The organism is Myroides sp. C1519 (genome assembly GCF_038039755.1).
Lineage (GTDB): Bacteria > Bacteroidota > Bacteroidia > Flavobacteriales > Flavobacteriaceae > Flavobacterium > Flavobacterium phaeum_A.
The window spans coordinates 1-57671 of the sequence record NZ_JBBPHM010000004.1 but is presented as its reverse complement, the minus strand read 5'-3'; the positions used below and the strand labels follow the sequence as shown (position 1 = coordinate 57671).

The 57671-nt window shown below is 33.1% G+C and carries 57 protein-coding genes and 1 tRNA gene (1 of these 58 running past the window's edge); 26 read left to right on the top strand and 32 right to left on the bottom strand.

Features of this window, described 5'->3' with window-relative positions:
• Window positions 1–344, bottom strand: partial view of an NUDIX hydrolase gene (locus AABL81_RS03875; protein ID WP_341340386.1) — the 5' portion only. Its footprint begins 91 nt before the window's first position; the window shows 344 of its 435 coding nt (coding positions 1–344); its start codon is at window positions 342–344; its stop codon lies beyond the left edge, outside the window.
• Between the two features lie 166 nt (window positions 345–510).
• Between AABL81_RS03875 and AABL81_RS03870 the strand changes: the two genes are divergently transcribed.
• The 3 genes from AABL81_RS03870 (at window position 511) to AABL81_RS03860 (ending at window position 4300) form a co-directional block, all read left to right on the top strand.
• Window positions 511–1749, top strand: a complete 1239-nt coding sequence (locus AABL81_RS03870; protein ID WP_341340385.1) for an OmpA family protein — start codon at window positions 511–513, stop codon at window positions 1747–1749.
• A gap of 91 nt (window positions 1750–1840) precedes the next feature.
• Window positions 1841–3826 carry an excinuclease ABC subunit UvrB gene (gene uvrB / locus AABL81_RS03865; RefSeq protein WP_341340384.1) on the top strand — a complete coding sequence of 662 codons (1986 nt, stop codon included), beginning with the start codon at window positions 1841–1843 and terminating at the stop codon, window positions 3824–3826.
• A gap of 36 nt (window positions 3827–3862) precedes the next feature.
• Entirely contained in the window at window positions 3863–4300 is a 438-nt protein-coding gene (locus AABL81_RS03860; RefSeq protein WP_158210884.1) for a DUF1456 family protein, read from the top strand.
• Window positions 4301–4563: 263 nt separating this feature from the next.
• Here the strand turns inward: AABL81_RS03860 and sucC are convergent, their stop codons facing one another.
• From sucC to AABL81_RS03845, 3 genes are all read right to left on the bottom strand, one after another.
• Window positions 4564–5757 (bottom strand): ADP-forming succinate--CoA ligase subunit beta, encoded by a 1194-nt coding sequence (gene sucC / locus AABL81_RS03855; protein WP_158210883.1) that lies wholly within the window; start codon window positions 5755–5757, stop codon window positions 4564–4566.
• 146 nt (window positions 5758–5903) lie between these two features.
• On the bottom strand, window positions 5904–6524 hold the full coding sequence (locus AABL81_RS03850; RefSeq protein ID WP_158210882.1) for an L-threonylcarbamoyladenylate synthase: 621 nt from the start codon (window positions 6522–6524) through the stop codon (window positions 5904–5906).
• Window positions 6525–6553: 29 nt separating this feature from the next.
• The gene (locus AABL81_RS03845; RefSeq protein ID WP_158210881.1) at window positions 6554–8890 is read right to left on the bottom strand and encodes an ATP-dependent helicase; all 2337 of its coding nucleotides are present in this window, start codon (window positions 8888–8890) and stop codon (window positions 6554–6556) included.
• Window positions 8891–9011: 121 nt separating this feature from the next.
• On the opposite strand from AABL81_RS03845, the gene AABL81_RS03840 reads away from it, so the two are divergent.
• Window positions 9012–9554, top strand: coding sequence for a DUF7935 family protein (locus tag AABL81_RS03840; RefSeq protein ID WP_158210880.1), 543 nt, complete (start codon window positions 9012–9014; stop codon window positions 9552–9554).
• A 20-nt stretch (window positions 9555–9574) separates the two neighbouring features.
• Window positions 9575–10399: a DUF4197 domain-containing protein gene (locus AABL81_RS03835; protein WP_445929823.1), complete on the top strand. Its 825-nt coding sequence runs from the start codon at window positions 9575–9577 to the stop codon at window positions 10397–10399.
• 148 nt (window positions 10400–10547) lie between these two features.
• Here the strand turns inward: AABL81_RS03835 and AABL81_RS03830 are convergent, their stop codons facing one another.
• From AABL81_RS03830 to AABL81_RS03810, 5 genes are all read right to left on the bottom strand, one after another.
• On the bottom strand, window positions 10548–11348 hold the full coding sequence (locus AABL81_RS03830; RefSeq protein ID WP_158210878.1) for an ABC transporter substrate-binding protein: 801 nt from the start codon (window positions 11346–11348) through the stop codon (window positions 10548–10550).
• A 3-nt stretch (window positions 11349–11351) separates the two neighbouring features.
• Window positions 11352–12173, bottom strand: coding sequence for an orotidine-5'-phosphate decarboxylase (gene pyrF / locus AABL81_RS03825; RefSeq protein ID WP_158210877.1), 822 nt, complete (start codon window positions 12171–12173; stop codon window positions 11352–11354).
• Window positions 12174–12246: 73 nt separating this feature from the next.
• A complete protein-coding gene (prfA, locus tag AABL81_RS03820) occupies window positions 12247–13320 on the bottom strand; it encodes a peptide chain release factor 1 (protein WP_158210876.1) in 1074 nt (357 codons plus the stop codon).
• Between the two features lie 92 nt (window positions 13321–13412).
• Complete coding sequence (locus AABL81_RS03815) at window positions 13413–14009, bottom strand: YceI family protein (RefSeq protein WP_341340383.1); 597 nt, start codon at window positions 14007–14009, stop codon at window positions 13413–13415.
• A gap of 214 nt (window positions 14010–14223) precedes the next feature.
• On the bottom strand, window positions 14224–15699 hold the full coding sequence (locus tag AABL81_RS03810; protein ID WP_341340382.1) for an aminoacyl-histidine dipeptidase: 1476 nt from the start codon (window positions 15697–15699) through the stop codon (window positions 14224–14226).
• Between the two features lie 407 nt (window positions 15700–16106).
• Here AABL81_RS03810 and AABL81_RS03805 point away from each other — a divergent pair, with 407 nt between their 5' ends.
• From AABL81_RS03805 to AABL81_RS03795, 3 genes are all read left to right on the top strand, one after another.
• Window positions 16107–16700 (top strand): porin family protein, encoded by a 594-nt coding sequence (locus AABL81_RS03805; protein WP_341340381.1) that lies wholly within the window; start codon window positions 16107–16109, stop codon window positions 16698–16700.
• Between the two features lie 65 nt (window positions 16701–16765).
• Window positions 16766–17815 (top strand): sensor histidine kinase, encoded by a 1050-nt coding sequence (locus AABL81_RS03800; RefSeq protein WP_341340380.1) that lies wholly within the window; start codon window positions 16766–16768, stop codon window positions 17813–17815.
• 2 nt (window positions 17816–17817) lie between these two features.
• On the top strand, window positions 17818–18552 hold the full coding sequence (locus AABL81_RS03795) for a LytR/AlgR family response regulator transcription factor (RefSeq protein ID WP_341340379.1): 735 nt from the start codon (window positions 17818–17820) through the stop codon (window positions 18550–18552).
• Here the strand turns inward: AABL81_RS03795 and AABL81_RS03790 are convergent, their stop codons facing one another.
• Complete coding sequence (locus tag AABL81_RS03790; RefSeq protein WP_158210870.1) at window positions 18553–19455, bottom strand: DUF6268 family outer membrane beta-barrel protein; 903 nt, start codon at window positions 19453–19455, stop codon at window positions 18553–18555.
• A 461-nt stretch (window positions 19456–19916) separates the two neighbouring features.
• Here AABL81_RS03790 and AABL81_RS03785 point away from each other — a divergent pair, with 461 nt between their 5' ends.
• Complete coding sequence (locus AABL81_RS03785) at window positions 19917–21008, top strand: porin (protein WP_158210869.1); 1092 nt, start codon at window positions 19917–19919, stop codon at window positions 21006–21008.
• A 111-nt stretch (window positions 21009–21119) separates the two neighbouring features.
• Here AABL81_RS03785 and AABL81_RS03780 read toward each other — a convergent pair whose 3' ends face one another.
• The 3 genes from AABL81_RS03780 to AABL81_RS03770 all read right to left on the bottom strand — a co-directional run bounded on the left by AABL81_RS03780 (window position 21120) and on the right by AABL81_RS03770 (window position 23991).
• Entirely contained in the window at window positions 21120–22220 is a 1101-nt protein-coding gene (locus AABL81_RS03780) for an enoyl-CoA hydratase/isomerase family protein (protein ID WP_341340378.1), read from the bottom strand.
• Window positions 22221–22440: 220 nt separating this feature from the next.
• Entirely contained in the window at window positions 22441–23097 is a 657-nt protein-coding gene (gene fsa / locus AABL81_RS03775; RefSeq protein ID WP_090408407.1) for a fructose-6-phosphate aldolase, read from the bottom strand.
• 84 nt (window positions 23098–23181) lie between these two features.
• Window positions 23182–23991: an SDR family oxidoreductase gene (locus AABL81_RS03770; RefSeq protein ID WP_158210867.1), complete on the bottom strand. Its 810-nt coding sequence runs from the start codon at window positions 23989–23991 to the stop codon at window positions 23182–23184.
• Window positions 23992–24097: 106 nt separating this feature from the next.
• Between AABL81_RS03770 and AABL81_RS03765 the strand changes: the two genes are divergently transcribed.
• Both AABL81_RS03765 and AABL81_RS03760 read left to right on the top strand, forming a co-directional pair.
• Window positions 24098–25120: a M28 family metallopeptidase gene (locus AABL81_RS03765; protein ID WP_341340377.1), complete on the top strand. Its 1023-nt coding sequence runs from the start codon at window positions 24098–24100 to the stop codon at window positions 25118–25120.
• Window positions 25117–25410 (top strand): hypothetical protein, encoded by a 294-nt coding sequence (locus AABL81_RS03760; protein WP_341340376.1) that lies wholly within the window; start codon window positions 25117–25119, stop codon window positions 25408–25410. The genes AABL81_RS03765 and AABL81_RS03760 overlap by 4 nt, the downstream gene beginning before the upstream one ends.
• Before the next feature lie 893 nt (window positions 25411–26303).
• Here the strand turns inward: AABL81_RS03760 and AABL81_RS03755 are convergent.
• The 4 genes from AABL81_RS03755 to AABL81_RS03740 form a co-directional block, all read right to left on the bottom strand.
• Window positions 26304–26377: transfer RNA gene (locus AABL81_RS03755), tRNA-His, on the bottom strand.
• A 68-nt stretch (window positions 26378–26445) separates the two neighbouring features.
• Window positions 26446–27162, bottom strand: coding sequence for a bacillithiol biosynthesis deacetylase BshB1 (gene bshB1 / locus AABL81_RS03750; RefSeq protein ID WP_158210864.1), 717 nt, complete (start codon window positions 27160–27162; stop codon window positions 26446–26448).
• Between the two features lie 134 nt (window positions 27163–27296).
• Entirely contained in the window at window positions 27297–28355 is a 1059-nt protein-coding gene (locus AABL81_RS03745; protein ID WP_341340375.1) for a chorismate-binding protein, read from the bottom strand.
• A complete protein-coding gene (locus AABL81_RS03740; RefSeq protein ID WP_158210862.1) occupies window positions 28355–28798 on the bottom strand; it encodes a PaaI family thioesterase in 444 nt (147 codons plus the stop codon). Before AABL81_RS03740 ends, AABL81_RS03745 begins: the two co-directional genes overlap by 1 nt.
• 201 nt (window positions 28799–28999) lie before the next feature.
• Between AABL81_RS03740 and AABL81_RS03735 the strand changes: the two genes are divergently transcribed.
• Genes AABL81_RS03735 through AABL81_RS03725 form a run of 3 tightly spaced genes read left to right on the top strand, consistent with a single transcriptional unit; the run spans window position 29000 to window position 32073 of the window.
• Window positions 29000–29572, top strand: coding sequence for an L-threonylcarbamoyladenylate synthase (locus AABL81_RS03735; protein ID WP_341340374.1), 573 nt, complete (start codon window positions 29000–29002; stop codon window positions 29570–29572).
• Between the two features lie 19 nt (window positions 29573–29591).
• The gene (locus tag AABL81_RS03730; protein ID WP_158210860.1) at window positions 29592–31025 is read left to right on the top strand and encodes a CCA tRNA nucleotidyltransferase; all 1434 of its coding nucleotides are present in this window, start codon (window positions 29592–29594) and stop codon (window positions 31023–31025) included.
• A gap of 13 nt (window positions 31026–31038) precedes the next feature.
• Complete coding sequence (locus AABL81_RS03725) at window positions 31039–32073, top strand: COX15/CtaA family protein (RefSeq protein WP_158210859.1); 1035 nt, start codon at window positions 31039–31041, stop codon at window positions 32071–32073.
• A gap of 73 nt (window positions 32074–32146) precedes the next feature.
• On the opposite strand, the gene AABL81_RS03720 is transcribed toward AABL81_RS03725, so the two are convergent.
• Window positions 32147–32995: an alpha/beta hydrolase family protein gene (locus tag AABL81_RS03720; protein ID WP_341340373.1), complete on the bottom strand. Its 849-nt coding sequence runs from the start codon at window positions 32993–32995 to the stop codon at window positions 32147–32149.
• A 114-nt stretch (window positions 32996–33109) separates the two neighbouring features.
• On the opposite strand from AABL81_RS03720, the gene AABL81_RS03715 reads away from it, so the two are divergent.
• Window positions 33110–33757 (top strand): hypothetical protein, encoded by a 648-nt coding sequence (locus AABL81_RS03715; protein WP_341340372.1) that lies wholly within the window; start codon window positions 33110–33112, stop codon window positions 33755–33757.
• 54 nt (window positions 33758–33811) lie between these two features.
• Here the strand turns inward: AABL81_RS03715 and AABL81_RS03710 are convergent, their stop codons facing one another.
• Entirely contained in the window at window positions 33812–34759 is a 948-nt protein-coding gene (locus tag AABL81_RS03710) for a ketopantoate reductase family protein (protein WP_341340371.1), read from the bottom strand.
• A 120-nt stretch (window positions 34760–34879) separates the two neighbouring features.
• Here AABL81_RS03710 and AABL81_RS03705 point away from each other — a divergent pair, with 120 nt between their 5' ends.
• Entirely contained in the window at window positions 34880–35212 is a 333-nt protein-coding gene (locus AABL81_RS03705; RefSeq protein ID WP_341340370.1) for a DUF4377 domain-containing protein, read from the top strand.
• Window positions 35213–35267: 55 nt separating this feature from the next.
• Here AABL81_RS03705 and AABL81_RS03700 read toward each other — a convergent pair whose 3' ends face one another.
• Complete coding sequence (locus tag AABL81_RS03700; RefSeq protein ID WP_090410398.1) at window positions 35268–36608, bottom strand: NCS2 family permease; 1341 nt, start codon at window positions 36606–36608, stop codon at window positions 35268–35270.
• A gap of 109 nt (window positions 36609–36717) precedes the next feature.
• Window positions 36718–37689 (bottom strand): quinone oxidoreductase family protein, encoded by a 972-nt coding sequence (locus AABL81_RS03695; RefSeq protein ID WP_341340369.1) that lies wholly within the window; start codon window positions 37687–37689, stop codon window positions 36718–36720.
• Window positions 37690–37936: 247 nt separating this feature from the next.
• On the opposite strand from AABL81_RS03695, the gene AABL81_RS03690 reads away from it, so the two are divergent.
• The 3 genes from AABL81_RS03690 to AABL81_RS03680 all read left to right on the top strand — a co-directional run bounded on the left by AABL81_RS03690 (window position 37937) and on the right by AABL81_RS03680 (window position 42448).
• Window positions 37937–38437, top strand: a complete 501-nt coding sequence (locus AABL81_RS03690; RefSeq protein ID WP_341340368.1) for an META domain-containing protein — start codon at window positions 37937–37939, stop codon at window positions 38435–38437.
• A gap of 447 nt (window positions 38438–38884) precedes the next feature.
• Window positions 38885–41719 (top strand): excinuclease ABC subunit UvrA, encoded by a 2835-nt coding sequence (gene uvrA / locus AABL81_RS03685; protein WP_158210852.1) that lies wholly within the window; start codon window positions 38885–38887, stop codon window positions 41717–41719.
• Window positions 41720–41725: 6 nt separating this feature from the next.
• The gene (locus AABL81_RS03680; protein ID WP_158210851.1) at window positions 41726–42448 is read left to right on the top strand and encodes an LOG family protein; all 723 of its coding nucleotides are present in this window, start codon (window positions 41726–41728) and stop codon (window positions 42446–42448) included.
• A 70-nt stretch (window positions 42449–42518) separates the two neighbouring features.
• Here AABL81_RS03680 and AABL81_RS03675 read toward each other — a convergent pair whose 3' ends face one another.
• The 5 genes from AABL81_RS03675 to AABL81_RS03655 are packed head-to-tail and all read right to left on the bottom strand — an operon-like array spanning window position 42519 to window position 46339.
• Window positions 42519–43661: a TlpA disulfide reductase family protein gene (locus tag AABL81_RS03675; RefSeq protein WP_341340367.1), complete on the bottom strand. Its 1143-nt coding sequence runs from the start codon at window positions 43659–43661 to the stop codon at window positions 42519–42521.
• A gap of 57 nt (window positions 43662–43718) precedes the next feature.
• The gene (locus AABL81_RS03670; protein ID WP_158210849.1) at window positions 43719–44483 is read right to left on the bottom strand and encodes a LytR/AlgR family response regulator transcription factor; all 765 of its coding nucleotides are present in this window, start codon (window positions 44481–44483) and stop codon (window positions 43719–43721) included.
• Window positions 44470–44841: a hypothetical protein gene (locus AABL81_RS03665; RefSeq protein ID WP_341340366.1), complete on the bottom strand. Its 372-nt coding sequence runs from the start codon at window positions 44839–44841 to the stop codon at window positions 44470–44472. Before AABL81_RS03665 ends, AABL81_RS03670 begins: the two co-directional genes overlap by 14 nt.
• Window positions 44842–46194, bottom strand: a complete 1353-nt coding sequence (locus AABL81_RS03660; protein WP_158210847.1) for a 2TM domain-containing protein — start codon at window positions 46192–46194, stop codon at window positions 44842–44844.
• The gene (locus AABL81_RS03655) at window positions 46178–46339 is read right to left on the bottom strand and encodes a hypothetical protein (RefSeq protein WP_341340365.1); all 162 of its coding nucleotides are present in this window, start codon (window positions 46337–46339) and stop codon (window positions 46178–46180) included. Before AABL81_RS03655 ends, AABL81_RS03660 begins: the two co-directional genes overlap by 17 nt.
• 234 nt (window positions 46340–46573) lie before the next feature.
• On the opposite strand from AABL81_RS03655, the gene AABL81_RS03650 reads away from it, so the two are divergent.
• The 3 genes from AABL81_RS03650 (at window position 46574) to AABL81_RS03640 (ending at window position 48841) form a co-directional block, all read left to right on the top strand.
• Window positions 46574–47122 (top strand): IS1096 element passenger TnpR family protein, encoded by a 549-nt coding sequence (locus tag AABL81_RS03650; protein ID WP_090410390.1) that lies wholly within the window; start codon window positions 46574–46576, stop codon window positions 47120–47122.
• A gap of 61 nt (window positions 47123–47183) precedes the next feature.
• Complete coding sequence (locus tag AABL81_RS03645) at window positions 47184–48248, top strand: nucleoid-associated protein (protein ID WP_158210844.1); 1065 nt, start codon at window positions 47184–47186, stop codon at window positions 48246–48248.
• A 65-nt stretch (window positions 48249–48313) separates the two neighbouring features.
• Window positions 48314–48841: a DMP19 family protein gene (locus AABL81_RS03640; RefSeq protein ID WP_341340364.1), complete on the top strand. Its 528-nt coding sequence runs from the start codon at window positions 48314–48316 to the stop codon at window positions 48839–48841.
• Between the two features lie 513 nt (window positions 48842–49354).
• On the opposite strand, the gene AABL81_RS03635 is transcribed toward AABL81_RS03640, so the two are convergent.
• The 3 genes from AABL81_RS03635 to msrA all read right to left on the bottom strand — a co-directional run bounded on the left by AABL81_RS03635 (window position 49355) and on the right by msrA (window position 50724).
• Complete coding sequence (locus tag AABL81_RS03635) at window positions 49355–49774, bottom strand: hypothetical protein (protein ID WP_158210842.1); 420 nt, start codon at window positions 49772–49774, stop codon at window positions 49355–49357.
• A gap of 111 nt (window positions 49775–49885) precedes the next feature.
• Entirely contained in the window at window positions 49886–50161 is a 276-nt protein-coding gene (locus AABL81_RS03630) for a hypothetical protein (protein ID WP_158210841.1), read from the bottom strand.
• 14 nt (window positions 50162–50175) lie between these two features.
• Window positions 50176–50724 (bottom strand): peptide-methionine (S)-S-oxide reductase MsrA, encoded by a 549-nt coding sequence (gene msrA, locus AABL81_RS03625; RefSeq protein ID WP_158210840.1) that lies wholly within the window; start codon window positions 50722–50724, stop codon window positions 50176–50178.
• 137 nt (window positions 50725–50861) lie between these two features.
• Between msrA and AABL81_RS03620 the strand changes: the two genes are divergently transcribed.
• Together AABL81_RS03620 and AABL81_RS03615 are read left to right on the top strand one after the other, a co-directional pair.
• Window positions 50862–51542, top strand: a complete 681-nt coding sequence (locus tag AABL81_RS03620; RefSeq protein WP_158210839.1) for an ABC transporter ATP-binding protein — start codon at window positions 50862–50864, stop codon at window positions 51540–51542.
• Complete coding sequence (locus AABL81_RS03615; RefSeq protein WP_341340363.1) at window positions 51535–52293, top strand: TIGR02757 family protein; 759 nt, start codon at window positions 51535–51537, stop codon at window positions 52291–52293. The genes AABL81_RS03620 and AABL81_RS03615 overlap by 8 nt, the downstream gene beginning before the upstream one ends.
• 62 nt (window positions 52294–52355) lie before the next feature.
• Here the strand turns inward: AABL81_RS03615 and AABL81_RS03610 are convergent, their stop codons facing one another.
• Genes AABL81_RS03610 through AABL81_RS03600 form a run of 3 tightly spaced genes read right to left on the bottom strand, consistent with a single transcriptional unit; the run spans window position 52356 to window position 55881 of the window.
• Window positions 52356–53267, bottom strand: a complete 912-nt coding sequence (locus AABL81_RS03610) for a Ppx/GppA phosphatase family protein (RefSeq protein WP_158210837.1) — start codon at window positions 53265–53267, stop codon at window positions 52356–52358.
• Window positions 53268–53276: 9 nt separating this feature from the next.
• A complete protein-coding gene (gene ppk1, locus AABL81_RS03605) occupies window positions 53277–55394 on the bottom strand; it encodes a polyphosphate kinase 1 (RefSeq protein ID WP_341340362.1) in 2118 nt (705 codons plus the stop codon).
• Window position 55395: 1 nt separating this feature from the next.
• Window positions 55396–55881, bottom strand: a complete 486-nt coding sequence (locus AABL81_RS03600; protein ID WP_158210835.1) for a SixA phosphatase family protein — start codon at window positions 55879–55881, stop codon at window positions 55396–55398.
• A gap of 168 nt (window positions 55882–56049) precedes the next feature.
• Here AABL81_RS03600 and AABL81_RS03595 point away from each other — a divergent pair, with 168 nt between their 5' ends.
• Together AABL81_RS03595 and kdsA are read left to right on the top strand one after the other, a co-directional pair.
• Complete coding sequence (locus AABL81_RS03595; RefSeq protein ID WP_158210834.1) at window positions 56050–56610, top strand: DUF4199 domain-containing protein; 561 nt, start codon at window positions 56050–56052, stop codon at window positions 56608–56610.
• A 26-nt stretch (window positions 56611–56636) separates the two neighbouring features.
• Window positions 56637–57455, top strand: a complete 819-nt coding sequence (kdsA, locus tag AABL81_RS03590) for a 3-deoxy-8-phosphooctulonate synthase (RefSeq protein WP_158210833.1) — start codon at window positions 56637–56639, stop codon at window positions 57453–57455.
• The last annotated feature ends 216 nt before the right edge of the window (window positions 57456–57671 follow it).

The following is a 57671-nucleotide window of genomic DNA, read 5'->3' as shown; positions in this document are numbered from 1 at the left end:
AACCATTTAAGCTCTTTAGCATCATCTGCTGCCTTTCCAATCACCTCTTCCCCTACTTCACCATAATAAGCTACACTAATAGTATGAGATCTTGGATCTCTAAAAGGTGTACCATAAGCTTTTGTTTGAGTAAGTTCTTGACAAGGTATTGATGTTTCTTCAAGTAATTCCCTACTGGCAGCTATCATTAGATCCTCATTTTCATCAACAAATCCACCAGGTAAAGCCCAATAATCACGAAATGGCTCGTTTTTGCGTTTTATTAAAAGTATTTCTAAATCCTTTATCTTTTCTTTAAATAAGATCACATCTACAGTGACAAAAATCTTAGAGGTATATTTCATCTTAGTCCTTTTTAATTTTACGTATTTATAGTAAAAACGTTGTATTTTGAAATAAAAGTATGAATTTTTCTGATATTTCAAAAGTTTAGATTATATTTGCTCCTTAAGCGATTAGTAAAGACTTGGTTACTTAAAATCAAGTTTAGTGGAAATTAAAAATACAACTATGAAAAAATTAACATTACCGTTATTGGCTTCTGTATTAGCTTTTGGTGTAGCTAATGCTCAAGACAAACCTTACAACAAATGGTCTATTGACTTAAATGGTGGTTTTGCTAAACCTGCAAGAACTTTAACTTCAGGTTATACAGGTGAAACTTTCGAAAACATGCACTTAGATGGTGGTGTACGTTACAGTTTAAATAACAAATTCGGAGTTAAAGCTTCTTTTGGATATGACAAATTAGATAGCTGGACAAACGATGCAGATTTAAACACTAACTACTACAGAACAAGTGTTGAAGGAGTTGTAAACTTAGGTAGAGTTCTTAACTTCGAAAACTGGACTAAAGTATTAAACGTTCAAGCTCACGCAGGGGGAGGTTTCTCTTGGATGAATGGAGACAGATTTACAGGTACAGATAACATGGGACACATTATGGCTGGTTTAACTGGACAAGTTAAATTACACAGACGTGTTGCTTTAAACGCTGATTTTACATTCGTACAAAACGTTCAACAAAACCAAAACTTTGACGGATTAAGTAAAACAAACCGTTCAAACTTCCAAGGTACAATGATGAACGCAACAGTTGGTATCTCTGTTTATTTAGGTAAACATGCTCAACACGCTGACTGGTATGCTGAAGCAGCTCAAGAGAACAACTTATTATCTGAGTTAGACGGAAGATTATCTAAAGTAGAAGGAATGCTTGTTGACTCTGACGGAGACGGTGTTGCTGATTACTTAGATTTAGAACCAAACACTCCAGCAGGAGCATTAGTTGATTCAAGAGGTAGAAATATCGACAAAAACAACAATGGTATTGCTGATAACATTGAAGCATTTATCGCTGAGAAATATGGTAACGCTGAGAAACCAGTTAGCTCTGATGACGCTGCAATGATTAAAGAACTTATCAATAAAGGATACGTTGCTGTATACTTTGACTTTGATAAATCTCAACCAACTTCAGTTGATGGAATTAACTTCATCGTTAACTACATGAAAAATAACCCATCTGCTTCTGTAGAAGTTTTAGGATATGCTGATGCTGTAGGAAACAAATCTTACAACAATACATTATCTGCAAAACGTGCTAACGCAGTTAAAGATATCTTAGTTAAAGCTGGTGTTGCTGCTTCTAAAGTATCTGCTACAGGTAACGGAATTGACGACGCAGTTTCTAAAGATTCAGCTGCAGCTCGTAAGATTGCAAGAAAAGTTATTTTCAAAATTAACTAATTAGATTATAACTAATATTATACTAAAGCGCAAGATTATTCTTGCGCTTTTTTCATTTAAATAAGTAACTTTGTATAAGTTATTATTTAGTATGGTATTCAAAATAAATTCAGAATATTCTCCTACTGGAGATCAACCTGAAGCAATTAAAAAATTAAGTCAAGGGGTTAAAGCTAATGAACAGTTTCAAACTCTTGTAGGTGTAACAGGTTCAGGTAAAACTTTTACTGTTGCTAATGTGATTCAAGAGGTGCAACGTCCTACTCTTGTCTTAGCACATAACAAAACTTTAGCTGCTCAGCTATATACAGAATTTAAAAACTTCTTCCCAAATAATGCTGTTGAGTATTTTGTGTCTTACTATGACTATTATCAACCAGAAGCATTTATTCCTGTAACCGGACAATATATTGAAAAAGATTTATCAATAAATGAAGAATTAGAAAAGATGCGTCTTAGTACCACTTCTGCCCTATTGTCTGGCAGAAGAGATATTCTTGTTGTTGCATCTGTATCTTGTCTTTATGGTATTGGTAATCCGATTGAATTTCAAAAAAATGTTATTACTATTGAATTAGATCAAGAGATTTCTCGTACTCAGTTACTTCATAAACTTGTACAAAGTTTATACTCACGTACAGAAGCAGACTTTAGCCCGGGGAATTTTAGAATCAAAGGAGATATTATTGAGATATTTCCAAGCTACGCTGATAATCCATTCCGTATCCATTTCTTCGGAGATGAAATTGAAGACATTGAAGTTTTTAATGCAACTGACTCACAAGTCATAGAGAAGTTTACTAAACTTACAATCTACCCTGCTAATATGTTTGTTACATCTCCTGATGTTTTGCAAAATGCAATATGGGAAATACAACAAGACATGGTTAAACAAGTAGAATATTTCAAAGAAATAGGAAAACATTTAGAGGCTAAAAGATTAGAGGAAAGAACTAACTTTGATTTAGAAATGATTAGGGAACTTGGTTATTGTTCTGGAATTGAAAATTATTCTCGCTACTTAGATGGTAGAGATCCTGGAACAAGACCTTTCTGTTTGTTAGATTATTTCCCTGATGATTATTTAATGGTTGTTGATGAAAGTCACGTTACCATTTCACAAGTACATGCAATGTATGGTGGTGATAGATCAAGAAAAGAGAACCTTGTTGAGTATGGATTTAGATTACCTGCTGCTTTAGATAATAGACCTTTGAAATTTGAAGAGTTTGAGTCTATGCAAAATCAGGTTATTTATGTTTCTGCGACTCCAGCTGATTATGAATTACAAAAGTCCGAAGGTGTAGTAGTTGAACAATTAATTAGACCTACTGGTTTATTAGACCCTATAATAGAGTTAAGACCTTCTGAAAATCAAATAGATGATCTTATTGAAGAGATTCAGCAAAGAGTAGAAGTTGATGAGAGAACTTTGGTCACAACTCTAACTAAAAGAATGGCTGAAGAACTTGCTAAATATTTTACAAGAGTTGGTATTAGATGTAGGTATATACACTCTGATATTGATACACTTGAAAGAGTTGAAATCATGCAAGATTTAAGAAAGGGATTATTTGATGTATTAATTGGAGTCAATCTTTTGAGAGAGGGACTTGATTTACCTGAAGTATCTTTAGTTGCTATATTAGATGCTGATAAAGAAGGCTTCTTAAGAAGTCATAGGTCTTTGACTCAGACTGTTGGACGTGCTGCTCGTAATGTTAATGGTAAAGCTATTATGTATGCTGATAAAATAACGGCAAGTATGCAAAAGACTATTGATGAGACTGCTTATCGCAGGGAAAAGCAAATGATTTATAACAAAAATCATAACAAAGTACCTACTGCTCTTAATAAAAAAATAACAAGTGAGTTGGTTAAAAACTCTTATGATGAGATTCAACAAGAATCTATTTTAAAAGCTGCTGAAGAATCTATAAAATATAAATCAAAAGCTGATATTGAAAAAATGATACGTGATAAGAGGAAAGCAATGGAAAAAGCCGCTAAAGATTTAGATTTTATTAATGCAGCTAAACTTAGAGATGAAATAAAAGCTTTAAAAGATAAACTTTAGACTTTTTAATTTACCTTTGCCAAAATAAGAATTAAGATGACGAATAACGATATTTTTAAAAAATTACGTGTTGCATTGCAACTTAGAGATGATCAAATTGTTGAAATACTTGAATTAGTTGACTTTCGTATGTCAAAGGGTGAAATAGGTAATTTCTTTAGAAATGAGGATCATCCTAAATACGTTGAATGTGGAGATCAGGTTTTAAGAAATTTTTTAAATGCTTTAGTTATTTATTTACGAGGAACTAAAGAAGAACCAAAAAATCCTATGGAGGTTTTAGGAACGCATAAAAAAGATTTTAAGAAAGAAAGTTCTGATAAAGTAAAAACTTCTGCTCCTAAACAAAAAACAGAAAATAAAACTTATTCTAAGAAAATGAATGATTCTTCAAAAGCCAAGAGCTTTAATAAAAAGAAGAATGATTCTCCTTTTGCAGGAATAAAGTTTAATAATGGTAAAAAGAACAAATAGTTTTATAATAATAGAAGGGTATTCAGTATTTGAGTACCCTTTTATATTTTAAACAAGTTTAGTTTATTTATAATATGTACAACCTTCTGAGAATTGAATATTTAATTATTATATGTACTGATGGTCAAATATTGAAATTATAAGCAAGTACTATAATTGATAAATCAAATAATAGAATAAGTGTTAACTCAGGATTTAATAACTAAAAAAGCCAGATATATAAAATATCTGGCTTTTTTTGTATATATATGTTAATCTTTAGATTAAGATAATGCAGCTTTAACTTGATCAGCAGCTTCTTGGAAAGCAACTGCAGATAAGATTGGCATACCTGATTCATCGATTAATTCTTTTGCTAATTCAGCATTTGTTCCTTGTAAACGAACGATAATTGGAACATTGATATCATCTCCCATGTTTTTGTATGCATCAACAACACCTTGAGCAACACGGTCACAACGAACGATTCCTCCGAAGATATTAATTAAAATAGCTTTTACGTTTGGATCTTTTAAGATAATACGGAAAGCTGTTTCAACACGTTTAGCATCAGCAGTACCTCCTACGTCTAAGAAGTTAGCAGGTTCAAAACCAGCATACTTAATTAAGTCCATAGTCGCCATAGCTAATCCAGCACCGTTAACCATACATCCAACTGTACCATCTAAATCAACATAGTTTAATCCAGCAGCATTTGCTTCAACTTCGATTGGTCTCTCTTCAGAAAAATCTCTGTATTCAGCATATGTTTTTTGTCTGTATAATGCGTTGTCATCTAAAGTAACTTTAGCATCTACAGCTAAAATTTTATCATCAGATGTTTTTAATACTGGGTTAATTTCGAACATTGAAGAATCACTTCCAATGTATGCTCTGTATAAAGCATCTACGAATTTAACCATTTCTTTGAATGCATTTCCTGATAATCCTAAGTTGAAAGCGATTCTTCTTGCTTGGAATCCTTGTAATCCTACAGCAGGGTCAATTTCTTCTTTGAAAATTAAGTGTGGAGTTTTTTCAGCAACGTCTTCAATATCCATTCCACCTTCAGTAGAATACATAATCATATTACGTCCTTTAGCTCTATCTAATAATACAGACATGTAAAATTCAGATGTTTCGCTTTCTCCTGGATAGTATACATCTTCTGCAACTAACACACGGTTAACTCTTTTACCAGCAGGTGGTGTTTGTGGAGTAATTAAATCCATCCCGATAATTTTACCAGCGATTTCTTTAACTTCTTCTAAGTTTTTAGCCAACTTAACTCCTCCTCCTTTACCTCTTCCTCCAGCATGGATTTGAGCTTTGATTACATACCAACTTGTACCAGTTTCGTCTGTAAGTTGTTTTGCTTTTTCAACTGCCTCTTCTGCGTTGTTAGCTACTAATCCACGTTGTACTCTTACACCGTAGCTAGCTAATATTTCTTTACCTTGAAATTCATGTAAATTCATAGTGTGATACGTTTAGCTTTTAATATAAACAGTTACAAAAATAATAATTCAGTTTGAATTCCCCTAATTTTATTCAGGTTATATGATATATAACTGCGATTTAACTTTATTAATTGAACAAATTTATTACTTATCAGTATATTATCTTAAAATATATCTATTGATCCTTTTCCTTCTCTAATAATTTCTGGCTCAGAACCAGATAAATCAATTACTGTTGAAGCTTCATTATTACCATAACCTCCATCAATAACTAAATCAACTGTATTTTGCCATTTTTCATAGATAAGTTCAGGATCTGTTGTGTATTCTAATATCGCATCCTCATCGTAAATAGATGTTGAAACGATAGGATTCCCTAATTTCTTTACAATTTCACGTGCTATATTATTATCAGGTACACGAATACCAACTGTTTTTTTCTTTTTAAAATCTTTTGGCAAGTCATTATTACCAGGTAAAATAAAGGTATATGGACCTGGTAAAGCTTTTTTAAGAATCTTAAATGTTGCTGTATCAATTTGTTTAACATAATCAGATATATTACTCAAATCATAACATATAAAAGAGAAATTAGCTTTCTCAAGTTTTATACCCTTGATTTTAGCAATTTTCTCTAATGCTTTAGAATTTGTAATATCACAGCCTAACCCATAAACTGTATCAGTAGGGTAAATAACTAAACCTCCTTCTCTCAAGATCTTGACAACTCTGTCAATCTCTTTTTCATTCGGATTTTCTGGATATATTTTAATTAACTGTGACATTTCTTTATCTTCTTAAATACTTTTACAAATTACGACAAAACCTGTAGTTTGGCAAACCTTAGCAACAATTTTTTAATACCTCCTACATCAAATTTTATTTCAGCTTTCTTATCAGCCCCTACTCCTTCTAAATTCAAGATTATTCCTTTCCCAAATCTTTCATGCATTACGGTTTGACCAACAATTAATCCCTGATTATCTGCTGAAACACCAGTACTTTTTGAACTTGAATTTACTGGCTTTAGCTTGCGAATATTTCTATCTTGCTTAGGCTCTTCATTATTAGTAATATAAGCTGGAGGAGTTCCATTCTCTGGCTTCTTTAACCTCAATTTACTTTTATCTACGTCGCCAAATATATCAGCATTGATAGTTGGCTTATAGCGATAGTTTGTTTCAACAGGAGTCAAATACTCTAAGTATTGATCATCTATCTCTTCAATAAATCTTGAAGGGTCACAATCTACTAATTTTCCCCAACGATATCTCGATTGGGCATAAGTCAAATAAGCCTGATGTTCTGCACGTGTCAACGCTACATAGAACAAACGTCTTTCTTCTTCCAACTCACTACGCGTATTCATACTCATAGCACTTGGAAACAAATCTTCTTCCATTCCAACACAAAATACGGTTGGAAACTCAAGTCCTTTTGCCAAGTGAATAGTCATCAACGCCACACGGTCATCTTCTCCCGTATCCTTGTCTAAATCAGTAGCTAAAGCTACATCTTCAAGAAATTCACTTAATGATCCTCTGGCACCGTCTACTTCTTTCTGCCCTTCAATAAAATCCTTAATACCATTCAGTAATTCCTCAATGTTTTCCATGCGAGTAATACCTTCAGGTGTTGTATCTTTTCTAAGTTCTTGTACTAATCCTGTTTTTTTAGCTATATGCTCTGTTAACTGATACGCATCCATAGTTTCATCCAAAGCTTGGAATGCCTTAATCATTAAACCAAAGTCGCTTAACTTGTTACGAGTACCAGCAGTAATCTTCAAGTCTATTTTATCAATATGCTCAATAATCTCATAAATAGATCGTTTGTAATGATTAGCAGCAATAGTTAATTTATCCATTGTCGTATTTCCAATACCACGGGCTGGATAGTTTATTACACGTACCAAAGCTTCTTCATCCTTCGGATTAATAACTAATCTCAGGTAACTTAAAACATCTTTAATCTCCTTTCTTTGGTAGAACGACAATCCTCCGTAAATTCGATAGGGTATATCTTTTTTACGCAATGCATCCTCCATCGCACGAGATTGTGCATTGGTTCTATATAGAATAGCAAAATCACCGTTGTTTTTTTGATTAACCATTTTCTCTTCAAAAATAGTTGAAGCAACAAAACGACCTTCTTCCCCATCTGTTAATGAACGGTGTACTTTAATCTTAGGGCCAAAATCATTAGCAGTCCAAACTACTTTTTCAAGCTTCACTTTATTCTTGTCGATAACAGTATTTGCTGCCTCAACAATATTACGTGTAGAACGATAGTTTTGCTCCAAACGATAGGTTTGTACTCCCTCATAATCTTTTTGGAAGTTAAGAATGTTGTTGATGTTTGCTCCACGGAAAGCATAAATACTTTGCGCATCATCACCAACCACACATATATTCTGAAAACGATCAGACAATGCACGTACAATCAAATACTGTGAGTGATTCGTATCTTGGTACTCATCAACTAAAATATATCTAAAGCGATCTTGATACTTTGCCAACACATCAGGAAAACGTGTCAATAACTCATTTGTCTTTAACAACAAATCATCAAAGTCCATTGCTCCTGATTTGAAACATCTTTCTACATAATTATTGTAAATCTCTCCAATACGCGGACGTTTACTCATAGCATCAGCTTCTTGTAACTCCGGGTTCTCAAAATAGGACTTAACAGTAATCAAACTGTTTTTGTAAGATGAAATACGGCTAAGCACCTCTTTAGGTTTATAGATATCTCTATCTAATTGCATCTCTTTAATAATCTGACCGATTAAACGCTGACTATCCTGAGAATCATAAATAGAGAAGTTCCCTGGATACCCAAGTCGATCAGATTCAGCTCTTAAAATCTTCGCAAAAACAGAGTGGAATGTTCCCATCCATAAGTTCTTAGCCTCTGAATTACCCACTATCTGAGCAATTCTGTGTTTCATTTCACGAGCTGCTTTATTTGTAAATGTCAATGCTAAAATATTAAACGCATCAACACCTTGGTGCATCAAATAAGCAATACGTAAAGTTAAAACCCTTGTCTTACCCGAACCTGCTCCCGCTATCACTATCATTGGTCCATCTTTCTGAAGGACAGGTGCTCTTTGAGCCTCATTTAATTGATCAATATAATTTTGCATATCTATTTCCTCGAAAAAGTTCAAAATTACAATTCCTATCCCTTTATAACAAGTTATTGATGTTATAAAAAATTATGCCAGATAATATTATTCGCTATTTTTGTACCAAATCAAAAAAGCTATGAAAACAGATTTTATAATGGAGATTATAGGATATACGCTACCTGCTTTAACTACAGCAGCATTGTCTTACGTATATTTTAGTAAAATCTTAGAGCGACAGTCTAAAAAAGACTTTTATTTATTAGAACAATTAAAGAAAAAAGACGAAAATAAAGCCACAATTGACACTACAGCACTGAAGTTACAAGCTTGCGAAAGATTAGTCATCTTAATTGAACGCATTGATTTAAAGAAGTTAGTATTGCGCATTGAACCTGTTTCTGAGGACAAGAACACTTACCAATTTGCTTTAATTCAACATATTGAACAAGAGTTTGATTACAATATTTCTCAACAAATTTACGTTACTAATGAACTGTGGCAAATAGTACTTCAAACAAAAAACACAATTATTTCATCAGTACATCAAACTGCGCAACATCCTTCAGTGGCTAATGCTACTGCATTAAGAGAAGTTTTGCTTACTGAAAACATTCAATTACAGCGCAAAATAGAAATAGCACTTTCTGCCATTCGATTAGAAGCAGATAGTTTATTATAAATTAAAACATAAAAAACATAATGAAAAACAAATTTTTGGTTCTGGCATTAGCTATTACATTAACTGGTGGAGTAGCTTTACCAATGCAAGCTCAAAAGAAACAAACAACAACTACGTTACTTAACAGCTTGAGCCAAGACAAAGCAGCAAACGGACTTAAAGAAGCACTTACTAAAGGTATTACTGACCAAGTAAGTACATTAACTCAAAAAGATGGTTTCTTTAAAAATGAATTGGTTAAAATTTTATTACCTGAAGAGATTCAGAAAGTAGATAAAACGCTAAGAAAAATTGGAATGGGTGGTTTAGCTGACCAAGGTTTACTTTTATTAAACAGAGCTGCTGAATCTGCTGTGAAGGAATCTACACCTATCTTTTTAGATGCTGTTCAGAAGATCTCTTTTAACGATGCTAAAAATATTTTAATTGGAGGTGAATCAGCGGCAACTAATTATTTACAAGAAGGTACTAAAGCTGCTTTATATAAAAAGTTTTCCCCTGTTATTAATGAATCTTTAGCAACAGTTGGTGCAGATAAGGTATGGGAAACTATCTTTTCTACCTATAACAATTTACCATTAGTTGCTCCTGTAAATACTGATTTAACAGACTACGTGACTAATGAAACAATGAGTGGGGTTTTTAAAATGATTGCTGTTGAAGAGAATAAAATCCGTGCTAATTCTGGTCTTGCAAGAAATACTAAACTACTTCAAGATGTATTCTCAATTCAAGATAATTTAAAGAACGGTGCCCAAAAAAATACATCAAGCAATTCTAAAGACAAAAAATCAGAGAAAAAACAAGAAAAGAAGTCTTTGTTTAAAGGATTGAATATTTTTTAGACAAATAAATAAAAATAACATTTATATAACATTCGATTAACCGCTATTATCAAATTATTTTCTGAAATTTGTTATATCAAAAAATGATTGATTTCATAATAGTTAGGGTTAGTTAAAAAGCGAGTAATTTACATTACTCGCTTTTTCTTTATTCTATTCTTTCGTGTATCTGTTTAAAGTAATCAAAGGCTCTAAATAGATGAGTACCGTGCCAAGAAAACATCTCTCCATCTACAAAAACGGTTTTTCCGTGATGTGTAAAACGACCTATTTCAAAAGCGTGTTCTTCTTTAAAAGGGAACGGCTCTGATGATAAAAACACCAACTCTGGATCTCCTTGAATGCGTATCTTTCTCAATTCAATTTCAGGATATCTTTCATCTCTGTTAGCATAAACGTTTTCAAACTTACAAAGTGTCATCAATTCATTGATAAATGTATCTTTACCAGCTACCATAAATGGTTCTCTCCAAATAAAATAAGCAGCTGTGTAACTTGGTTTATCACTTACAAAAGACATAAAATCTTTCTGTGCAAAACGCAATTTATCAATCCATTTTCTTGACTCTGTACGCTTGTTAAACAACACACCAAAATCCTCTATCATCTTCAAATTATCCTCTAATGTGATAACATCAGTTACCCAAACAGGACAAATCTCTTTTAAGCTTTCTACTATTTCTAAAGTGTTTTCTTCTTTATTGCAAATAATAATATCCGGCTCTAATAATCTTATTTTCTCTTTGTGTACCTTTTTAGTTCCTCCAACGTTAGTCTTCGTTACTTTTAAGTGATATGGATGTACACAAAATTTAGTAATACCAACAATCTCATCTTCCAGTCCTAAATCAAACAATGTTTCTGTTTGTGAAGGAACTAAAGACACAATTCGTTTTGGTCTACTTGTAAAAGTATGTTCTTGACCTATTTGGTCTTTTAATACAATCATTGCTTATAGCTTATTTTTTATTATATCTTCCATTTCTTTTTGTAGAACAAGAGCTTCTTCTCGTGCTCTTTCAGCAAAATCAGCACCATTAGAAGCATAGATAATTCCTCGTGATGAATTGATTAATAAACCTACTTGGCTATTAAATCCAAACTCACATACATCTTTTAAACTACCTCCTTGTGCTCCAACTCCAGGAACAAGTAAGAAACTATTAGGAACTATCTTTCTAATTTCTTTAAAATACTCTGCTTTTGTAGCTCCTACAACATACATTAGGTTATCAGAGTTTTTATACGACTTAGAAGTTTCTAAAACTACTTGGTATAATTCCTTATCTCCTACCTTCTGAGTTTGATAATCAAACGCTCCTTTATTTGAAGTCAATGCTAACAAAATAGTATGCTTATTTTCAAATTCTAAGAAAGGTTCTACTGAATCTTTTCCCATATATGGAGCAACAGTTACACTATCAAAAGCCATATCTTCAAAGAATGCCTTTGCATACATAGTAGCTGTGTTTCCAATGTCTCCACGTTTAGCATCAGCAATTGTGTACACCTCAGGGTAATTTGCATTCAAATAATCAATCGTTTTCTTCAAAGAAGTCCATCCTTTTAGTCCGTATGCCTCATAGAAAGCAATATTTGGTTTGTAAGCCACAGTGATGTCGTGCGTAGCATCAATGATAGCTTTATTAAAACTAAAAATAGGGTCTTCCTCTTGTAGAAAAGCAGCTGGAATCTTTGCTAAATCAACGTCTAATCCGATACAAAGAAATGATTTTTTCTTAACTATTTGTTCTACTAATTGTTGTGTTGTCATGGTAGTATAAGTTTAAAAAAAACCACACAATACAGATAGCGTATGTGTGGTTATATAAGTTCATTAAAATAAATTAAAATACTTCGCTTTCTTTAAGCTTCTCAGTATTACTAACTAATTGTAATTCATCAATAATTTTCTGGATATTTCCGTTCATAACACCATCCAAATCATATAACGTTAAACCAATACGGTGATCCGTTACACGACCTTGTGGGTAGTTATAAGTTCTAATCTTAGCAGATCTATCTCCACTACTAACTTGAGAACTACGTTTTTGAGCATCTACAGCTTGTTTCTTAGCTAACTCCATTTCGTATAAACGAGAACGCAATACAGATAAAGCTTTATCTTTATTCTTATGTTGAGACTTCTCATCTTGACATTGAGCAACTAATCCTGTTGGAATGTGCGTCATACGTACAGCTGATTTAGTTGTATTTACTGACTGACCTCCAGGACCAGATGAACAGAATAAGTCAATACGAACATCATTCATATCAATTTGTACATCAAACTCTTCAGCTTCAGGTAATACCATTACAGTAGCAGCAGAAGTGTGAACACGTCCTTGTGTTTCAGTTTGTGGAACACGTTGTACACGGTGTACACCTGCTTCAAACTTCAACGTTCCGTATACGTCTTCTCCTGTTACTTCAAAGATAACCTCTTTATATCCACCAGCACTTCCTTCGTTTACATCTACAACAGAAGTTCTCCACCCTCTACCTTCACAGTATTTAGTGTACATTCTGTATAAATCTCCTGCAAAGATACTTGCTTCATCACCACCAGTACCAGCACGTACCTCTACCATTACGTTTTTAGCATCCTCAGGATCCTTTGGTATAAGTAAGAATTTGATCTCTTCTTCTAATTCTGGTAAACGATCTTTAGCTTCATCTAATTGCATTTTAGCCATTTCAACCATCTCAGCATCACTACCGTCAGCGATGATTTCATTAGCTTCTTCAAGATTAGCTGTAAGATTCATATACTCAACTCGTTTATCAACAAGTTGTTTTAAATCTTTATATTCTTTATTTAATTGTACGTAACGTTTTTGGTCAGCGATTACATCCGGCTGAATAATTAAGTCAGAAACTTCGTCAAAACGTTGCTTTATAATTTGTAGTCTATCTAACATATCCTAAAATAGATAATTTATTTGGAATGCAAAGTTAAAAAAAAAGAGGAATATTTAGTAATATTCCTCTTCAATTCGATATTTATTGCAAATTATTTTTTAATCTCTACTGCAATCTCTACATCACTCCACGTTTTACCAGCGTGTAAATCTTTACAAGCTTCGTGTAAACTATCAAATGCAGTTTGCGCTACGAAGTCTCCTAAAATATCAATTGATCCATTGATTTTCATTGCATTGTCTTCTACAACATAACTGAATTCTTTCTCTTTTGTTACTCCATTCATCGTTAAGTTTACAACAACTTTTCCATCTTTGAACTCTCCAAAGAAACCATTGATATTCCCAACCATTTTAGAAAAGAATTCAACTTTTAATTTCTCATCTCTACCTACATCATTTGTACTAACAGTTGATGTTGTAACAATAAATGCAGCTCCTTTTAAAGATTCTTCTAACGTTGTAGCTTCTTTAACATCAAGTAACTTCACATCTGAGAACGTACCTTTAACTCCTACTTTTTCAGGTGTTTTAAATGCAGTCCACTCAATTGAATGAGTTAATTCTGTTTTTACAGTTTCTACTTGTTCTGTTGTTTCTGTAGCTACATCCTTATTCTCTTCTTTTTTTTGCCCACAAGACATTACTAAAAGCCCCATCATTGTGATAGCTAAAAACGATTTTTTCATATTATAAGAGTTTTTAAATTTTGTTTTCGCCAAATTACAAATTCTAATCCGTTGGCAAATATAATATTGTCTTAAAATTCACAATCTATATAAATACCTATCCTATTTCTATCATATTTACAATTAACTATTCAAACAACACTATATATTCAAACAAAAAGAGCTGTATCCTTGTTAAGAATACAGCTCTTTGTTTTATATAATCTTAAAAAGATTATTGTTTTACTGGAATTTCTTTTAAAATTTGTAATACAAACTTCCAGAACTTCTGAACAGATGCAATGTTTGCTCTTTCTACTGGAGAGTGAGCTCCTCTAATTGTTGGTCCAAAAGAAATCATATCCATATCAGGATAATTCGTTCCTAAAATACCACACTCTAAACCAGCGTGACAAGCAACAACACTTGGTGTTTCTCCTACTTGTCTTTCATAGATATCTACTAAAATATCTTTAATTTCTGATTCAGCGTTTGGACTCCATCCTGGGTAAGAACCTGAAAATTCAACTTCACATCCCATTAATTCGAAGGCAGAACGCAATCCGTTAGCAACATCCATTTTAGATGATTCTACAGATGATCTTGTTAAACATTTTACAGTTAATTTACCATCAGCTACATCTACTTTAGCAATGTTGTTTGATGCTTCAACTAAGTCTTCAAAATCAGGACTTAATCTATAAACTCCGTTGTGAGCTGTTTGCATTGAACGTACAAAGAAGTATTGTGCCATTGGTGGCATAACTTTTTTAGGCATATCAGCTTCTTCTAATCTATCAAAAATAACTTCTAAATTAGGATCTACTGTATGTAATTCTGCTTTAATTTCATCAACGATTGTATTCATATCGTAAACGAAAGCTTCGTCATATACCTTAGCAATAATCACTTCAGCTACACTCTCACGAGGAATAGCATTACGTAAACTACCACCTTTGATTTTTGCAATTTGTAATCCGAAATTATCGAAAGCATCAAATAACAAACGGTTCATAATTTTGTTAGCATTACCTAATCCTTTATGAATATCCATTCCTGAGTGACCTCCGTGTAATCCTTTTACTGTAATTCTATAACCAACTGAAGCCTCTGGAGTATCTTCTTCATCGTATTCTGCAGATGCAGTTACATCAATACCACCAGCACATCCGATATCAATCTCGTCATCTTCTTCCGTATCTAAGTTTAAAAGAATCTCTCCTTCTAACATACCTCCTTGAAGACCTTTAGCACCAGTCATTCCTGTTTCTTCATCAATTGTAAATAAAGCTTCAATTGCTGGGTGAGGAATATCAGTACTCTCTAAAATAGCCATAATAGTAGCAACACCAATACCGTTATCAGCACCTAATGTTGTACCTTTTGCTCTTACCCATCCTTCTTCATCTACATACATTTCAATACCTTGTGTGTCGAAATCGAACTCAGTATCGTTATTTTTTTGGTGAACCATATCCAAGTGTGATTGCATCACAATTGTTTTTCTGTTCTCCATTCCTTCTGTTGCAGGTTTCTTAATGATGACATTTCCAACTTCATCTTTGATTGTTGCCAATCCCAAATCTTTTCCAAAATTCATCATGAACTCAATTACGCGTTCTTCTTTTTTTGAAGGACGTGGAACTGCGTTTAAATCAGCGAACTTATTCCATAATTGCTTAGGTTCTAAGCTTCTAACTTCTTGACTCATATATAAAATCTTTATTAAAATTCATATTACTTTTCAAATTTAGGATATTCTAAATAAATAATACTCTATTCTCTAATAAAATATCCTTAATCTTTATCTCATTTCTTAATTAGATTTTACTATTAAGCTAAAATGTAATTAAGATGATTGTCCTAATCATTTCAATTTTAATAATTAAAGTAATGTATTATGGTTAATAATAGTAAAATTGCTATCAAAAGATTTATCTTAAATTTATTACTAACTAAACATACCGAGTAAGCACTTCTTCCCTAACCTATTTTTCTCTTTTAGTCTTTGCATTTTATCAATACAACCGTTCATCAATGAATAGTTACCTCTTATCAAATAAAATATTCTGCTTGAAGTCGATTCGTGTTCTTTGTCAAAATTTTAAATAATATATCATGAAAAAACAAAGAATTCTATGTTCTGCGGCATTGTTTATGCTGCTACTTACTTCAGTAAGCTCATTTGCTCAATCTCCTTTTCACATTGGAGTTAAGGCGGGTGCTGATTACTCATCTTTAACAACAAACTTAAAGGGAATGAACACTAAAAATGCCTTGGGGTATTCTGTAGGTATTACTACACAGTATGACTTTCAAAAATTCTATTTACAAGCTGATGCTTTGTTTACACAGCATAAAACAACAATTGAACAGGATAATTTTAAAGATCAAAATATAAAACTAAATACCATTGATATACCAGTTGTATTAGGGTATAAATTGATAAACTTGTCCTTAGCTGAAATTCATATCTTTGGAGGTGCTAAATATTCTTATGCTTTGGATAAGAACTTAAATTTTCAAGGTAATCTTACTAACTTTAAAAGTAATATCAACCAATCTAATCTAAGTTTAAAAGGTGGTGTTGGTGTTTCAGTATGGAAGTTTAATGTGGATTTAGCCTATGAATATGGTCTAAAAAATATAGCTAAAGATTTCAAATCTAAACCTCATAATTTTAATTTGAGTGTAGGGTATTTCTTTTTATAAAATTATTAAACAACAAAGCATAGTTAATTTAGTTTTCTATGCTTTGTTACATTAAAAAACAAATTATGAAACTCAGTATAAAAAAGAAAAATCACGTCTTTATCTTCTTGTTTTGGATTATCTTATCTATCTCAGTATGGGCACAAGATATACGTCCTGGAGCTCCTTGGCCTTCTATACTACCAAATGTTATTCTCATCAGCGTTTTCATTATTGTATCACACTTTTTAAGCGATAATCTACTTCCAAAAGCACTGAAATCCAGAAATATGAAGCTTTTCGGTATTCAAAGTGTTTTATGTGTCTTGTTCTTATCTCTTATCTTGGCATTGGTATTTACATTCTTACCAAATGATTCTAATGAATTACTTTCTTTCAGAAAAGAATACATTAATAATCCTTTTCGCTTTTTTTTAGTACAATATTATAGTGCAATTCCTTCTTCAATTGCTATTTTAACTACCACTTGTGGTATTCGTTTTTACCAGGAGCACAATCAAATAGAGAAAGACCACAATAAACTTAAAAAAGAACATTTAGAGGCTCAATTAAAGCTTTTACAGGACCAGATTAACCCTCATTTGATGTTTAATATTTTAAACCATATTCACATACTAATGCAAAGTAATGTTGAATTAGCATCTACTCTATTGATGAAGTTTTCTGATATACTTCGCTATCAACTCTATGAGTGCAATCACAAAGTTGTCTTTCTTCATAGAGAAATCAAATATTTGCAAGACCTTGTGGCAGTTGAGAAAATACGTTGGGGGGATGAATTAAAAGTTGACTGTGAGTGGATAATAAAAAACGGACAACTTCAGATTGCTCCTCTTTTATTAGTTCCTTTGGTTGAGAATTCTTTTAAGCACGTTTCGAGGTTGCCAGAATCTATCGGATATATTAAAATATTCTGTAAAGAGAATCAAGGTACACTTACGTTAAGTATCGAAAATTCGTACAGTACTAAGTATAAACTGCCAGCTAAAGAAAGTTCTGGAATAGGTTTGAAAAATGTAAAAGAGCGACTTAAAATGCTTTATCCTAACCAACACGCTATCAGTATTGAACAAACTGAAAATTATTACAACTTATTATTAACGATCAAATTATAAATATGACTACAACAAATCAACCTTTGCTAAAATGCTTAGTCATTGATGATGAACCTTTAGCAAGAAGAGCTATTGTAGATTTTATTTTAAAAGTAGATTTCTTAGAAGCTACTAATTCTTGTGCTTCAGCAATTGAAGCACTTGAGTTAATAGAAAGGGAAACTTTTGATTTAATTTTTCTTGATATTAATATGCCTTATTTGTCGGGCATAGAGTTTTTAGAGACTCTATCTAATCCTCCTTTAGTAATTTTTACTACTGCTTATTCTGAACATGCTTTAGAGGGGTATCGCTTTGATATTGTGGACTATTTACTAAAACCGATTGATTTTAAGCGCTTTTATCAAGCGAGTTTAAAGGCAAAGCAATTGTATATCCTTAAATCAGAAAAGACAAATCAAACAGCGACTGATTCGTTTGTATATGTAAGACAAGACGATAGTTTTATTAAAATAGACTGGAATGATTTACTTTTTGTAGAAGGAATGCAAAATTATTTAAAACTTCAGATGATTGATAAATCATTGGTTATACATCAAACAATGACAACAATTGAAGAGTTGTTGCCTAAGCAAAGTTTTTTTAGAATTCACAAGTCGTATTTAATCAATATAAACCATATTAGTTCTATTTCTGGAACACGTCTATTTATAAATGAAAAACAACTACCTATTTCAAGAATGCGCAAAGAGGAATTATTGAAACAGGTAGTGTATAAAAAGTTACTTAGCAGATAATTAGAATTTCCACTTTAAAACAAAGGCGCTATATAAAGTACTTGTGAACTTAGGATCAGCTGCATCTTTTGTTTTAAAAATGCTCTTTATCTTTCTTTCATTAAATTGAAAAGAGCGACCTAATGTAGAGCCCATTGTTAGTGATAGTGTAATATTGTTCGATAACTTTACTTCTGGTCGTAAACCAGCAGTAATTTGCTGATAACCCAACAACATCATCTTGTCATTGGCTTTACTAATGGCAGTCATCCCTGTTAAATCAACTGCTAACTTGAGATCAAAACTCTCTGTAAAACTGTACGCTAACTCCATTCCTTCTGGAAAAGCAATTTTAAGTCTAAAGAACCCTAACGTTTCCCAATTAAAGTAAATACCTGGCAATACCATAGGTGCTCCAAAACTATTGGTTAATACCGGTCCTACCCCCAATGCTAAACGGGGATTAAAATGTTTAATAAAAAACACACCTCCTTGGGCTAATATAGCTTCTTTGTCAACTTGAACCATATCTGTATAAAGTCCAATTGATGCAATAGCCATAATGGACCAACTATCGCTTATCGAGCGAAAGTGTTTTATTCCAATTTGAGCATTCACCAGCTCTGTTGGAAACAACTCCTCTTCATAATTTGTGTTATTCATCTTAGCATACGCTCCTTGCATCATCAAACTCCATAATTGCGGTTTCCCTCTAAAATCAACCTTAGAGAATAAAGGAACTTCTATTCCTAAGTCAACTCGTTTAAAATCACTCTTAGAATCTGTTTTTACACTATCTATTGGACGGATGTAGTTTGATGCAGGAACATAATCTACTTTTAATTGTCCTTGTATTTTATTTTGAGCATTTATACTCCCAGCACACAAGCAAAGGAATACAGGAAATAATCTTAAAATTCGCATATTAATTAATTTTTGAACAAACTAAATGCAATTCTAATGCTTAAGAAAAAGTTATTGACTAACGGCCAATTGCTTATGACCAACTGTAAAAATCACTTAATATGTAAATTGTTTTAAGAGGTTACATACAAATTTATAAAAGCAAAAAATAAAATTATTCAACTGATTTAAAAGCTATTACTCTTTCAAAAAGAAAATCAATCTTCTTTTTATTACCCTATCTTATTTTTTGGTATTAAATTTGTTACAGGCTTAAAGCGTTTTTATCAAGATAAATGTGAAAAGACAAAATAAAGAGTAAATTTTATTTTTTATTCAAAACTTAAAAAGCGCACACTTTAAAGTGTTTTAAACACAAAAAACCATTTTAAACTTATAATAACAAAAATAATTAAGATAAAATACTCATTTTTTTATGAAAACATTATAAAAAAAATTATCTTAGCCAATAAATAATTGACATGATAAAGAGAAAAATATCACTTTTCCTATTGTTAGCGATGAGCACATCGCTTTATAGTCAGACAGATAGCATTAAAAAAACAGAACCTACTGCTCTATTTACAATCAACGGAAATAAAGACGTTGTAAATTACTTTAACTTGTATTTAGATAGTAGATATGATTTTAATACTACTTTTAATGGACAGCAAACTGATAATAGCAATTTTCAGGTAAACCAAACAAGAATGTACCTAACTACAAAGTTCTTAGATAAGGTAGAATTTTCTATGCGCTATAGTTTGCTAAATAACAATGACAATCCATTAGAGTTTGCAGTATTAGAATATTTTGCTAATGAAAAGTGGTCTTTTGCTGCTGGTCGTTTAATGACAGGTTGGGGATCTTTTGAAATTGATTATAATGGGGGTGAATTATATATGTACTCAAATATATACCCAGATATTGAGGTATATAGCAATGGTGCAAGTGTAAGTTACCACACTCCTAAAAGTACATATACCTTACAATTTATCAGTCCTGGTGATGGTTTTGTAGCTGAAAAATATAAAAACAAAGCTTTTGGTTATTTAGGATTATGGCAAGGTGAGTTGTTTGATGGTAAACTTAAAACAAGATATGGTTATGGTTTACTACAACACGATGCTTCAAGATATTATAACTGGGTAACTATTGGTAATAGATTAGACATTGACAACCTTCAAATTGAGGCTGATTGGATGTTTGGTTATAGAAACCTTAATTATAGTTCTATACTTGATTTAGAGAATGATTTAGGAAATACTTATATCAAAGACAACGCAACTACGTTAAGTTTAAAATATAAAATTGATAAAGTTGTTCCTTATGTAAAAGGAATGTATAGTAAGAGAAATGATTTAGACAACGGAAATGCTTACTCTGTAGTTGGAGTTCAAGGTGCTGTTGAATATTACCCATTCTCTGAACCTTTATTTAAAGACATCAGACTTTTTGCTTCTTACAATTATCAAAACACAACGTTTGATAAAAACTTAAGCAATTTAAGTGATTCACATCAACACCAAGTAATCTGTGGAGTGCGTTGGTTGGTGCCATTGGTTAAAAAATAGGCCATTATATAATTAGTGAAAAGCCGGAAGTAATTTTCCGGCTTTTTTATTATATTCTATTTTCAAAGTTTAGCTTTATAAAAAAAGCGAACTCAAAAGTTCGCTTATAATTTATACTAAGTGTTTTAACGGATGCGTATCTACTGTCCATAAAGGTGTAAAATAACTATCTACCCACTCTGCTGTTACTTCTTCAAAAGTAGCAGGTTGCCATTTAGGCGATTGGTCTTTGTCAACTAACAAGGCTCTAACACCCTCTGCAAAATCAGGATGTATAGAACATTGGCAAGACATATTTAACTCTGAACGGAAGACATCTGCTAAAGACATATTCTTATTTGAATTTAACTGTCTAAAAATGACGTGAGTCGAACTTGGTGAACCTGCCATAAACGTTTTTAATCCCCCTTCTATCCATTCGTCTTTCGCTTCATAGGATAGCAGTATTTCTCTGAATTGCTGAATCGTTTCTGCTGATTCAAATAGCTTTATAAATTCTTGGTGTTCTTGTGCTTGAGAAACAGGTTTAGCCGTTTTACGAGCCGCATTCTCTAAAATAGCATCTATAGTCGCTTTGTGGTCTTTAGTCCAATCAGCAGCAGCTAAAGCATCAATAACAACTTCTTTTTCTGATGATGCCATATAATAATCTGCTAAATTTAGAAATAATGCATCGGCTCCATCTAAGCGAGTACCTGTTACCCCTAAATAAACACCATAAGCAGACGGCATACGGTTTAGAAAATAAGTAGCCCCTACATCTGGATACAACCCAATGGTCACCTCTGGCATCGCTAATTTACTTTTTTCAGTAACAATACGGTGAGAAGCGCCAACTAATAAGCCCATTCCTCCTCCCATAACAATACCACTTCCCCACACTACGATAGGCTTAGGGTATTTGTGTATATTATAATCTAATTGATATTCTTTTAAAAAGAAATCGAAACACTTTTGAGGTACTTTTGTTCCGTCTATTTGACGTTGTTCTATAATAGCATCGTGCATCTGACGAACATCTCCTCCTGCACAAAAAGCCTTTTCACCTGCGCCTTGTAAGAAAACACAAGCAATATCATCATTCGTTTTCCAATCCTCTAATACTTTTGTCAACGCATCAGCCATAGGATAATTCAAAGAGTTTAGCGTTCTCTCTGAATTTAGTGTTATAATTCCAACCTTATTCTTTATCTCTGTAAGCAATAATTCCATACTGTAAATTACTTTTTTATTTCAAAGTTTTAAATTAGTGATTTTTGTGGAAAAACCGCTGTTAATTAATGATAAAATCACTTTAGGTAGTTATCTGTACTACTTAATTTCTCTAAAATCCTCTTATAAAACAAAGAAGAAAATTAGTACAAAAAAAAAGACAGCCCGAAAGCTGTCTTTTAATAGTTTGTAGTTTGTAATGTGTATAAGAATTTCCTTCTTATTTATTTCCTTTAGCGTAATCTGCTAAGAACTGAGCTAATCCATTGTCAGTCAAAGGGTGTTTTAACAATCCTAAGATAGCGCTCAATGGCCCAGTCATAACATCAGCACCAATTTTAGCACAGTTTACAATGTGCATAGTGTGACGTACAGACGCTGCTAATATTTCAGTATTAAATCCGTAGTTATCATAGATCTGGCGGATTTCTTGGATAAGAATTAATCCATCAGTAGAGATATCATCTAATCTACCGATAAATGGAGAAACGTAAGTAGCTCCAGCTTTAGCAGCTAATAAAGCTTGCCCAGCAGAGAATACTAAAGTAACGTTTGTCTTAATTCCCTTAGAAGAAAAGTATTTACAAGCTTTAATTCCCTCTTTTGTCATTGGTAATTTAACGACAATTTGTGGATGTAAAGCTGCAAGCTGTTCTCCTTCTCTAATCATTCCTTCGTAATCTACAGAAATTACTTCTGCACTTACATCACCATCTACAATCTCACAGATTGATTTGTAATGATTTAAAATGTTTTCCGCCCCTGTGATACCTTCTTTAGCCATTAAAGAAGGGTTAGTTGTAACTCCATCTAACACTCCCAGTGCTTCAGCCTCTTTAATCTGATCTAAATTAGCCGTGTCAATAAAAAACTTCATAATGATATACTATTATATTATGTTATGTTGTATGTCAAAAGTACAATTAAAATATTGCTAATACCCCATTTTAATTGACATTTTTTACCCTTTGATCTTATAATGCTTCATTAGCAATTTTTCATAAGTTTTCCCTGGCAGTATTTTTTTAAGGAATAGAGAGAACTTTTGTAATGGTTCACCTACTTTATAACGCACATCTGGTTTAGGCGTATTGATCACTTTATAAATAGCTTGCGCCATTTCAATTGGATTATTTCCTGCATCTACGTGTTCATCCATCATATCTAATGACATTTTGTAAATCTCCTTATAATCCGAGTTTTCTATTACTGGTGCGTGGTAGCGACCAGACGCTATATTAGTAGCAAAATCACCAGGTGCCACATTAGTAACTTCAATATTGAATGGTTTTAACTCCATTCTCAATGACTCTGTTATTATTTCTAACGCACTTTTTGAAGAAGAATAGATACCTCTAAAAGGCAATCCCATATAACCTGCAATAGACGTTACATTGATAATTAACCCTTGTTTTCTTTTACGCATAGAAGGAAGTACAGCTTTGATCACTTCAATTGGTCCAAACACATTTGTCTGAAAATTATTGAATATCTCTTCAGCCGGAATCTCCTCTATTGGTCCAGTAATTCCCACTCCTGCGTTATTGATTAAAACATCTATGTGTCCTTCTATCGCCAATACTTCATTGACAGAAGTAACAATGCTCTCTGTATTACGTACATCTAATTTCACAAGAGGAAACTTACTTTCCACTACCCTTTCAGGGTTTCTACTGGTTCCATATACTTTGTATCCTTTCAAAGTAAGAAACTCTCCAACAGATTTTCCAATTCCAGACGAACCTCCGGTAATAAAAACAACTTTACTCATTGATTTTTTAGTTTGAACAAAGATAACACTAATGTAATAAATCAAAAATCTAACATCCAATTTATCAATATGACTATCTTTACCAAAACAATTAGACAATCAAACCATGAGAAAAAGCACATTCCTATTAAGTGTTTTAGGACTAACTCTTTCGTTTACAAGCTGTAAAACATCTCACCCTACTGTTAATGTAACTCAACCCCAAACTTCTTATTGGGAAATGGTTAACCAAGACACGTTGGCGAAGCATTTAAAAGTGATCACTGCTGATGATTTTGAAGGTCGTCGTACAGGTGAAAAGGGACAAAAAAAGGCTACTGATTATATCGTTAATTACTATAAACAACGCAATATTTCCTTTCCTAATCAAGCGGATAGCTATACACAAGTAGTTCCTGCTTCGTTTATGTCAAAGGCACAAATGAAGTTAAAGGATAGTGAGAATATTTGGGCTTTTATTGAAGGTAGTGAAAAGCCAGATGAAGTACTTGTGATTACAGCACATTATGATCATTTGGGAATCTTAATGGGACAAATATATAACGGGGCTGATGATAATGGTTCTGGTACGGTTGCCGTAATGGAATTAGCGCGTTTATTCAAATCTCTTGCTAATGAAGGCATTAAACCTAAGCGCTCTGTGCTATTTTTACACGTTACGGGTGAAGAATTTGGATTGTATGGTTCGCGTTATTATGTAGAAAATCCGATTATTCCTTTAAAAAACACAATTGCCAATATTAATATTGATATGATTGGTAGAAAAGGGAAAGAATACAAAGGAGATAGTGATTATGTATATGTAGTTGGTGCAGATAAGTTGAGTTTAGAGTTAAATGAAATGTCTGAACAAGCTAACAAAGAATCAGTTAATCTCGACTTAGATTATGCGTACAATGCAGAAGACCATCCAGAGCAAATCTATTACCGTTCTGACCATTATAGCTTTGCTAAGCACAAAGTACCTGCTATGTTTTATTTTAACGGTACACACGAAGATTATCACCTTCCTGGAGATACCTTTGATAAAATTGATATGCATCTGCTAACACAGCGAACTAAACTTGCTTTTGCTACAGCGTGGAAAATATTAAATGCTCCTGAGCGTCCTAAACTAATTAAGCCATGAAATTAAAAATGAAATGGATTAAAACAATAGACATCAGTTTGTTTATCCTTTGTTCTATTAATCTTATTTTATGGATAATGAGAAGTTTGTATGTTATCGAAGCCTACACTTCTACTCCGTTTGAATGGATTTACGACAACTTATTTATCCCTATGGTCATTGGTGTGTTTTTATTGCCAACTTTAGTGATAGCAACTTTAATAAATAGAAAAGTAGAACTACAATCGTTTACATTTCTCTCGTTAAAGTGTATTGCATTGACTGTTTTATTGATTTTAATCTTAAAATAAAATTAAGGCATTGTTTTTTAGCAATGCCTTTTTTCTTTCCAAAAAGAGCTTTGTTTTTTTATAGTTTACTATACTTCAAAGAATACATCCTATTTGCTCAAAGTATTTTCTTCATTTTTTAAATACTATACGCACTATTTAATAGGGCTTCTTTAAGAACCTTTCAAATGAAGTAATAAGAATATTTATTTACACTTTTATAGAAAACCATCTCAATCCCTTATAAACACTGGACTTAACCAGTATTCGTTACTATCCCATACGGCATTAAGTCGTAATTACCTCGTAATTAAGTCGTAATTCGTTCGCGAAAAAGGCCTTTAGGTGAGGTAATTACGACTTATTTACGGCTTATTTGCGACTAAATGTCATTTAAAACCCTTTCAATCCCTTTGAACATAAGGGATTGAAGACAATTGTGTAAAAAGTGGGACGGAGTTTATAGTGCATATGATGTCATTTGATAGCAAATGATGTCAAAATAACCGCTTTGCCAATTTCTTTGTTTGGGCAATTTCTACTTTTGCATTAGATATAACAGACATTTGTTTTGCTTATCAACCCAATACAAGCTTGCTAAGTTCTTTGATATCCTAATAAAACATAAATATCCGTTTAGTATTACTCAACTATGGTTTTAATTTTAGTCGTACCATATTCGAGACTGACACCACACAAATTCGAGAGATGTTCGGAAAACACCCCCTGTTTCCGAGCGAATGTGGGCGTTGTGTCGAACTTGTCTCGAACAAGGTGTAAATAAAATAGCTGTAAGCCTTGTGTTTGCTGAGATGTAAGAGAAAGTAATTATTAAATTTAGGAATATAAAAAAGAGATACTAAAATGAAAAGGCACAAAAAAAAGGATATCTTTTACAAGATATCCTTTGGTTGGGTGACTAATGGGTCTCGAACCCACGGCCTTCGGAACCACAATCCGACGCTCTAACCAACTGAGCTATAGTCACCGTGTATCTGTTTAACGGTTGCAAATTTAGCGCTTTTTCTATACTTGTCAAGCTTTTTCGTAAAAAATTTACACTAAATCTGCTAACGTATTGACTGCTAAATATCTTTCAACTGTAAATCCTTCTGCAAAATCTTTATTTATTAGCCTTCCCAGGTCCTGCGCACGATAAGTAATGCTATCTAAGAAGTTTTGTGAAGTGATTGGCGTCGTCGGTTCTTTCGAATTTTTATCAAAAAACTGTGTCCCGTATGCTAATACTGATTCTACCTTTTTGTCCATATAGCCAGTTACGTCAACAACAAAGTCTGGTTCTATGTTTTTCCACTGAATATAGTGGTAAACAACCTTAGGTCTCCAAGCTTCTTGTTCTACTCCATCTACCGTTGTTTCAATCTTGCGCAATCCTGATAAAAAGCAAGCATCAGAAACAAGTTTACTACCTTTTCCGTGGTCTATATGGCGATCGTCAATTGCATTACACAAAACAATCTCGGGACGGTATTTACGGATCATTTTAATAACCTCTAATTGATGTTGTTCATCGTTTACAAAGAATCCATCTCTAAATGCAAGATTCTCTCTGTATTGTACGCCTAAGATTGCAGCGGCTGCTGTCGCTTCTTGGTGGCGAATCTCAGCAGAGCCTCTTGTTCCAAGTTCTCCTCTTGTCAAATCGACAATAGCTACTGTTTTTCCTAAGTCTATTTCTTTTGCAATTGTTGCCCCTGCTCCCAATTCTACATCGTCTGGATGAGCACCAAAGGCTAATATATCTACTTTCATTCTATGTTGTTTATTATTGTTTGATACAGGCTAATCAAAAGCTAAGCTTAGGCTAACTTCTGACTGACCATTCGTGCAATAAAGTACTACTACTCTACTTGCTTATAAGTTCATTAACCTAAGAGTAAAATTGGTTAATGAAGTATTTTCTTCATTGTAGAAGATTTGTTCACCGTTTCTATAAACTCACTTTGAGGATCGCTATCTTTAGTAACACCACATCCAATATACAAATTGGCAAATCCTTGCTCAATCTCCATACAACGCAGGTTTACATATAAATCTGTTCCTTCTATTTCTTGAGCAGCGACATCACAATTTAGTTCCCCTAAATACCCAGCGTAATATTTTCTATTGTATCCCTCCTCTTTAAGCAAGTATTCTCTTGCTTCCGTCTTTGGCATACCACATACTGCTGGTGTTGGATGTAAAGCCTTAACAATAGGCTCTAAATCGGTTTGCTTTAAGCTTGCTTCTACAGTTGTGCAAATATGCATCACTTTCGCAGCGCGCTTTGTAAATGGTTCTGATGTAACCACATTTGTAGCAAATGGATTAAGTGTTTCCACAATAAAATCAGTTACATACTTCTGTTCTTCTTGTTCTTTTACTCCCCAAACGACTTCTTCTTGCCCGTGGTTTACTTGTGTACCAGCTAAGGCCATTGTGTGCAACGTATCTCCCTTTATCGACAATAAGCTTTCTGGTGTTGCACCTACCCATAAACCAACTTCAGGGTGGTAAACCATTGAGCAAAATGCTGTTGGATAAGTAGAAGCTATCTTTTGAAATAAAGCACAAACATCGACAAGTTCAAACGGAACTGCCTCTTTACGGGAAGGGACTACCTTTGCAAATTGTCCTTCTTCAATAGCTGTAATACATCTCGTTACCAAGCTCTCAAAAGCTTCCCCAGCCTCTCTATCTTGATAGTTTAATGTTATTTCTGGTAAATCAATAGATTGGTTTTCAAGTTGCTCTGTCAAAATTGCTGATTCTGCCAAAGGAATAAGTAGTTTAACTCCCTCGTAAAAAGGAGCTAATACAAAACCATTTTCCTCAAAAGTTTCAACTTGGTGTAAAGTGTACGTTTTCTGAAATAACCCAATTCCAACAGAAGAATTAGGTTTGCGATAAACAGCAAAAGGTTTTTTGTCAGCAAACTGTTTCGCTAAACATTTGAATAAATACATTATTTCGTTTTATCTATAACTATATTAGTGATTTTACAAATAGAAACTAAGACGTCATTCTCGTCTGTAATACGGATTTCCCATAAGTGTACCGTTCTACCTCTGTGCAAAAGTCTTGCTGTACCAAAAACGTGTCCTGCGCGCTTGCTTTTCACGTGATTAGCTGAGATTTCTATTCCTCTAATTTCTTGTGTTTTAGGATCAATCAACATCAATGACGCCCCACTTCCTAAGCTTTCCGCTAAGGCAACAGAAGCACCACCGTGCAATAATCCCATTGGTTGATGTACACGAGGATTTACGGGCATTTTAGCCACTAAAAAATCAGGTCCCGCATCTATATATTCTATTTCTAATGTTTCCATTAAAGTGTTTTTCGACACTTCGGCATACATTTTTAATATTTCTTCTTTATTGAATTCTTTCTTTATCTTGTTGCTCATATCCTTACAAAATTAGTTCTTGCCTAATAACTCGGTCTTAAATTTAAAGTAAAATTAATCACCAATTCTTAAATATAACATAATTCTTACCTTTTTCCTTTGTTTATCGACTTTAATACAGATTATGGCCTTATACTATTTTATATTTTTTGTACTTTTAGCCTCGCATTTACGAATGCCTTTTTAACAATACAAAACACAATGGAAGATATCCAACAAGAAGTACATAAAGCTTACGAAGTAATTAAAAACGGAGGTATAATTCTTTACCCTACAGATACTGTTTGGGGAATTGGATGTGATGCCAGTAATCCTGAGGCCGTTAAAAAAATATATGCGCTTAAAAAGCGTGCAGAATCAAAAAGTATGATTGTATTAGTAAACGGAGATCGTTTATTTCACAACGTATTTAACAATGTTCCAGAGGTAGCTTGGGAAATCCTTGATTGTAGTGAAAAACCGACAACATTGATTCTTGACAATCCTAAGAATGTAGCGAAAGAAGTTATTTCAGGCGACAATTCTTTGGGTATTCGCATTGTAAATGAACCTTTCTGTTTTAGATTAATCGAGCGTATGAAACGACCTTTAGTTTCTACTTCAGCTAATATAAGTGGGGCACCATCACCAAGTAATTTCAAGGAAATTTCAAAAGAGATAATTGACGGAGTTGATTATGTCGTAAATTTGCGTCGTGACGAGATGAAGTATGTAAAGCCTTCAACAATTATTAAACTAAAAGAAAACAACCAAGTTACTATTATTAGAAAATAATAATAGTTTTCATTTTACCATGAACGAGACCCCTATATATAAAGAAGCCTTAACACATTCGATATTTGATTATGTTTCAACAGCAGCCCAAGAATTAAATGTCGATTGCTACGTTATTGGTGGCTTTGTAAGAGACTTTTTATTAAAACGTGATTCTAAAAAAGATATTGACATTGTTGCTGTTGGCAGTGGAATTGAATTAGCGCTGAAAGTTTCACAGCTTTTACCAAACAAACCAAAAGTTCAAGTATTTAAAAATTACGGTACTGCAATGCTTCGCTATGAAGATATTGATGTAGAATTTGTAGGTGCGCGAAAAGAGTCATATCACTTTGATAGCCGTAAACCGGTTGTAGAAGATGGGACTTTAGAAGACGACCAAAATAGACGTGATTTTACGATTAACGCCTTGGCTCTTTCTTTAAACAAGGACAACTTTGGTACACTTGTAGATCCTTTTAATGGGGTTGAAGATTTAGCGAATAAAATTATACGTACTCCTCTTGATCCAGATATTACTTATTCTGACGATCCTTTGAGAATGATGCGTGCTATTCGCTTTGCTACACAGTTAGACTTTATCATTGAAGAAAAATCATTTGAATCGATTACAGCAAATCACAAACGCTTAGAAATTATTTCTGGTGAACGTATTGTAGATGAGTTGAATAAAATATTAATGGCTGATAAACCTTCTAAAGGATTTTTATTGCTTTATAAAACAGGACTTTTAGATTTGATCTTACCTGAATTAACAGCATTGAATCAAGTAGAAGAAATTGAAGGTCATACACATAAAAATAACTTCTACCACTCTCTTGAGGTAGTTGATAATATCTGTCCTAACACAGACGACTTGTGGTTGAGATGGTCTGCTCTTTTACACGATATTGGAAAAGCACCTACAAAACGCTTTTCTAAAAGAAATGGATGGACTTTCCACGGACACGAATTCTTAGGAGGGAAAATGGTAAAAACGATATTTACTCGTTTGCACATGCCATTAAACCAAAAGATGAAGTTTGTACAGAAAATGGTGGCTATGAGTTCAAGACCTATTGTTTTAGCTCAAAAAGAAGTAACGGATTCTGCTGTACGTCGTTTAGTTTTTGACGCTGGAGAAAATGTGGAAGACTTAATGACATTGTGTGAAGCGGATATTACGACTAAGAACCCTAACAAGTTCAAAAAATACCACAATAACTTCAAAATTGTAAGAGATAAGATTGTAGAAGTTGAAGAGCGCGACCACGTTCGTAACTTCCAACCGCCTATTACGGGAGAAGAAATTATGGAGATCTTTGGTTTAAAACCGTGTAGAGAGATTGGTTCTTTGAAAGAGTCTATTAAGGAAGCTATTTTAGAAGGTGTTATACCGAATGAGTACGATGCTGCTTATGAGTATATGCTTAAGAAAGCTACTAAAATGGGATTAAACGTTGTCAATAAATAATTTACAAAATAATATGAAAAGCTATTTTTTACCCTTAGCTAAGACTTCCCTAATATTAGTTTACTTGGTAATTTTTGCAGGAGCTGCTGTGAGAATGACTGGTTCTGGTATGGGATGTCCAGATTGGCCAAAGTGTTTTGGTTACTACATTCCACCAACGGATATTGAAGTAATTCAATGGCACCCTAACCACGATTTTGAAAAAGGGCAAATGATTATTCACGAGAGCAGTTTGTGGAAAGCGAAAGAAACGTTTACAACGACAGATAGCTACGATGAAAGTCATTGGGAGAAATATACACGCCACGATTATGCGGAATTTAATGCAAAGCACACGTGGACAGAATATGTTAATAGATTATGTGGTGCTTTAGCTGGCTTAGCTTGTTTAGTTATGGCTATTGCTTCTTTCTCTTTTTGGAAAACACGTAAGGGCATTACTTTAGCTTCTTGGTTAGTGGTGTTCTTAATGGGATTCCAAGCTTGGTTAGGTGCAACTGTTGTTTATTCAGTGCTTAATCCATTCAAGATTACAACGCATATGGTGATGGCTTTAGTAATTGTAGCTTTAATTATTGCTATTATTAGAGCAGCTAAAGACCAAACAGTGATTAAACAATACGATGGTAAGTTTAGAGTACTATTAGTTATCTCGTTAATTATGACTTTAGGACAAGTAGTTCTTGGAACACAAGTAAGAGAGTTTATTGATGAGCAAGTGAAAGCTGGAATTGGAAACGAATACTTATGGCTAAACAATCCAACGATTGAGTTCTACATCCACAGAAGTTTCTCTTTCATCGTTCTATTCTTAAATATGTATTTATTCTATATCAATAGAAAATTAGGATTAGGATTTGAAAAAATGAAATGGGTAATGATTTTATTAATCTTAGAGGTGTTTACAGGAGTTTTAATGTACTACGTACACTTCCCATTTGGTTCACAAGCAGCACACTTAGTAATCGCATCTATTTTATTTGGAGTACAATTCCAATTACTTTTAGAGGCAAGAAAATGTTACTACTGCGGTAAAAGCGAAATCTAAAAAATAGTAAAACCTATAAAAAAGGGGTTATTTTACAGTGTAAAATAACCCCTTTTTGTTTTTATAAGGAAGACTAATTGTTCTTCGTATCTTGAATAAACTTCGCTGTATCTTCTGCTACTTGTTGTAAGTGCTTTGGTAATTTCTTTTCTGTATACGGGTGTTTAGCACCAAATACGTGATCTGCACCATCAATTACATCTAAGAGTGAGCTTGAGATCCATTGATGCAACAATTGTGCTTCTTTCAAATTTACAGCCGGATCATTTGTACCTTGTACAATTAGCGTAGGCTTCTTTAAATGCTGTGCTGCTGTTTGTACGTTTAAGACCTTTTCATTTTCCTCATAATCCTCCCAAAAGGTAAAATAGTGAGGCATTTGCTGTTTTGTACGCCCATTTTCACTGTAAAAAACACCTTGTTCTTTCCATTCTTCAAAACGAGCTCCGTGTGGAAAACGCTTTCTGAAGTCAGATACACCAGCCCAAGTAATTACACCTTTAACATCGGCATTGTGATAGCCTTGTAAAACAACAGCTCCTCCCCCTCTACTGTGTCCAATCAAATAGATATTCGCAGCATCTACCTGAGATAACTTTTTATAGTGATTTATAACCTCTGTAAGGTCATTTTGTTCTTGTGTATAGGTATTGTGTCCAAAGGCCTCTAAATCGTCAAATTCAGTAGGCTTATCGATTGTTGTACCGTTTAATGTAAAGTTGAACTTTACAACAAAGCAACCTGAATTAGCAATATAATCCATCGCAATATGCCAAGCTCCCCAATCTTTAAACCCTTTGTAACCGTGACAAAATATTACTAAAGGCAACTTCTCATCACTTGCTGGATAGGCATAATCAGACAATATCTTTGTAGATTCTGTTTGTATTATTACACTATCTTTTATCAAATTTTCTTTCATACTCAATTTTTATTTTAACACTCAATAGTCAGCTTTTATAATTATTTTAAAACTATATTAATTAAATTAGCTGATAAACTTATAAATTATAATCACTAATAAAAACAAGGTATTATGGAAAGATGCATTAACACTTACCGCAATTTAAGTAAACACTTAAAGTTTTCATTTTTATTTGCTTTTACTCTCTTAGGTCTTACTGTAGTGAACGCCCAAGAGCAAAAGGATTTTAAAGTTAAGAATACTACTATCGAGTATCAGATTAATAAGAATACTAAAGATAGTGAATTAGAGCAGATAAAAAAAGAAGTTAATGATGAAAAGATAGCAAACCTCGTTTTCTCAGGTGTAAAGCGTAATAATAAAGGGGAAATGATTGCTATTAAAACACAATTTAAAGATGAAAGGGGATCTTCTCAGTCTAAATCGGAATACAATTCAATGGGAATAAATCCTTTTTCTGTTGTTATTCACCACAAAGATAATGGCGAAAAGTATTTAGAAATTGGAGGAATCAATCCAACAAGTTCGTTTGGCTCACAAGCTGCTTTTATGCAAAACCCATTTGGAAGTATGCTACAGGAACAAGAAAGCGAGAGTTTCTTTGCAAATGATATGATGGAGCTAATGAAGTCAATGCAAGAAGATATGCGCAATCAACAAGAGTCGTTTATGAAACTAATGGAAGGAATGCACAAAGAAAATGATACAGCAACTGATAAAACAAAAGAAGCTGTAAAAACAAAAGAGAGTAAGAAGTAATATTCTTTTAAAAACACAAAAGCCTCTGTCGATTAAACAGAGGCTTTTGTATTTTTATTTTAAATAGTTCTTTCCTTTTCGCATTTGTAGCGACTCAAACATTTTAGTGTACACAGGCGTTTCTAAACGCAGTTCTTTACCTTGTTCTACCATATATCCGCTCATTATGTTTAATTCATTGTGCTCTTTGCCTGCTAAGAAATCACTGTGCATAGACGTTGTTGATTCGTATGGAATAGCACATAAACGGTCTTCAATAACACTGACAATATTATCTTCTAAATGAACACCTTTACCAATAGCAATTTGTTCAGCTTCCGTTAACAATGCTACTACCTCTTCTCTGTGGTCTTTCATTATAACCCCAATTGGGCAATTATAATAAGAAGTAGCTGTTGCCGAAGCAGAGACTAAAATATACTTTTCCCATATTTCTGTGCTAATCTTATCAGAGGTAATTGCTTTAATACCCGCTTCTTTCATAATTGTTTGCAACTGTGTCATAGCATCAGTAATGTTATTATCGATACCAAATAACACTTTTTGACGACCACTTGGGTTTTCAATAACTCCCGCTTCTTTTAAACGAGAAACGATATAAGTACACCCTTCCCATACTGTTGCTTCATCAAAATAGTTGTGCAGTTTCTCATATGCTTCTACCCCATTCAATAAAGGTAAAATAACGGTATTCTTAGAAACACACACTTTCATTTTTTCTAATGTATCCTCTAAGTCATAGCCCTTTGTAGCCATGATTAAATAATCCGTATGCCCTATTTCAGTGAAGTTATCTGTAGCTAAGTGTGGTTTACCTACAATTGTATCATCCCCCGAAATAACGGTAATTCCTTTTGCTTTGATTTGCTTTAAATGCTCTCCTCTTGCTACAAAACAAATCTCAACATCATTACTTTGCTCGTATTTATGAGCTAATAGTCCACCATAAAATCCACCTACACCACCAAGTCCTACTATTGTAATTCTAACCTTATTGTCCATATTTTGTTTTGGTTTATAAATAATATCCCCAAGATAATAAGAAATGGCTTATTTCAAGAAAGGTTTATGATATTTTGTGACTTCCTTTTTGTTTATATTTGATTATCAAAAAATTAATGAATGAAAAACTATTTAATCACAACAAGTATATTAGTAGCAATGCTAACAAGTTGTTCTACAAACGACGATGACAATACTATTACAACTAAAGAAATGAACGTAGAAGTTCAGCCTTATGTAGTTATGATGAGTCCAGGACCTTTTAGTGGTACACAAGAAATCCCTCATCTTGTTTTAATAGAAGAAAAGACGAATAAGAAGCATTATACTCCAGGCATAGAGGGATTTGATTATAAAGAAGGAACTAAGTATAAGTTGAGAGTTAAGTTTACACTTGACAAAAGTATTATGGATAGCGGTGGTACATATAAGCTTATAAAAATAATAAAATAGAAGTAAAAAAAAACGGAGGCATTAGCCTCCGTTTGTCTATTATATACTCGTAAAATTACGATGCTGTAACTACGTCTAAAACTATCTTAAGTAAGAATAATATAGATAGAACGTAAACAGTTGGTGTAATATCTTTGTGTTGTTTTGTCCCTAATTTCAAAATAGTAAAACTCAACATACCAAATACAATTCCTTCCGCAATACTATATGTGAACGGCATAAATACGATAGTTAAAAATGCTGGTAACGCCTCTGATAAATCGTCAAATTTAATATTGACAACAGAACTAATCATAAATAATCCTACAATAATTAAGGCTGGTGCTGTTGCCGCAGCTGGAATCATTAAGAAGATTGGTCCTAAAAATAACGCTAAAGCAAACATAATAGCTACACTAACTGCTGTAAGACCTGTTCTACCTCCTGATGCTACTCCAGACGCACTTTCAACATAAGATGTAACTGGACTTGTACCTAACATAGAACCTATTGTAGTTCCCATTGCGTCAGTAAATAAGGCTTTCTTCATTTGTGGAAAATTACCATCTTTATCAGCTAAGTTTGTTTTTGAAATAACCCCGATTAGTGTTCCAACGGTATCAAATAAGTTAACAAATAAGAACGTAAATACAACTACTAACATATCTAATGAGAAGATTTTATTCCACCCTTCTGCTGTAAACATTGGTTTGATAGCCTCTCCAAAAATAGGTTCTATTGATGGTGGTAAATCAACAATACGCGATGGTAAAGTAATATCACCTAAGATTAATCCAAAGATAGTTGCACTTAAAATACCAAATAAGATTGCTCCATTCACGTTGCGTATAAGTAAGATTCCCGTAACAATTAATCCCGTCATTGTAATCCATACAGAATGTTGACTAAAATCTCCTAAGCGCACTAAGGTGTTAGGGTCAGCAACGACAACTCCTGCACTTTTTAATCCGATTAAGGTAATGAAAAGACCAATACCCGCAGGGATTGCTTCTTTCAATACTTTCGGAATACTGCGTACAATTAGCTCGCGAACATTAAAAAAGGTAAGAAGTAAAAAGATTATTCCCTCTATAAAAACAGCTGTAAGTGCAAACTGCCACGTATATCCCATTGTTAAAACCACAGAGTAAGCAAAGAAACTGTTTAACCCCATTCCTGGTGCTTGGGCGATTGGCAATTTAGCATAGAATCCCATTAAAAGCGTTGCTGCTATAGTTGCCAAAGCGGTAGTAGTAAATAAAGCGTGTCTGTCCATTCCAGCGTCTGCCAAAACGTTCGGATTTACTACTAAAATATACGACATAGTAAGGAACGTAATAATACCTGCTATAAATTCTTTCTTTATAGAAGTACCATTGCTACTTAATTCAAAGTAGCGTTCAAGAAAATTTTTCATTTTGTGTTGTTGCGTTTAAGCAAACAAAAATAGGAAGTTTTCTACAAAACTTCCTATTCTTTAAACAATTATATTTAAGGCTGAACAATCTTTAGGCTTATAAGTATGTTTATGCTATCTTGATGACTAAACGTGAACCACTTGGAATTTGAAGATTCCACGCTTCTTCTATTTTTTCCAATGGATAGACCTCTGTATTGATATGCAATTTCTTATTGGCAGCTAACAAAAATAACTCAGGTAAGATTACTTTGTTGAATACAATTAATTCTGATTCTGACAAACTTCCAAAACCTGAACCTAAGATTTCTATTGCTGAACTTCTCAAGATAGCTGATGATAAAGAGATTTCTTTACCAGCCATATCTCCAGCGGTAATTATTTTGGTTGTATGTGATTTATGATGTATTGCTCCTCTTTTTAAAACATCAAGGATTAAAGTAATAGGTTTTCCCCATAGATAATCAATTACCATATCTATTGGTGTTTCCTTGTGAATGGCCGCTAATTTGTCTTTGATTTCTTCATCTGTACCTTTTAAGCTTACAACGTGTGTAGCACCATACGACTTTAATTGTTCTAAAATTCGCTCATTACGACCAGTTACAATAATTTGGTTAGCACCGTAAAACTTTGCAATCTGCACTGCCACTTGTCCGGTTACACCTGTAGCCCCATTAAAGAGTACATTCTGCCCTTCCTGAAGTTTTCCTCTAATCAATAAAGGCATCGCTGATCCTAAAACAGCATTAGGTAATGCAGCAGCTGTTATATCGTCTAAATCGTATGGAACTGGTGTAAAGTTATCTGTGATAATTGCTTTTTCAGCAATCATTCCCGTTACACCTTGTGCATAAACACGTGTACCATCATCTAAAACACCTACTCCGTCTATACCTACAACAGTTGGAAAAGTATTATAGCTGGCGTAATGTTTACCATTAACCCTTGCTTTATCCAGATTCTTAACTGCAGCTGCTTTAACTGTAATCAATCTTTGGTGCTCCCCTATTTCAGTTGGCGTTTCAATTTCGTTATATTGGGGCGTTGTTCCCGATTTATATAATATAGCTGCTTTCATAATCTCTTTGTTATTCATAGCCTAAAAGTACAATAAATACCTTTTAATTTAAGTAGGCAAACCTTATTCGATATAGTGTATTGGCTAAAACTGCGTCTTTCTATTAAATTATTAATTCATAATAATCTCTAATAGATTAAATTTATAGCAAATCTAACAAGGGAATCAATAAAAAAACACGACATTAATTAGATAATATCAATTTATTTTCTATATTTTTGTTTAGAATTAAGTAAACAAAATAATTATGAAAAAGACCGTATTAATGCTTGCTTTTGCTTTCTCTATTGCTTTTGTAGGATGTAACGACAAAAAAGAAGCAAAAGAAGAAGTAACAACAGAACAAGAAGCTACAACTGATGTAACGAAAGAAGCTACTGCAGAAGTAGAAAGCATCAACCAAGCTTGGGAATTAGCTGCAATTACAACAGCTGATACTGAAGGAAAAACGTTAGATGAATTATTCCCTAACAAAAAACCAGCGTTAACATTTGAAGGAACTGACTCTGTTCACGGAACTGATGGATGTAATAATATTACTGGTACTTATGAAGCTAAAGAAAACAACGGTATCGCTATTGGTGATAAACTTGCAGCAACAAGAATGTTCTGTGAAGGCGTTTCTGATGTTGCTTTCAACAAAGCTTTACAATCTGCTACTTCATACGAAATTAAAGATGGTGAGTTAAACTTCATCGCTGCTGATAAAGTAGTTTTAAAATTCAAAAAAGCTGAAGTTGCTAAGTAATTAGTTCTTCATACTATAATCTAAGTAGGGTGTCCCAAAAGGTCACCCTATTTTATTTTCTGTTATCTCTACTCCCACCTTCCTACAGACAGAATAGGCAAATAGCTACACATCAGTTCTTCATCTGTCTTTTCAACCAATTTCTTGTGGCTTTTTATCTTCTAACCAACCTTCTGTTAGCTGATAGTATTTCTTCTCTTATGATTACAGTAATAGATTTCTCAAAATTGTCGTTTGCTGTTTTACACCATACCCCTAATCGATATCCTCAACCGTGTTATTTCTGTAAGCACGACTAACAGAATGCATTTCTCTAAAGTAGTAGTTTGTCGTTTTACTTATAAGTCATTCTCCTTTCTTAAAATGCTATTAATCTTAGCAAGTGTATAGTCGTAAAACTTCTTTAAAAAGGTATAAATGTGTATCTTTGTTACTTTGCAAAAAAATATGGCTAAAACAGAAGAAACAATTGAAGTATTAGGAGCAAGAGCACACAATTTAAAAAATATTGATGTCTCTATTCCGAGAGAAAAACTTGTTGTTATTACAGGATTATCAGGTTCAGGAAAATCTTCATTGGCATTTGATACTATATATGCTGAAGGGCAGCGTCGTTACATAGAAACTTTTTCTGCGTATGCGCGACAATTTTTAGGTGGTCTTGAAAGACCTGACGTTGATAAAATTGATGGACTATCGCCTGTAATTGCGATTGAACAAAAAACTACAAATAAAAGTCCTCGTTCTACTGTGGGGACAATAACAGAGATATACGATTTCTTACGTCTTTTATTTGCTCGTGCGGGTGAAGCATATAGCTATAATACAGGCGAAAAGATGGTGAGCTATTCTGACGAACAGATACTTGATCTAATTACAACTGATTTTGATGGTAAAAGGGTAAATATCTTAGCTCCTGTCGTACGTTCCAGAAAGGGACATTATCGCGAACTATTTGAACAAGTAGCTAAGCAAGGTTTCCTAAAAGTACGCGTAGATGGAGAAATCAGAGATTTAGAATCGGGAATGAAAGTTGACCGTTATAAAACTCACGATATCGAAATTGTTATTGACCGTGTAGCTGTAGATGATTCTGAGGCAACAAAACAGCGTTTGACAGAGAGTATCAAAGTAGCTATGCATTATGGTGATGATACTATTATGGTCTTAGAACACGATGCTAAGGAAGTGCGCTTTTTTAGTAGACATTTGATGTGTCCTTCTACGGGTATTTCTTACTCTAAACCTGAGCCGAACAACTTCTCTTTCAACTCTCCTAAAGGGGCGTGTGAGTCGTGTAATGGATTAGGTGTTGTTAATGAGATTAATCTGTCTAAGATTATTCCAGACAACAAATTATCTATTGCCAATGGTGGTTTAGCGCCTGTGGGTACAGAGAAGAAATCGTGGATATATAAACAGTTGGAAACAATTGGTCAGAAGTATGATTTTACAATGACTACGCCAATTAAAGATATCTCAGAAGAGGCTATGGACATTATTTTAAATGGTGGACAAGAGAGTTTCTCTGTCGTTTCTAAGGTTGCTGGGATTACTAAGAACTATAAAATCGACTTTGAAGGGATTACCAACTTTATCAAAAACCAATTTGACGAAAGTGAAAGTGCGACTATTAAACGTTGGGCTAAAGAATACATGGATGAAATCGTTTGTCCTTCTTGTAATGGTTCTCGTTTGAAAAAAGAAGCGCTTTACTTTAAAATTGGCGAACAAAATATTGGTGATTTAATTCAAATGGACGTTGAGTCTTTGATCAACTGGTTTAATGAATTAACACCAAAACTATCTGAAAAACAAAAGAGTATTGGTACAGAAGTATTAAAGGAAATTACTACACGTCTTTCCTTTTTACAAGATGTTGGTTTAACGTATTTGTCATTAAACCGTAGTTCACGTACTTTATCAGGTGGTGAAGCTCAGCGTATACGCTTGGCAACACAGATTGGTTCTCAACTTGTAGGAGTGTTATATATCTTAGATGAGCCAAGTATTGGGTTGCATCAACGCGATAATGAGCGTTTGATAAAATCGCTTGAATCACTAAGAGATATTGGTAACTCTGTATTGGTTGTTGAGCACGATAAAGATATGATTGAACGCGCTGATTACGTAATTGATATTGGTCCGAAAGCAGGAAAAAATGGTGGTAAAATAATTAGTGCTGGTACGCCTAAAGAGTTGTTGAAAGAAGATACACTTACAGCCAATTACTTAAATGGTAAAATGAAGATTGAGATTCCGTCTGAACGTAGAAAGGGCAATGGAAATTTCTTAAAATTAAAAGGGGCAACAGGTAATAACCTAAAGAATGTAAGTATTGAAATTCCATTGGGAACAATGACTTGTGTAACGGGAGTTTCTGGTTCGGGTAAATCTACTTTAGTGAATGGTACCTTATACCCTATTTTAAATACTCATTTTTATCATGCTGTGGCAAAACCACAACCTTATAAGAAAATTGAAGGATTAGAGCACATTGATAAGGTTATTTGTATTGACCAAAGTCCGATTGGTAGAACGCCAAGGTCTAACCCTGCAACTTATACAGAGGTATTTTCTGATATTCGTAATCTATTTGCTCAAATACCAGAAGCGTCTATCAGAGGCTATAAACCTGGTAGATTTAGCTTTAATGTAAAAGGCGGAAGATGTGATACCTGTGAAGGATCTGGGGTAAGAACCATTGAAATGGGATTCTTACCAGATGTATATGTAGAGTGCGAAACTTGTCAAGGAAAGCGCTTTAATAGAGAAACTTTAGAGATTAGATATAAAGGAAAGTCTATTTCTGATGTTTTAAATATGACCGTTACAGAAGGTGTGGAATTTTTTGAGAATATTCCAAAAATATATCGTAAATTGAAAACTATTGATGAGGTGGGACTTGGGTACATAACCTTAGGGCAACAAAGCACTACTCTATCTGGAGGAGAAGCTCAGCGAATCAAATTAGCTACCGAATTATCTAAGAAAGATACTGGTAATACTTTTTACATTTTAGACGAACCAACAACTGGTTTACACTTTGAAGATATCCGTGTTTTAATGGAGGTCATAGAACGTCTTGTGGAAAAAGGTAATACTATATTGATTATTGAACACAACCTTGACGTAATCAAATTGGCAGATTATGTAATTGATGTGGGATATGAAGGAGGTAGCAAAGGTGGACAGATAATAGCTGTTGGTACACCTGAAGAAATAGTTAAAAATAAGAAAAGTTACACTGCTCAGTTTTTAAAACACGAGTTAAAAAATTAATTGATTATGAAAGATGTAGTAAAAAGTGACGAAGCTAAAATCCAAGAAAAATTCAAACAAAGATCATGGAATGAGATCAAGACTAATGACTCTTGGGGGATTTTTAAAATTATGTCAGAATTCGTAAACGGATATGAAAAAATGGGACGTATCGGTCCTTCTGTTTCTATCTTCGGATCTGCACGTACTAAAAAAGAAGATCCTTATTACAAATTAGCAGAGGAAATTGCTTTCAAAATTAGCCAGGCTGGATATGGTGTAATTACAGGTGGAGGACCTGGTATTATGGAAGCTGGTAACAAAGGAGCTCATCTTGGAAAAGGTGTTTCAGTTGGTTTAAACATTGAATTGCCTTTTGAGCAACATTTCAACCCATATATCGATCAAGACAAAAACTTACAATTCGATTACTTCTTCGTTAGAAAAGTAATGTTTGTTAAGTATTCTCAAGGATTCGTAGTTATGCCAGGTGGATTTGGAACATTAGATGAGTTGTTTGAAGCGATTACATTAATTCAAACTAAGAAAATTGCTAAGTTCCCTATTGTACTTGTAGGTACTGAGTTCTGGGGAGGTTTAATTGAATGGATTAAATCTACTTTGTTAGAAAAACACAGTAGCATTTGTCCTGAAGATATGAACTTGATCAAATTAGTTGATTCTGCAGATGAAGTTGTCGATGTACTTGACACATTCTATAAAAAATACAACTTAAGACCAAACTTCTAATAGTTGTCATAAAAATAAAAGCCCGTAAGTATAAAACTTACGGGCTTTTTTATGCTTTAGATTATAAATCTTATTTTAAATATTTTTCGATAGCTTTTTCTAATTCAGCTCCTCTTAAATTTTGTTCTAAGATATTTCCATTTCCGTCAATTAAGAAACTTGCTGGAATTCCTTCAATTCCATAAGCTCCAACGATTGGATCATCCCAGTATAATAAGTTAGAAACTTGAGCCCAAGCTAATTTATCTTTTGCAATTGCACCTTTCCATCCTGCGTCATCTTTATCTAAAGAATATCCAATAATCTCAAATCCTTTGCTATTATACTTTTCGTATGCTTTAACAAGGTTTGGATTTTCTTGACGACATGGTCCACACCAAGAAGCCCAAATATCAACTAAAATAAGTTTTTTACCTTCAATAAAAGTATTCAAAGTCAACTCTTTACCTTCTGGAGTTAATCCTTTAAAATCTGGTAACTTCTCTCCTATGCTTAAAGCCTCAGGTTGGTCTTGTAACAAATCTAAGTTAGCCTGAATTTTCTTACCAATTTTAGATCCTTTTAAATCTACAGAGAAAGTATCAAACTCTTTTTGTAATTCATTAGCATCCATTTCTTGGTTACCCATTTGTTGGTAGAAAGCTAATAATCCAAGTACAGAGTTTTTATTCTCTTCTTTGAACTCAGTTAACTTACCATCTAACTCAGTCATAATTGCTTGTGATTTATCTTGCAACTCTTTAATACGTTGGTCATTTTGTCCCTCGTTACTTTGTTGCAACATCATCATCTCCATACCATCCTCATTATAAAATGCCATCATTCTTTCAATAACTGGTGCCATTTTATCTTGGAAAGCTTGTAACTTTTTATTGTTATCTGTTCCTCCTACTAAAGGTTTACTTGGATTTTTTTGATCGTATTTGATTGTAATTGTTCCTGGTTCACCTAAGAAAAATACTGTTGATTCTAATCCGTCACCAAATTTTAAGAATGCTTCATCTGCCTCTGTAAAAGGATTGTCTAAAACTACTTTCCCATCTTTTACAACTCCAGAAGCGATTGCTTTAGGTTCGTTAGAACCAGCTTCTCTTGTTAGAATCTCTACTTTTGTATCATCAGAAATATTATCTGTTTCTACCTCAATCTTACCTGCTTTGTTACAAGAAACAAAAGCTAAAACAGATAATAGTAATACACTTAATTTTTTCATTATAGTTTAATTGTAATTTATTTTATTAAAAATAGAAACTTTCTTAGATTAAATCTACTATTCAATCCATTTTTTAAAATCATTAACTTTCTCCCTACTTACGATTAAATCATCATTATCGTATTTTAGCAAACTTATCTTTAAACGTGAATTACTATAAATACTTATTTCTTTAATAGATGTCAATTCTATTATAAATTTCCTATTAATCCTAAAGAACAAATTAGGGTTTAATATTTTCTCTATCTCTTCTAAAGATAGATCAATTAAGTAATTTCTATCCTCAATCGTCTTGATATAGGTAGCTTTGTTTTCACTATAAAAACACATAATTTCCTTTAGCTGGATAATTTTTAACTGTGAACCAATCTTAACTGAAAAGCGTTCTTTGTACTCTGGCTGACTTGTATTAGTCATGAATTGCTTGAACAGATTTAACTGTTCGTTAAAACCAAAAATAGCTGCTCGATTACTTTGAAACTTCTGTATAGCATTAGCTAATTCATCCTCCTGAATTGGCTTTAGTAGATAGTCTATACTATTTAGTTTAAATGCTCTCAAAGCGTATTCATCATACGCTGTAGTAAAGATAATAGCACTGTTAATCTCTACTTGTTCAAATATTTCAAATGATAATCCATCTGATAATTGTATATCTAAAAAGATGAGGTCTGGCTCTTGATTAGAACCAAACCATTGAACCGCTTCTTCAACACTCGTAAGTTTCATTGCTGTAGAATAACCTAATTTCTCCAACTTTCTTTCAAGTGAACGTGCTGCGGGTTTTTCATCTTCTACGATGACTATATTAAATTTTGTCATTAAGTTTTAATTGATATTCATACGTTCTTTTCAACTTCTCAAATTGTTTCTGTTCCATTTTATCTTGCAAACTGCTCAATAAAGGAATATCTTCCAAATAATTAAGAATAAGCCTCACAATGATACAAAAAAGCCAAATAAGAAGTATTACATAGGCATACAATGTTCCTTCATTCTGATTTCCAATCTTGATAACAACTTGCTCCATTCCTACTAAATCCTCATAGAGTACAAAACTTAACATCCCTAAACAGAGGATAGATTGGAAGATGATTGAATACAACTGTTTGTTTCTCAACCTTGAGAGTTGCCCCAAAGCTGGTACAACAGCTGGATTAAAGTTATATACCTGTTTCATCTAATCCCATTCTTTTGGTTTATTCTTATGCTTCTCTACGTATTCACGAATCTTCTTATCTTCCCAATCCTTTCCAAGGAATAGGTTATAATTATATGTTCTCATAGCATCAGACACTAATCCAATACCCCACGCAAAAAGAACAATCATACTCCACATAAATTGAGGAGCTGTTATCAAATTAAGCATTATTAGAAAGGTATTCACCATAATGTACGACGTCAAGTGTGCGTAAAACTTCTTGATTCGCTGTACTTTCTTTTTAGCTTCGATTAATATCTCTTGCTCATTCTCTGGTACGTCAATAATTCTCATGTGTTCTATAATTTTGGTTAGTATTGGTATTCTTACTGCGAAATAATCTTCTGTTTCTTCAATCTTGATTGGTTTACTGGTCAACAACCCATAACGAGAAGCAATGTTTTGAAGGCCTATTCCTTGTCTGTTATCCAGCTTTTGTTTCTTATTTAGGTTATTTTCAATGCGCAAATAACCATCTGTATCCTCCTTAATAATGATATGAATAGGCTTTGAAGCAGTTGCCTTATTGTGTTTGATAACATTTTCAAGCAACAATTGTAAAGACAAAGGAACTACCTTTGCCCCTTCTTGTTTAATGTGTTGTGGCATTTCAAAAGTCAAACTATCTTCAAAGCGCATTTGCAACAATGCTATATAGGTCTTTGCAAAAGCAAGTTCTTCTTCTAAAGGAACTAACTCTTTATTCTTTTGATCTAAGATATAGCGATACGTTTTAGAAAGTGAATTGTTGAACTCTACAGCCTTTTGCTGATCTTCTTCTATCAACGCACTTAGTACATTTAGGCTATTAAACAAAAAATGTGGATCTAATTGATTCTTTAAACTCTCAAATTGTGCTGATACATTTCCGGTTATTACTTTCTGTTCTTCTATTATCTGATCTTTCGAAAGTGACGTAAACCTAATATATAAGTAAAGAGCGATTAGAATACTAATGAAGATCGTAAAATTAAATATGGACTTGAATCCGCCATATAACATAAAGTAAGACGTGTGCTTCCCTCCAATTATTGTTATATCAATCAACTTTAATACTATTCCAAGGATAAATATAATTGTGAAATTAATTGCTGTAGTTATCCCCGTTACAATTAATACATTACGATTATCTACTTTAATGTATTTTTTAACTTGTAATAAATACTTCTTACTCAAAAAATTATTGATTAAAAAGAGTATTACAAGAAAGGCCATACAATAGGCTAAAAATAAAGGAACGTCTATAAAGTGAAGTTTTAATACCTTTTTAAACATAATAAAAAGGATAAAAACTAATCCGATAATTTTAAGTACACTATTCTTTTCTTGCATCTGTTGGTTTGTCGTTAAATGATTTATCTGTATTCACTACTTCCGTAGGTGCTTGCGCTGCCTTTAGCTTTTTTTCTGTATTTAAACATAATACATTTAAGATTGCATTAATCAAAAATAAGGTAATCATTATAATAAATTTCATAATCTTTAGCGTTGTTGTTAGTACAAATCTGCGCTATAATTATTTTAATAAAAAAAGAAAGCTACCGAATTGTAGAATAAGGAAGATGAATTGTAAATAGAGATAATTACAGATAAAAAACTGAACTTCAATCTTCTGTAAGAGCATAAATAAAATGTAAATAAAAAGGCACGCATTTATTCTCTAAAAATGAATAATAAGTTTAAATTTGCGTTTCAAATCCACAAATAAGATATGGTTTATAAGTTTAGAGTTATCCTTGATACTGAGGAAGATATATTTAGAGATATTGCTATTTTAGAAAGTGATTCATTAGAAGATTTACACAATGCTATCGTTAATGCCTTTGGTTTTGACGGAATGGAGGCTGCTTCGTTTTATGCTTGTGATGATCAATGGACACAATTAGAAGATGAGATTTCTTTGTTTGATATGGGCGAAGAACCGGGAGAAAGTAAAACAATGCACTCTACTCCTATCAATACAATCCTAAACGAAGATAACACTAAGATTATTTATGTTTATGACTTTTTAAATATGTGGACATTCTTCGTTGAGCTTGGTGCTGTTGAAGAGGAAGAACCTGGTGTTGTTTACCCTGAATTATTATTCTCTCACGGTATTTTACCTGATGGAATGCCTGGTAAAAACTTCAGTGCTGATCCTGTTTCTAATGAAGATATCTTTGGAGAATTTGACGATGACTTCGATGAAGAAGATTACGATATGTTCGACGGAGATGATAGTTTTGAAGACTTCGGTTATGAAGACAATTGGAACTAATCTTTTTTAAAACTATTTACTTTTAATATTGTAGTATAATCTACACCTTTTAACTATTGTTATGATTAACTTATTTAATGCACACGTTGAAACTCTTTCTATTCATAGAGTTGGTAATAAAAGTAGAAATGAAGCTATCTTCTTATCTGAAGAGCCTTACAACTTAAATGATGAAATTGCTCCTTTATTAAAAGAGTACTTCTTCAAGCCTTTCCGTGAGAAAGAAGAAAACTATTATCAATTTGCACACGATGTTGATTTAGAGTTCAATGAAATGTACAATTTAGCAAATGAAGTATTTAACGCTCCTTCTGCTGAAAATGCGCACGCTGTATCTCAAAAGATAACACGCCATTTATTTGAGCAATCTAACCACCCTCATATTAAAAACGGAGAGGTTTATGTAGCTTATTTAACGAACTTGTCTATTGATAATAATGTGGTTGATGCAATAGGTATCTTTAAAAGTGAAATTAAAACAGACTTCTTACAGTTCCAAGAAAAGGCTTCTAACTTAGAAATGGTTCTGCAACAAGGAATTAACTTAAATAAGTTAGATAAAGGTTGTATCATCTTCAATTATAAAAAAGAAGAAGGGTATAAAATCTTAACTATTGATAGTAATAAATATGACGCTCGTTATTGGTTAGAGCATTTCTTAAATGTAGATATCTTCCAAGATGAGGCATTTATGACTAAGAAATACTTGAAGTTCTGTCAAGACTTTGCTAAAGAAGTTGTTTTACCAGCAGAGGACAAAAAAGAGGAAGTTATGTTTATGAATCGTTCTGTAAACTACTTTGCTAAGAACGACGAGTTTGAAGAAACTAACTTCTTAAATGAAGTAATTGACAATCCTGATTTAGCTGCTGAGTTTAAAAACTACAAAGTTGATAAAGGAGAAAAATATAGTATCGAAGACACAACTTCTTTCCCAATTGCAAACAATGCTGTTTCGGATGCAAGAAAGAAATTGAAGAATGTTATTAACTTAGATACCAATATTCAAATTAAGTTAGACTTTATCAATCCAGAAAGTGCAGATAAGTTTGTAGAAAAAGGATGGGATGAAGAAAAACAAATGTACTACTACTTAGTATATTTCAACAAAGAACAAAAATCTTAATATATTTCTTAAAAGCGATTCTGTAAATAGAATCGCTTTTTTTTAAAACTAATAAATACTTTACAATGAAAGAGTTTGAGTTTATACTAATTTCAGAAAATGCTTTTAATAGTGATAATATACAAGATATTGTAGATTCAAATATCTCTGTAATCAACGTTTTACGTTCTTCAGAAATCGGAGATGACGAATTACATCCTGATGCTTTCAGTAGCTATTGTGTTGACTATTATTTCCAAACTTTAAAAGAAGAAGGTTTACCTGCTTTTATATGGAAAAGCAAATGGGACCAAGATTTGATTGAGATTATTCAAGCTGGAATAGCTGCTATGAATGCCCCTGAAAGCTTAGAGTTTTTTGAAAAACAAATGAGAAGAGTTAAGGCATTTAGTAAAATCAAATTGGGGAAATTCTTACAATCAGATTTCGGAAAGGATAAAGCTACAGCTGCCCTACTTGATGATGCTTCTTTTAAAGATATTAAAGAAGACTTGAAAGAATTGAATGCTACTTGGTTAAAATCACACCCTGATTTAAAAGTTGCTAATCTTGAAGAAATGCAAACTATCATTACTGAATTCATTTCAGAATAAAATAATATCTATTCTTTTTAGAATACACTATAATGAAAGGCTTAAGCTTTAAAAGTTTAAGCCTTTTTTTGTATAAATCCCTTTCATCACTAAAGCACATTATTTTACACGTTTACTATCATAGACGAGTCCTCTTCAAATTTTCAATATTTGAGAACTTTTTTCCAAGGATGTAAAATATGGAGAAGAAAACACAATGCATATTCTTACCTCTATTTCCAAGAAATAGTAAATAGGTACACCACTACTTACCAGAGTTATCATTGAAAATTTCCATATTTCTGAATTTATTTTTTAAAATCTGAAATATGCGAATTTCAGAAAGCCATACTTACCATTAGTATTAAGAAAATAACAGCGACCTCTCCTACTGCTTTACTACCTAATCTTTGTAATAGTAAAGGGTGTTGCATTTTTTAAAACTATGAAAGTTGTAAACAAAAGAGGGATAAAGTAAAATAACTTTATCCCTCTTAGTTTTCAATAATCAAATACTACTACGTATGAGATTAACTATTTATCATATTCTACTTTAGCAATCTTAAGGTCATTCCCTTTTTTCTCTAAGTAGATTTTTTCAGTAGACTCAGCATTCTCATACTTTACTTTGTATTCAAATACGAAATCTTTCGTTTTCTCTTTTTTGTTTTTATCAGTCAATTCCCATTCATCTAACTCAAAACTTTTAATTTTTCCAAGTTCAGCCTCTCTTTGTTTCAAACTTTTAACGAATGCTGCTTGTTGCTCTGCGTTAAAAAACTCATCATTCATTAATTTAGGAATTGAGTCAAAGTTCTCTTCCATTACGTGATAATAATACCAACCTGTAATAGATTTACCTGCATTTTGATCTCCTAATACAGTGCTCTTTTTAGCGTTTGTACAAGAAGTTAGTGCTGCTGCTGCAAATAAGAAAGTGATTAATTTTTTCATAAGAAAATGCTTTTTTAAATTTTTTTAATTCTCGAATTCTACCGTTCTTTTAATTATTATAAATTTAATAAAACTTTATGATTTTCGCAAATCTATTTACCTGATTTAAAGCTATTTCTTTTTCACAATATAAGTGTAAACCCACGTAATTGTAAAGGTTGGTATAAAGTCAAATCCCGGTGATAATTCTTCAATGAAATTGACGATTGCCCCAACTTTTCCTATTTTTCCTGGATACATTTTAGCTAAAATATAAGCTGACACTGGAGCCCAAACTACGTCTGCTACCTCTCCTATTCCTGGAAAAACGTAAGTAATACATCCTAATAAGTCCATCAAGATACTAATTACAAGCTGTCTATTTCTTATACTCTGATTTGTTAGCATTTTTCTGCCTTTATTTATTTCAATTTACTACTGTATTTTGACTTGAATTTATCAACTTTTGGCTTAACCACTAATTGACAATAAGGATTTTTATCTCCATTCTTCTCAAAGTAATTCTTGTGATAATCTTCCGCTACGTAAAACACTCCTGCCAACGATAACTTTGTAACAATCGGATCTACAAAAACCTTTTCCTCAGACAAAATATGCATATACTCTTTTGCCAATTCCTTTTGGTTTTCATCTGTATAGAATATTTCACTTCTATATTGTGTACCAACATCTTCCCCTTGTCTATTTAAGGTAGTTGGATTATGTGTAGAGAAGAAAATCTCTAATAATTGATTATAATTAATTAAGGATGGATTATACGTGATTTTTATTGCTTCTGCGTGTCCTGTTTGCCCAGTACAAACTTCTTCATACGTAGGATTGGCTTTTGCTCCTCCAATATAACCTGGTAAAACTTCAATCACTCCGTTTAAATTACTAAAAATAGCTTCAGTACACCAAAAGCATCCTCCTCCAAAAATAGCTGTCTTTGTATTATTTGTATTCTCCATTTCTTTTCTTATTGTTTTTGAGTTTTCACGTATAAAGATAAATCTTTATTTCTAAAATATTATAACTTCTCTTTTTATGATTTTCATTTTTATAATAACTAAAACATCGTTACTTTGTATCCTTAAATGGATAACAAATGATACGCGCAGTAAATATTCACAAATTTTACGACCAATTAGAAGTATTGAAAGGTGTAGACCTTCATATTAAAAAGGGAGAAATTGTTTCAATCGTTGGAGCTTCTGGTGCTGGTAAAACTACTCTACTTCAAATATTAGGTACTTTAGACCAACCTTCTGCTCAAAACGGAACAAGCTTATTCATTAACAATCAAGATGTTTTAAACTTAAAGGACAAGGAGATTTCTAAGTTCCGCAATCTAAACCTTGGTTTTATCTTTCAGTTTCACCAATTACTTCCTGAGTTTACTGCTTTAGAAAATGTATGTATTCCTGCTTTTATCGCTGGTAAAGATAAGAAGGAAACAGAAACTGAAGCTAAGCGTTTATTAGAATATCTTGGGTTATCTCATCGTGTTTCTCACTACCCTTCTGAACTTTCCGGAGGTGAACAACAACGTGTTGCCGTTGCTCGTGCTTTAATCAATAAACCACAGGTAATCTTTGCAGACGAACCTTCTGGAAATTTAGACACGCAATCTGCTGAAAACTTACACCAATTATTCTTCAAATTGCGTGATGAATTCGGACAAACATTTGTGATTGTAACGCATAATGAGGATTTAGCTAATATGGCTGATCGCAAGCTTACAATGGTAGATGGTTTAATAAAAATAAAAGAGACTATTAATGACTAAAGCTGAACTTAAAGAGTTTTTAGACGAAAAGGTAATCTTATACAACAATCCTGATTTTATTACAGATGATCCAGTACAAATCCCTCATCTTTACTCTTTAAAAGAAGATATTGAAATAGCTGGTTTTCTAAGTGCTACTATTGCTTGGGGAAACAGAAAAATGATTATTAAGAATGCACATAAGATGATGGACCTTATGGGAAATTCCCCTTATGATTTTGTGCTTAATCACAGTGAAAGCAACTTAGAAAATCTCCACGATTTTGTACATAGAACTTTTAATGGAGTGGACTTTATGACTTTTGTGAAGTCTCTTCAAAACATCTATACAAATCACGGGGGGTTAGAAGCCATATTCGCTACAGACGAATATTCTGTGCAACAAAGAATCTCTAAGTTTAAAAAGGTATTCTTTGAAATCGAACATCCTTCTCGTACGGAAAAGCATATCTCAGACCCATTAAAAGGTTCTGCTGCTAAGCGTATTAATATGTATTTACGTTGGATGGTAAGACAAGATAATGCGGGAGTTGATTTAGGTATTTGGAAGTCTATTAGTCCAAGTGAGCTTTCTTGTCCTTTAGACGTACATTCAGGTAATATGGCTCGTAAATTAGGTATTCTTACAAGAAAACAAAATGATGGAAAGGCACTCTTAGAGCTTGATACTGCTTTACGTGATTTTGATCCAACAGACCCAGTAAAATATGACTTTGCCTTATTCGGATTAGGTGCTATAGAGAAGTTTTAAAAAGCAAAAAGAGATAAACAGTATTAGTGTTTATCTCTTTTTTTATACCTATCGACGATCAACTATATCGTTTGATAATCTAATTTAATCTTATTGTGATAAATTGCTTTTACAATACCATCAGACACTCCTATTTTAGGAACATAAATATACTTAGCACCACTCCACTTCATAGCATTGTTATAAATCTTAATCGCAGGAATAATAACATCCGCACGATCGGGATTTAATCCCAATACCGAAATACGATCTTCATAAGACATAGTATTTAAGCGTACCAACTGCTTGTGTAAATAAAAGTATGTCAATGGTTTATCTTGTGCTTTACCAGACATCTTAAAGATCTTATTGATGTTTCCACCTGATCCAATTACTATTAGATTCTCAAGCCCTTTAGTCTCTTCTTTTATCCAATGCTCTATATCTGTCCAAACGCTTTCTTCTACCATATTATTCAGCAAGCGAACAGTACCGTTTTTAAACGACTTAGAGTTAATCTGTTTTCCTTTATCAAATAAAGTAAACTCCGTACTTCCACCACCTACGTCAATGTATAAAATACTATTCGGACTATTAATGAAGTGTTTTAAGTCAGAAGAAGCAATAATCATAGCCTCTTTCTTCCCATCTATAATACTAATCTTAATTCCAGATTCCTTATATATTCTATCAACAATCTCTGGTCCGTTAGAAGCATCTCTCATCGCACTTGTAGCACAAGCCATAAAGCGTTCTACTTTATTGACTTTCATCAACAAATAAAAAGCCTTCATAGCATCTACCATTCGCTCTTGAGATTCCTCACTAATCTTTCCAATTGTAAAAGCATCCTGACCTAAACGCACTGGTACCCTAATAAGAGAACTCTTACTAAAAATAGTTTCTTTTCCTTCCTCTTCAATGATGTTCATTATTAACAACCTCATTGCATTGGAACCAATATCGATAGCAGCGTACTTCTTTATGTTGAGCATATATTCCTTTTACTTTTTTAATTTATTTTGATAGTATTTGTACATTTCCATTTGAGAGTGAAACTTGTTTTCACCAGTAAACCCTCTGTATTTATTAGACAAATCTCCTGATTGAATTCTTGTCTTATAGTTACCTTTCCATCCAATTTCAAAGGTTTCTATCAACTCTTGTTTGATAGCTTCATCATAAATCGGACAAGTAACTTCTACCCTCTCGTCTAAATTTCTTGTCATAAAATCTGCAGAAGATATATAGATATCTGGATTGTTATTATTTCCAAAAATGTATATACGTGAGTGTTCTAAAAATCTATCTACAATACTAATTGCTTCAATATTCTCACTCATACCTGGTACACCCGGAATCAACGAACATATTCCTCTAATAATCAAGCGAATTTTAACTCCTGCATTACTTGCTTCGTATAGTTTATCAATCATTTTAATGTCTGACAAACTATTCATTTTTAACCAAATATATGCTGGTAGTCCATTTTTAGCATTCTTAATTTCTCTCTCAATTAACTTGTAAAACCCTTTACGTGTATAATGTGGAGAAACTAACAAATGTTTGTATTTATGTACGCGATAATTTACTTGTAAGAACTCAAATACCTTAGACACATCTTTCATTAACGAATTGTGGCTTGTAAATAGTGTTACGTCTGTATATATCTTAGCACTACTTTCGTTAAAGTTACCTGTTGACAAGAAACCATAACGTTTAATCTTTTTATTTTCAAGACGTTCAACCACACAAATTTTACTGTGTACTTTTAGTCCTTTTACTCCAAAAATCAACTGAATTCCTTCCGCCTGCATTAATTCAGAGTAATAGATATTACTTGTTTCATCAAATCGAGCTTGTAATTCAACCTGAGCAACAACTTTCTTACCATTCTTAACCGCATTAATCAATGAGCTAATAATCTGTGAGTTTTTAGCCAATCGGTATAAGGTAATCTTAATAGATAAAACCTGTGGATCTAAAGCGGCCTCACGTAAGAACTTCACTAAATAAGAAAACGATTGATAAGGTGTATAAACCAAATAATCTTTCTTCTGTATTTGTTGAATAATACTGTCTTCTAAATTCAAGCCAGGTACAGCTAATGGCACTTGTTTAGGATACGTCAAGTCGATTCTACCCGTAGTTGGGAACCCCATATAATCACGGCGGTTATGGTATCTCCCTCCCGGAATAATACTATCATTCAACTCAATCTCAACGTTCTCCATCAAGAAATCAAGCATATCATCATCCATTGATGAATCATAAACGAAGCGAACAATAGCTCCTTCTCGTCTATCTCTAACACCACTTGAAATCTTCTCTACAAACGATTTGTGTAAATCTGTATCAAAGTCTAACTCTGCATCACGCGTTACCTTAATCATATAAGCCGACTCAGCTTTATAATCAAAGATATTAAACAGGGAATCAAGATTATAACGAATAATATCGTCTAACATAATGATGTATTTCTTATCATCATCTGACGGTAACTCGATAAATCTATTGACAATATTTGGAATCTCAATAATAGCATAACGCACTGCCAACAAGCCTTTTTTGTGCTTAGCGGTCTTGTGCTTTTCAAGCAATTTTTCATCTAAAGCCAACTTAACTACTAAGTATCCGTGTGTATCTCTTAACAATGGAAACTCAGCTAAATCACTTAAGATAATCGTTACTAAATCGGGAGCAACCTCGTGCAAGAAAAACTCTTTGACAAACGCTTGTTGTTTCTCATTGATCTCTTTCTCGTTCAACATAAAGATACCTTCCTCTTCCAGTTTAGACTCAACTTCGTGTAATATGCGTAAACTTTCGTTTTGCAACTCAATCACACGCGCTGTAATCTGTGCTAATAACTCTTTTACTACCGCTCCACTACCTAACTTGCGATTGCTTTGTCCTGTTAAAGTCATTCTACGAATTGTAGCATACCTAACTCTAAAAAACTCATCTAAGTTATTTGAAAAAATACCGATGAAGCGCAAGCGCTCTAACAAAGGTACAGTTGCATCACCTGCTTCTTGTAAAACACGTTCATTAAATGCTAACCAGCTTTTCTCTCGGTCAACGTAACGGTATTTGCTTGTACTATTATTATTGCTATTCATTCTATTTTAAATCTCTTGGGAAAATGGTTAATTCTGTAACCCCTGATTCTATACTACCCCAATCATCTGTATCGAAATTTATCACTACAACACCTGAGGTTGGTACATTATCAAAAGTTTCGCTACCAAATTTATTAACAAATTTTGTTATTGCATCATTATGGCCAAAAAGAATTAGCGCATCGTGATCATTTTTACATTTTTTGATCTCTTCACGCAACTTTGAGTGCTCAAAAGTGTATAATCCTTCTCTAATTATAACACATTCCAAACTCAAATCCATATTTTGACAAAATATAGTTGCTGTTTCCTTTGCCCTTTTAGCTGGACTCGTCCAAATAATCGACTTATTAGGTAAATGTTCTTTTAAAACATCAGACACAAGATGTGCATCTTTAATCCCCCTCTTAGAAATCGGTCGTGTTAAATCATCTGTTATCGTATCCCAGCTTGATTTTGCATGCCTAATTAGGATTATTTTTTTCATAAAGTATAGTTTTAATGTTGTTTGCAATATTTTTAATCTAATAACTGCATATTTCTTGCCAAGAATTAAATAAGTCTCCTAAACTTAGTAAAAAATATCAAACTAAAATATATTTTATGCTATTAAATAAAAACTTTACTTTTGAACTATTAATTTTAAAAGACAGTAATGAAGAATTTCTCTATTGAGTTTAAATGGGCTGCCCTTGCAACTTTAGCAGCATTAATTTGGATGTTTATCATTAAATCACTTGGTTTTCACAGCATTGAGAAAATTCGTTATGAGGTAGCTTTCGAGTTACTATTTAATATTTTACTTACTGTATTTTATTGGTTGGGAATTAGACAAAAGAAGTATGAGTTTTACAACGGTATTATTTCTTGGCAACGCGCTTTCTTGTCTGGATTAGTTATCTGTGTAATGATTACCTTCTTCTTCCCTCTTATCCAATACATTACCTTCTATCAGGTTTCTCCTAATTTTATGAACACCTTTTTGGAAGCTTTGACAACACAAACAAATATGTCGTTAGAAGAAGCTCAAAAAAGTGCCTCTTTTGATTTATTTATGAGAAATGGAGTAACGAATAACCTTTCATTTGGAGTAATTATTGTGTCTATTGTTTCATATTTCTTGCAAACTAAGAATATGACGCCTGAAGCACAACGTACAATTACAAACAGAGCAGAAGTAGTTAAAGTAAAAAAGAACAAAAACAAGAAAAAGTAACACACTAATAATAAACATTGAGTATTATGGACATTAATAAAATCCCCCTAATTAAAAATACAGACGCAGATAACTTCTTCCTTTTAGCAGGACCTTGTGCTATTGAAGGAGAAGAAATGGCTATGAGAATTGCTGAGCGAATCATTAAAGTAACTGATGATTTAAAGATTCCTTTTGTATTTAAAGGTTCTTTTAAAAAAGCAAATAGATCTCGTATTGACAGCTTCACAGGTATTGGTGATGAAAAAGCACTTAAAATACTTCAAAAAGTAGGAAAAGAGTTTGGTGTACCAACGGTAACGGATATCCACGAACAAAGTGATGCTGCAATGGCGGCAGAATACGTTGATGTTTTACAAATACCTGCTTTCTTAGTTAGACAAACTGACTTAGTTGTAGCTGCAGCAAACACTGGTAAAGTAGTAAACTTGAAAAAAGGACAATTTATGAGTCCTGAAAGTATGCAACACGCAGTACAAAAAGTTCTTGATTGCCAAAACGAGAGTGTGATGGTAACAGATAGAGGTACTATGTTTGGATACCAAGATATGATTGTTGATTACAGAGGTATTCCAACAATGAAGCAATTTGCTACAACTGTTTTGGATATTACACACTCTTTACAACAGCCAAACCAAACTTGTGGTGTAACTGGTGGACGTCCTGATTTAATCGAAACTGTAGCAAAAGCAGGTATCGCAGTAGGTGTTGATGGATTATTCTTAGAAACACACTTTGATCCAGCTAACGCAAAAAGTGACGGAGCGAATATGCTTCACTTAGATTATTTCGAGGATTTAATGAAAAAACTTGTGGCAATTCGCCAAACAGTGAACAAATTCTAAAAAATAATTAAAAAATATTTTCCTTGTACTTTTTTTAGAACCAAACAGTTAGAGGTACAAGGAAAATAAAAGTTAAAAAAAAACATAAAGAACGCTTGCAGATTAAGGAAACAGCGCTATATTTGCACCGTTGAAAACAAACAATAAGCGATTATGCTTATGGGGAGATACTCAAGCGGCCAACGAGGACGGACTGTAAATCCGTTGGGTAACCTT

Bases quoted from the DNA above. Each gene is read 5' to 3' on its own strand.
- AABL81_RS03860 (WP_158210884.1), top strand. From the start codon at position 3,863: ATGACGAATAACGATATTTTTAAAAAATTACGTGTTGCATTGCAACTT.
- AABL81_RS03655 (WP_341340365.1), bottom strand. From the start codon at position 46,339: ATGAAATTTATTATAATGATTACCTTATTTTTGATTAATGCAATCTTA.
- AABL81_RS03795 (WP_341340379.1), top strand. From the start codon at position 17,818: ATGACTACAACAAATCAACCTTTGCTAAAATGCTTAGTCATTGATGAT.
- AABL81_RS03650 (WP_090410390.1), top strand. From the start codon at position 46,574: ATGGTTTATAAGTTTAGAGTTATCCTTGATACTGAGGAAGATATATTT.
- AABL81_RS03720 (WP_341340373.1), bottom strand. From the start codon at position 32,995: ATGAAAGAAAATTTGATAAAAGATAGTGTAATAATACAAACAGAATCT.
- uvrB (WP_341340384.1), top strand. From the start codon at position 1,841: ATGGTATTCAAAATAAATTCAGAATATTCTCCTACTGGAGATCAACCT.
- AABL81_RS03740 (WP_158210862.1), bottom strand. From the start codon at position 28,798: ATGAGCAACAAGATAAAGAAAGAATTCAATAAAGAAGAAATATTAAAA.
- prfA (WP_158210876.1), bottom strand. From the start codon at position 13,320: ATGTTAGATAGACTACAAATTATAAAGCAACGTTTTGACGAAGTTTCT.
- AABL81_RS03770 (WP_158210867.1), bottom strand. From the start codon at position 23,991: ATGAGTAAAGTTGTTTTTATTACCGGAGGTTCGTCTGGAATTGGAAAA.
- AABL81_RS03635 (WP_158210842.1), bottom strand. From the start codon at position 49,774: ATGAAAAAATTAATCACTTTCTTATTTGCAGCAGCAGCACTAACTTCT.
- AABL81_RS03680 (WP_158210851.1), top strand. From the start codon at position 41,726: ATGAAAGATGTAGTAAAAAGTGACGAAGCTAAAATCCAAGAAAAATTC.
- AABL81_RS03670 (WP_158210849.1), bottom strand. From the start codon at position 44,483: ATGACAAAATTTAATATAGTCATCGTAGAAGATGAAAAACCCGCAGCA.
- AABL81_RS03790 (WP_158210870.1), bottom strand. From the start codon at position 19,455: ATGCGAATTTTAAGATTATTTCCTGTATTCCTTTGCTTGTGTGCTGGG.
- AABL81_RS03595 (WP_158210834.1), top strand. From the start codon at position 56,050: ATGAAGAATTTCTCTATTGAGTTTAAATGGGCTGCCCTTGCAACTTTA.
- AABL81_RS03870 (WP_341340385.1), top strand. From the start codon at position 511: ATGAAAAAATTAACATTACCGTTATTGGCTTCTGTATTAGCTTTTGGT.
- AABL81_RS03745 (WP_341340375.1), bottom strand. From the start codon at position 28,355: ATGTATTTATTCAAATGTTTAGCGAAACAGTTTGCTGACAAAAAACCT.
- AABL81_RS03665 (WP_341340366.1), bottom strand. From the start codon at position 44,841: ATGAAACAGGTATATAACTTTAATCCAGCTGTTGTACCAGCTTTGGGG.
- AABL81_RS03610 (WP_158210837.1), bottom strand. From the start codon at position 53,267: ATGCTCAACATAAAGAAGTACGCTGCTATCGATATTGGTTCCAATGCA.
- AABL81_RS03780 (WP_341340378.1), bottom strand. From the start codon at position 22,220: ATGGAATTATTGCTTACAGAGATAAAGAATAAGGTTGGAATTATAACA.
- AABL81_RS03700 (WP_090410398.1), bottom strand. From the start codon at position 36,608: ATGAAAAATTTTCTTGAACGCTACTTTGAATTAAGTAGCAATGGTACT.
- AABL81_RS03765 (WP_341340377.1), top strand. From the start codon at position 24,098: ATGAGAAAAAGCACATTCCTATTAAGTGTTTTAGGACTAACTCTTTCG.
- AABL81_RS03630 (WP_158210841.1), bottom strand. From the start codon at position 50,161: ATGCTAACAAATCAGAGTATAAGAAATAGACAGCTTGTAATTAGTATC.
- AABL81_RS03760 (WP_341340376.1), top strand. From the start codon at position 25,117: ATGAAATTAAAAATGAAATGGATTAAAACAATAGACATCAGTTTGTTT.
- AABL81_RS03645 (WP_158210844.1), top strand. From the start codon at position 47,184: ATGATTAACTTATTTAATGCACACGTTGAAACTCTTTCTATTCATAGA.
- AABL81_RS03845 (WP_158210881.1), bottom strand. From the start codon at position 8,890: ATGCAAAATTATATTGATCAATTAAATGAGGCTCAAAGAGCACCTGTC.
- AABL81_RS03730 (WP_158210860.1), top strand. From the start codon at position 29,592: ATGAACGAGACCCCTATATATAAAGAAGCCTTAACACATTCGATATTT.
- AABL81_RS03690 (WP_341340368.1), top strand. From the start codon at position 37,937: ATGAAAAAGACCGTATTAATGCTTGCTTTTGCTTTCTCTATTGCTTTT.
- AABL81_RS03735 (WP_341340374.1), top strand. From the start codon at position 29,000: ATGGAAGATATCCAACAAGAAGTACATAAAGCTTACGAAGTAATTAAA.
- AABL81_RS03850 (WP_158210882.1), bottom strand. From the start codon at position 6,524: ATGTCACAGTTAATTAAAATATATCCAGAAAATCCGAATGAAAAAGAG.
- uvrA (WP_158210852.1), top strand. From the start codon at position 38,885: ATGGCTAAAACAGAAGAAACAATTGAAGTATTAGGAGCAAGAGCACAC.
- sucC (WP_158210883.1), bottom strand. From the start codon at position 5,757: ATGAATTTACATGAATTTCAAGGTAAAGAAATATTAGCTAGCTACGGT.
- AABL81_RS03710 (WP_341340371.1), bottom strand. From the start codon at position 34,759: ATGGACAATAAGGTTAGAATTACAATAGTAGGACTTGGTGGTGTAGGT.
- AABL81_RS03800 (WP_341340380.1), top strand. From the start codon at position 16,766: ATGAAACTCAGTATAAAAAAGAAAAATCACGTCTTTATCTTCTTGTTT.
- bshB1 (WP_158210864.1), bottom strand. From the start codon at position 27,162: ATGAAAGTAGATATATTAGCCTTTGGTGCTCATCCAGACGATGTAGAA.
- AABL81_RS03805 (WP_341340381.1), top strand. From the start codon at position 16,107: ATGAAAAAACAAAGAATTCTATGTTCTGCGGCATTGTTTATGCTGCTA.
- AABL81_RS03695 (WP_341340369.1), bottom strand. From the start codon at position 37,689: ATGAAAGCAGCTATATTATATAAATCGGGAACAACGCCCCAATATAAC.
- AABL81_RS03600 (WP_158210835.1), bottom strand. From the start codon at position 55,881: ATGAAAAAAATAATCCTAATTAGGCATGCAAAATCAAGCTGGGATACG.
- AABL81_RS03705 (WP_341340370.1), top strand. From the start codon at position 34,880: ATGAAAAACTATTTAATCACAACAAGTATATTAGTAGCAATGCTAACA.
- AABL81_RS03810 (WP_341340382.1), bottom strand. From the start codon at position 15,699: ATGAGTCAAGAAGTTAGAAGCTTAGAACCTAAGCAATTATGGAATAAG.
- AABL81_RS03830 (WP_158210878.1), bottom strand. From the start codon at position 11,348: ATGATTGTATTAAAAGACCAAATAGGTCAAGAACATACTTTTACAAGT.
- AABL81_RS03840 (WP_158210880.1), top strand. From the start codon at position 9,012: ATGAAAACAGATTTTATAATGGAGATTATAGGATATACGCTACCTGCT.
- AABL81_RS03815 (WP_341340383.1), bottom strand. From the start codon at position 14,009: ATGAAAAAATCGTTTTTAGCTATCACAATGATGGGGCTTTTAGTAATG.
- AABL81_RS03785 (WP_158210869.1), top strand. From the start codon at position 19,917: ATGATAAAGAGAAAAATATCACTTTTCCTATTGTTAGCGATGAGCACA.
- AABL81_RS03835 (WP_445929823.1), top strand. From the start codon at position 9,575: ATGAAAAACAAATTTTTGGTTCTGGCATTAGCTATTACATTAACTGGT.
- fsa (WP_090408407.1), bottom strand. From the start codon at position 23,097: ATGAAGTTTTTTATTGACACGGCTAATTTAGATCAGATTAAAGAGGCT.
- AABL81_RS03715 (WP_341340372.1), top strand. From the start codon at position 33,110: ATGGAAAGATGCATTAACACTTACCGCAATTTAAGTAAACACTTAAAG.
- msrA (WP_158210840.1), bottom strand. From the start codon at position 50,724: ATGGAGAATACAAATAATACAAAGACAGCTATTTTTGGAGGAGGATGC.
- pyrF (WP_158210877.1), bottom strand. From the start codon at position 12,173: ATGACAACACAACAATTAGTAGAACAAATAGTTAAGAAAAAATCATTT.
- AABL81_RS03675 (WP_341340367.1), bottom strand. From the start codon at position 43,661: ATGAAAAAATTAAGTGTATTACTATTATCTGTTTTAGCTTTTGTTTCT.
- AABL81_RS03660 (WP_158210847.1), bottom strand. From the start codon at position 46,194: ATGCAAGAAAAGAATAGTGTACTTAAAATTATCGGATTAGTTTTTATC.
- ppk1 (WP_341340362.1), bottom strand. From the start codon at position 55,394: ATGAATAGCAATAATAATAGTACAAGCAAATACCGTTACGTTGACCGA.
- AABL81_RS03615 (WP_341340363.1), top strand. From the start codon at position 51,535: ATGACTAAAGCTGAACTTAAAGAGTTTTTAGACGAAAAGGTAATCTTA.
- AABL81_RS03725 (WP_158210859.1), top strand. From the start codon at position 31,039: ATGAAAAGCTATTTTTTACCCTTAGCTAAGACTTCCCTAATATTAGTT.
- AABL81_RS03620 (WP_158210839.1), top strand. From the start codon at position 50,862: ATGATACGCGCAGTAAATATTCACAAATTTTACGACCAATTAGAAGTA.
- AABL81_RS03640 (WP_341340364.1), top strand. From the start codon at position 48,314: ATGAAAGAGTTTGAGTTTATACTAATTTCAGAAAATGCTTTTAATAGT.
- kdsA (WP_158210833.1), top strand. From the start codon at position 56,637: ATGGACATTAATAAAATCCCCCTAATTAAAAATACAGACGCAGATAAC.